The 57,671-nt window shown below is 37.9% G+C and carries 52 protein-coding genes and 2 pseudogenes (1 of these 54 running past the window's edge); 21 read left to right on the top strand and 33 right to left on the bottom strand.

Features of this window, described 5'->3' with window-relative positions; translation table 11 throughout:
• From H3299_RS14760 to H3299_RS14745, 4 genes are all read left to right on the top strand, one after another.
• On the top strand, positions 1 to 1,060 hold the 3' portion of the coding sequence (locus H3299_RS14760; protein ID WP_182419929.1) for a cytochrome c biogenesis protein DipZ. It extends 836 nt beyond the left edge of the window; the window shows 1,060 of its 1,896 coding nt (coding positions 837–1,896); its start codon lies beyond the left edge, outside the window; the stop codon is at positions 1,058 to 1,060.
• Between the two features lie 159 nt (positions 1,061 to 1,219).
• Complete coding sequence (gene msrA / locus H3299_RS14755) at positions 1,220 to 1,924, top strand: peptide-methionine (S)-S-oxide reductase MsrA (protein ID WP_182419928.1); 705 nt, start codon at positions 1,220 to 1,222, stop codon at positions 1,922 to 1,924.
• Positions 1,925 to 2,191: 267 nt separating this feature from the next.
• Positions 2,192 to 2,725 (top strand): hypothetical protein, encoded by a 534-nt coding sequence (locus tag H3299_RS14750; RefSeq protein ID WP_182419927.1) that lies wholly within the window; start codon positions 2,192 to 2,194, stop codon positions 2,723 to 2,725.
• Positions 2,726 to 2,905: 180 nt separating this feature from the next.
• Entirely contained in the window at positions 2,906 to 3,718 is an 813-nt protein-coding gene (locus H3299_RS14745; RefSeq protein ID WP_182419926.1) for a DUF2259 domain-containing protein, read from the top strand.
• A 133-nt stretch (positions 3,719 to 3,851) separates the two neighbouring features.
• Here H3299_RS14745 and H3299_RS14740 read toward each other — a convergent pair whose 3' ends face one another.
• Complete coding sequence (locus H3299_RS14740; RefSeq protein WP_182419925.1) at positions 3,852 to 4,499, bottom strand: hypothetical protein; 648 nt, start codon at positions 4,497 to 4,499, stop codon at positions 3,852 to 3,854.
• A gap of 165 nt (positions 4,500 to 4,664) precedes the next feature.
• Entirely contained in the window at positions 4,665 to 5,639 is a 975-nt protein-coding gene (locus H3299_RS14735; protein WP_182419924.1) for an ABC transporter substrate-binding protein, read from the bottom strand.
• Between the two features lie 207 nt (positions 5,640 to 5,846).
• On the opposite strand from H3299_RS14735, the gene H3299_RS14730 reads away from it, so the two are divergent.
• On the top strand, positions 5,847 to 7,229 hold the full coding sequence (locus tag H3299_RS14730) for an MBOAT family protein (RefSeq protein ID WP_182419923.1): 1,383 nt from the start codon (positions 5,847 to 5,849) through the stop codon (positions 7,227 to 7,229).
• Between the two features lie 18 nt (positions 7,230 to 7,247).
• On the top strand, positions 7,248 to 8,369 hold the full coding sequence (locus tag H3299_RS14725; protein WP_182419922.1) for a hypothetical protein: 1,122 nt from the start codon (positions 7,248 to 7,250) through the stop codon (positions 8,367 to 8,369).
• 5 nt (positions 8,370 to 8,374) lie between these two features.
• On the opposite strand, the gene H3299_RS14720 is transcribed toward H3299_RS14725, so the two are convergent.
• Genes H3299_RS14720 through H3299_RS14710 form a run of 3 tightly spaced genes read right to left on the bottom strand, consistent with a single transcriptional unit; the run spans position 8,375 to position 11,862 of the window.
• A complete protein-coding gene (locus H3299_RS14720; protein WP_182419921.1) occupies positions 8,375 to 9,271 on the bottom strand; it encodes a hypothetical protein in 897 nt (298 codons plus the stop codon).
• A complete protein-coding gene (locus H3299_RS14715; protein WP_246708262.1) occupies positions 9,268 to 10,398 on the bottom strand; it encodes a peptidogalycan biosysnthesis protein in 1,131 nt (376 codons plus the stop codon). The genes H3299_RS14720 and H3299_RS14715 overlap by 4 nt, the downstream gene beginning before the upstream one ends.
• A 51-nt stretch (positions 10,399 to 10,449) precedes the next feature.
• The gene (locus H3299_RS14710; RefSeq protein WP_182419920.1) at positions 10,450 to 11,862 is read right to left on the bottom strand and encodes an aspartate aminotransferase family protein; all 1,413 of its coding nucleotides are present in this window, start codon (positions 11,860 to 11,862) and stop codon (positions 10,450 to 10,452) included.
• A gap of 348 nt (positions 11,863 to 12,210) precedes the next feature.
• Between H3299_RS14710 and cycA the strand changes: the two genes are divergently transcribed.
• The gene (gene cycA, locus H3299_RS14705; protein ID WP_182419919.1) at positions 12,211 to 13,599 is read left to right on the top strand and encodes a D-serine/D-alanine/glycine transporter; all 1,389 of its coding nucleotides are present in this window, start codon (positions 12,211 to 12,213) and stop codon (positions 13,597 to 13,599) included.
• Between the two features lie 58 nt (positions 13,600 to 13,657).
• Here cycA and H3299_RS14700 read toward each other — a convergent pair whose 3' ends face one another.
• Positions 13,658 to 13,939 (bottom strand): hypothetical protein, encoded by a 282-nt coding sequence (locus tag H3299_RS14700; protein WP_182419918.1) that lies wholly within the window; start codon positions 13,937 to 13,939, stop codon positions 13,658 to 13,660.
• A gap of 311 nt (positions 13,940 to 14,250) precedes the next feature.
• Here H3299_RS14700 and H3299_RS14695 point away from each other — a divergent pair, with 311 nt between their 5' ends.
• Positions 14,251 to 14,613 carry a hypothetical protein gene (locus H3299_RS14695; RefSeq protein ID WP_182419917.1) on the top strand — a complete coding sequence of 121 codons (363 nt, stop codon included), beginning with the start codon at positions 14,251 to 14,253 and terminating at the stop codon, positions 14,611 to 14,613.
• Positions 14,614 to 14,761: 148 nt separating this feature from the next.
• Entirely contained in the window at positions 14,762 to 15,946 is a 1,185-nt protein-coding gene (locus H3299_RS14690) for an aromatic amino acid transaminase (RefSeq protein ID WP_182419916.1), read from the top strand.
• A 67-nt stretch (positions 15,947 to 16,013) separates the two neighbouring features.
• Here the strand turns inward: H3299_RS14690 and H3299_RS14685 are convergent, their stop codons facing one another.
• The 4 genes from H3299_RS14685 to H3299_RS14670 form a co-directional block, all read right to left on the bottom strand.
• Positions 16,014 to 17,300 carry an amino acid permease gene (locus tag H3299_RS14685; RefSeq protein WP_371739860.1) on the bottom strand — a complete coding sequence of 429 codons (1,287 nt, stop codon included), beginning with the start codon at positions 17,298 to 17,300 and terminating at the stop codon, positions 16,014 to 16,016.
• A gap of 44 nt (positions 17,301 to 17,344) precedes the next feature.
• Positions 17,345 to 18,523: a MalY/PatB family protein gene (locus tag H3299_RS14680; RefSeq protein ID WP_182419914.1), complete on the bottom strand. Its 1,179-nt coding sequence runs from the start codon at positions 18,521 to 18,523 to the stop codon at positions 17,345 to 17,347.
• Between the two features lie 603 nt (positions 18,524 to 19,126).
• Positions 19,127 to 19,933: a phosphonoacetaldehyde hydrolase gene (phnX, locus tag H3299_RS14675; protein WP_182419913.1), complete on the bottom strand. Its 807-nt coding sequence runs from the start codon at positions 19,931 to 19,933 to the stop codon at positions 19,127 to 19,129.
• Between the two features lie 353 nt (positions 19,934 to 20,286).
• Entirely contained in the window at positions 20,287 to 21,432 is a 1,146-nt protein-coding gene (locus H3299_RS14670; RefSeq protein WP_182419912.1) for a TIGR03364 family FAD-dependent oxidoreductase, read from the bottom strand.
• A 215-nt stretch (positions 21,433 to 21,647) separates the two neighbouring features.
• Between H3299_RS14670 and H3299_RS14665 the strand changes: the two genes are divergently transcribed.
• From H3299_RS14665 to H3299_RS14645, 5 genes are all read left to right on the top strand, one after another.
• Positions 21,648 to 21,884, top strand: a complete 237-nt coding sequence (locus H3299_RS14665) for a type II toxin-antitoxin system ParD family antitoxin (RefSeq protein ID WP_182419911.1) — start codon at positions 21,648 to 21,650, stop codon at positions 21,882 to 21,884.
• A gap of 5 nt (positions 21,885 to 21,889) precedes the next feature.
• On the top strand, positions 21,890 to 22,192 hold the full coding sequence (locus tag H3299_RS14660) for a type II toxin-antitoxin system RelE/ParE family toxin (protein ID WP_182419910.1): 303 nt from the start codon (positions 21,890 to 21,892) through the stop codon (positions 22,190 to 22,192).
• A 243-nt stretch (positions 22,193 to 22,435) separates the two neighbouring features.
• Positions 22,436 to 23,737, top strand: a complete 1,302-nt coding sequence (locus tag H3299_RS14655) for a tetratricopeptide repeat protein (protein ID WP_182419909.1) — start codon at positions 22,436 to 22,438, stop codon at positions 23,735 to 23,737.
• A gap of 492 nt (positions 23,738 to 24,229) precedes the next feature.
• Positions 24,230 to 24,730, top strand: coding sequence for a DUF2165 family protein (locus tag H3299_RS14650; protein WP_182419908.1), 501 nt, complete (start codon positions 24,230 to 24,232; stop codon positions 24,728 to 24,730).
• A gap of 291 nt (positions 24,731 to 25,021) precedes the next feature.
• Positions 25,022 to 26,467, top strand: coding sequence for a tetratricopeptide repeat protein (locus H3299_RS14645; RefSeq protein ID WP_182419907.1), 1,446 nt, complete (start codon positions 25,022 to 25,024; stop codon positions 26,465 to 26,467).
• 146 nt (positions 26,468 to 26,613) lie between these two features.
• Here H3299_RS14645 and H3299_RS14640 read toward each other — a convergent pair whose 3' ends face one another.
• The 4 genes from H3299_RS14640 to H3299_RS14625 form a co-directional block, all read right to left on the bottom strand.
• On the bottom strand, positions 26,614 to 27,141 hold the full coding sequence (locus tag H3299_RS14640; protein WP_182419906.1) for a DUF2165 family protein: 528 nt from the start codon (positions 27,139 to 27,141) through the stop codon (positions 26,614 to 26,616).
• 82 nt (positions 27,142 to 27,223) lie between these two features.
• Positions 27,224 to 27,742, bottom strand: a complete 519-nt coding sequence (locus tag H3299_RS14635) for a hypothetical protein (protein WP_182419905.1) — start codon at positions 27,740 to 27,742, stop codon at positions 27,224 to 27,226.
• Between the two features lie 113 nt (positions 27,743 to 27,855).
• Positions 27,856 to 28,611, bottom strand: coding sequence for a hypothetical protein (locus H3299_RS14630; RefSeq protein WP_182419904.1), 756 nt, complete (start codon positions 28,609 to 28,611; stop codon positions 27,856 to 27,858).
• 54 nt (positions 28,612 to 28,665) lie between these two features.
• Positions 28,666 to 29,085, bottom strand: coding sequence for a hypothetical protein (locus H3299_RS14625; RefSeq protein WP_182419903.1), 420 nt, complete (start codon positions 29,083 to 29,085; stop codon positions 28,666 to 28,668).
• Positions 29,086 to 29,204: 119 nt separating this feature from the next.
• Between H3299_RS14625 and H3299_RS14620 the strand changes: the two genes are divergently transcribed.
• On the top strand, positions 29,205 to 29,942 hold the full coding sequence (locus tag H3299_RS14620) for a hypothetical protein (RefSeq protein ID WP_182419902.1): 738 nt from the start codon (positions 29,205 to 29,207) through the stop codon (positions 29,940 to 29,942).
• A gap of 517 nt (positions 29,943 to 30,459) precedes the next feature.
• Here H3299_RS14620 and H3299_RS14615 read toward each other — a convergent pair.
• The 16 genes and pseudogenes from H3299_RS14615 to H3299_RS14540 all read right to left on the bottom strand — a co-directional run bounded on the left by H3299_RS14615 (position 30,460) and on the right by H3299_RS14540 (position 49,909).
• Entirely contained in the window at positions 30,460 to 30,858 is a 399-nt protein-coding gene (locus H3299_RS14615) for a hypothetical protein (RefSeq protein ID WP_182419901.1), read from the bottom strand.
• Positions 30,859 to 31,449: 591 nt separating this feature from the next.
• Positions 31,450 to 31,680: a hypothetical protein gene (locus tag H3299_RS14610; RefSeq protein ID WP_182419900.1), complete on the bottom strand. Its 231-nt coding sequence runs from the start codon at positions 31,678 to 31,680 to the stop codon at positions 31,450 to 31,452.
• Between the two features lie 266 nt (positions 31,681 to 31,946).
• Positions 31,947 to 32,243, bottom strand: a complete 297-nt coding sequence (locus H3299_RS14605) for a hypothetical protein (RefSeq protein WP_182419899.1) — start codon at positions 32,241 to 32,243, stop codon at positions 31,947 to 31,949.
• Between the two features lie 7 nt (positions 32,244 to 32,250).
• Positions 32,251 to 33,768, bottom strand: coding sequence for an EpsG family protein (locus tag H3299_RS14600; RefSeq protein WP_182419898.1), 1,518 nt, complete (start codon positions 33,766 to 33,768; stop codon positions 32,251 to 32,253).
• A 41-nt stretch (positions 33,769 to 33,809) separates the two neighbouring features.
• Positions 33,810 to 35,543, bottom strand: a complete 1,734-nt coding sequence (locus tag H3299_RS14595) for a hypothetical protein (protein ID WP_182419897.1) — start codon at positions 35,541 to 35,543, stop codon at positions 33,810 to 33,812.
• 140 nt (positions 35,544 to 35,683) lie between these two features.
• Positions 35,684 to 37,426: a hypothetical protein gene (locus H3299_RS14590; RefSeq protein ID WP_182419896.1), complete on the bottom strand. Its 1,743-nt coding sequence runs from the start codon at positions 37,424 to 37,426 to the stop codon at positions 35,684 to 35,686.
• A gap of 22 nt (positions 37,427 to 37,448) precedes the next feature.
• Positions 37,449 to 38,072, bottom strand: a complete 624-nt coding sequence (locus tag H3299_RS14585; RefSeq protein ID WP_182419895.1) for a M15 family metallopeptidase — start codon at positions 38,070 to 38,072, stop codon at positions 37,449 to 37,451.
• Positions 38,069 to 38,896 (bottom strand): VanW family protein, encoded by an 828-nt coding sequence (locus H3299_RS14580; RefSeq protein WP_182419894.1) that lies wholly within the window; start codon positions 38,894 to 38,896, stop codon positions 38,069 to 38,071. Before H3299_RS14580 ends, H3299_RS14585 begins: the two co-directional genes overlap by 4 nt.
• 570 nt (positions 38,897 to 39,466) lie before the next feature.
• Positions 39,467 to 40,438, bottom strand: a complete 972-nt coding sequence (locus H3299_RS14575) for a glycosyltransferase (RefSeq protein ID WP_256434241.1) — start codon at positions 40,436 to 40,438, stop codon at positions 39,467 to 39,469.
• A 194-nt stretch (positions 40,439 to 40,632) separates the two neighbouring features.
• A pseudogene (locus H3299_RS14570) lies at positions 40,633 to 41,445 on the bottom strand (hypothetical protein); the annotation flags it as partial.
• A 48-nt stretch (positions 41,446 to 41,493) separates the two neighbouring features.
• On the bottom strand, positions 41,494 to 42,537 hold the full coding sequence (gene rfbB, locus H3299_RS14565; RefSeq protein WP_182419892.1) for a dTDP-glucose 4,6-dehydratase: 1,044 nt from the start codon (positions 42,535 to 42,537) through the stop codon (positions 41,494 to 41,496).
• 12 nt (positions 42,538 to 42,549) lie between these two features.
• Complete coding sequence (gene rfbC / locus H3299_RS14560; RefSeq protein ID WP_182419891.1) at positions 42,550 to 43,104, bottom strand: dTDP-4-dehydrorhamnose 3,5-epimerase; 555 nt, start codon at positions 43,102 to 43,104, stop codon at positions 42,550 to 42,552.
• Positions 43,097 to 43,978 (bottom strand): glucose-1-phosphate thymidylyltransferase RfbA, encoded by an 882-nt coding sequence (rfbA, locus tag H3299_RS14555; RefSeq protein ID WP_182419890.1) that lies wholly within the window; start codon positions 43,976 to 43,978, stop codon positions 43,097 to 43,099. The genes rfbC and rfbA overlap by 8 nt, the downstream gene beginning before the upstream one ends.
• 166 nt (positions 43,979 to 44,144) lie before the next feature.
• Entirely contained in the window at positions 44,145 to 46,457 is a 2,313-nt protein-coding gene (locus H3299_RS14550; RefSeq protein ID WP_182419889.1) for a rhamnan synthesis F family protein, read from the bottom strand.
• Positions 46,458 to 47,828: 1,371 nt separating this feature from the next.
• Positions 47,829 to 49,181 carry an ATP-binding protein gene (locus H3299_RS14545; protein WP_182419888.1) on the bottom strand — a complete coding sequence of 451 codons (1,353 nt, stop codon included), beginning with the start codon at positions 49,179 to 49,181 and terminating at the stop codon, positions 47,829 to 47,831.
• Positions 49,178 to 49,909, bottom strand: a complete 732-nt coding sequence (locus H3299_RS14540; RefSeq protein ID WP_182419887.1) for a response regulator — start codon at positions 49,907 to 49,909, stop codon at positions 49,178 to 49,180. Before H3299_RS14540 ends, H3299_RS14545 begins: the two co-directional genes overlap by 4 nt.
• Before the next feature lie 141 nt (positions 49,910 to 50,050).
• On the opposite strand from H3299_RS14540, the gene H3299_RS14535 reads away from it, so the two are divergent.
• The 6 genes and pseudogenes from H3299_RS14535 to H3299_RS14510 form a co-directional block, all read left to right on the top strand.
• On the top strand, positions 50,051 to 50,851 hold the full coding sequence (locus H3299_RS14535) for an MtnX-like HAD-IB family phosphatase (protein WP_246708261.1): 801 nt from the start codon (positions 50,051 to 50,053) through the stop codon (positions 50,849 to 50,851).
• Positions 50,848 to 51,798: a carboxylesterase gene (locus H3299_RS14530; protein ID WP_182419886.1), complete on the top strand. Its 951-nt coding sequence runs from the start codon at positions 50,848 to 50,850 to the stop codon at positions 51,796 to 51,798. Before H3299_RS14535 ends, H3299_RS14530 begins: the two co-directional genes overlap by 4 nt.
• Complete coding sequence (locus H3299_RS14525; RefSeq protein WP_182419885.1) at positions 51,795 to 52,163, top strand: EamA family transporter; 369 nt, start codon at positions 51,795 to 51,797, stop codon at positions 52,161 to 52,163. The genes H3299_RS14530 and H3299_RS14525 overlap by 4 nt, the downstream gene beginning before the upstream one ends.
• Positions 52,164 to 52,562 carry a multidrug efflux SMR transporter gene (locus H3299_RS14520; RefSeq protein WP_182419884.1) on the top strand — a complete coding sequence of 133 codons (399 nt, stop codon included), beginning with the start codon at positions 52,164 to 52,166 and terminating at the stop codon, positions 52,560 to 52,562.
• A 30-nt stretch (positions 52,563 to 52,592) separates the two neighbouring features.
• Positions 52,593 to 53,882 carry a DegT/DnrJ/EryC1/StrS family aminotransferase gene (locus H3299_RS14515; RefSeq protein ID WP_246708259.1) on the top strand — a complete coding sequence of 430 codons (1,290 nt, stop codon included), beginning with the start codon at positions 52,593 to 52,595 and terminating at the stop codon, positions 53,880 to 53,882.
• A 48-nt stretch (positions 53,883 to 53,930) separates the two neighbouring features.
• Positions 53,931 to 54,309, top strand: a pseudogene (locus H3299_RS14510) (IS1595 family transposase); the annotation flags it as partial.
• 28 nt (positions 54,310 to 54,337) lie between these two features.
• Here H3299_RS14510 and H3299_RS14505 read toward each other — a convergent pair.
• From H3299_RS14505 to repA, 3 genes are all read right to left on the bottom strand, one after another.
• Positions 54,338 to 55,039: a hypothetical protein gene (locus tag H3299_RS14505; protein ID WP_182419883.1), complete on the bottom strand. Its 702-nt coding sequence runs from the start codon at positions 55,037 to 55,039 to the stop codon at positions 54,338 to 54,340.
• Between the two features lie 191 nt (positions 55,040 to 55,230).
• On the bottom strand, positions 55,231 to 56,265 hold the full coding sequence (gene repB / locus H3299_RS14500) for a plasmid partitioning protein RepB (protein WP_182419882.1): 1,035 nt from the start codon (positions 56,263 to 56,265) through the stop codon (positions 55,231 to 55,233).
• Positions 56,266 to 56,361: 96 nt separating this feature from the next.
• A complete protein-coding gene (repA, locus tag H3299_RS14495; protein ID WP_182419881.1) occupies positions 56,362 to 57,552 on the bottom strand; it encodes a plasmid partitioning protein RepA in 1,191 nt (396 codons plus the stop codon).
• Between the last annotated feature and the right edge of the window lie 119 nt (positions 57,553 to 57,671).

Raw genomic sequence — 57,671 nt, 5'->3', positions numbered from 1 at the left:
CAATGCAATGTCGGGCAGCAATGCAATGATGGCCGGCAATAATGCCATGATGATGAGTGGCAATCGTGAGCAAAGCGCCACGCCGCAATTACCGATTGAAGGCGCAGCCCCCGATTTTACCGGCGCTACCGAGTGGATAAATTCACCGCCGCTTGACCTTGCTAGTCTTAAAGGCAAGGTGGTATTGGTGGATTTTTGGACCTATTCTTGCATAAATTGCTTGCGAACCATTCCCTATATTCGTGCTTGGGCAGAAAAATATAAGGATCAGGGTTTAGTTGTTATTGGCGTTCACTCCCCTGAATTTGCTTTTGAGCGTGATGTCAATAACATCAAAAACGCTGCGCAAAAATTAAATGTCACTTATCCGGTGGCGGTTGATAATCGCTATGCCATTTGGCGTGCTTATAAAAATCAATATTGGCCTGCCCATTATTTCATTGATGCTAACGGGCAAATTCGCCACCATCATTTTGGTGAAGGCGATTATGAACAATCCGAGCGCGTTATTCAAAGCCTATTAGCTGAAGCTGGACACACAAATATTGACAAAAATGTTGTTGATGTAAAGGCAACCGGCGAAGAAGCCGCACCTGACCTAGCCAATGTACTTTCGCCCGAAACCTATATTGGTTTTGAGCGGGCGGAAAATTTTGTTTCCCCTGATGGCATTGTCGAAAATGCGCCTAAAGATTATAGCGATGGCGATCCACGCCTTAATGAATGGGGCTTAAACGGCAATTGGACGATTGGCAAAGAAAATGCCACTTTAAACAGTGAAAAAGGCAGCATTGTTTTTCGGTTCCATGCTCGTGATTTACACCTTGTGCTTGGTCCTAAAGAACAAGGTAAAACCATTGCCTTTAAAGTAAAAATTGATGGTAAAGCGCCAGAAAACGCCCGTGGTAGCGATGTTAATGAAAATGGCGAAGGCGTTGTCAAAGAACAAAGACTTTATCAACTTATCCGCCAAAAAGAAGGCGCAGGTGATGAAGATCATCTCTTTGAAATTGAATTTATGCAACCGGGCGTTGAGGCCTATGCCTTTACCTTTGGCTAATAAAAACCCCTGCGTAAATATGCGGTAAACTTACAATTTGCCGCATATTTACAACAAAATAATGCACAGATTTTATCTAAAATATAGGTTTTAAAAGCGTATTTTGGATGACAAAAACCGCTTCACACTTTTTTAAAAAATATGCTGACGGAGGCAAACATGACATTAAGGATAAAAGCATTTTTAGTGCTTATGACTTCATTGCTAGGCTTGATTGGCTTTGCAACATTCATGCCGGTAAGTGCCCAAGAAGGCATTGCCATTCCACCGCCAAAGCTTGACCAAAGCCAAGCCAAAGCGCCGCAAGTCATAGTGTTGGCGGGTGGTTGTTTTTGGGGCGTACAAGGCGTTTTCCAACATACTAAAGGTGTGATAAGCGCAGTTTCCGGCTATGCGGGCGGCGCTAGCGAAACAGCTAATTATGGTGCTGTGACGAGTGGCACAACTGGCCACGCTGAAGCGGTTAAAGTTACATTTGACCCTGCACAAATCAGCTATGGTGAAATTTTGCAAATCTATTTTTCGGTTGCCCATGACCCAACCCTACTCAACCGACAAGGGCCAGATCGTGGCACACAATACAGATCGGCTATTTTTCCGCAAACTGCAGAACAAGCAAAAATCGCTAAGGCCTATATCGGTCAGCTTAACGCCGCCCGTGTTTATAAAAGTGCTATTGTTACCAAAATTGAAATGGACAAGTCTTTTTATCCTGCAGAAGCCTATCATCAAGATTATTTAACCAATAATCCAACCCAACCCTATATTCTTTATAATGATTTACCAAAGATCGAAAATTTGAAGCAATTATTTGCTCAATATTATAGTTCAAGTCCTCGTCTCGTCGCACAAACAGGTATTTAAGCTAGATATCTATTAATGGTGTAAACATTCCCAAAAAAAGCTGATAAGGATTAACAAGCAGCTTTTAAAAATGACATTAAGTTAAATTTTATAATTTAGGGTCGGTGCTTGCTTCTATCACCAACCCTAAAACGTTTATATTAATATGTTTATTTTAAATTTTAATATCAAATGCAAAAATATTTAATTTAAATAATTGAGTTTACCGTATAATATGGTATTAATTTGATAAATATTATTTATCTTTGATGATATGTTGGAGTAATTATGGAAAAAATATTTTCTATATTGGTATTTATCTTTCTTTTTACTTTGCCAACCTATGCTCAACAAGCAACTGGCAGCGATTGGAATGAAAGTGAAAAAGCCCAATTGCAAAAAGAAATATCAAACCTCATAAGCAATTTTCAATCAAAAGATTTTAAAAAATTAATTAGTTTAACCCCGCCTGCAATATATGAGCAAATGGCCAACGAACTTGATATTGATATTGATGCGATCAAGGAAATATTAATCAATATGAATACTGAAAGTTATAAAAATATTATGTCCGTAAAGCTTCAATTTAATCCTAATGACGTTGATTATCGCCAACTGAGCAATGGTGAAAAATATGCGATCATTCCCATGTCCAGCGAGGTCGAAATGCGTGATGGCAATAAAAAAAAATCCGAGCTTCCCACCGTCGCCCTTATGATTGATAGTAAGCGCTATTTCGTTAATGCTAAAGGTCACGAGCAATTAGAATTATTAAAAACACTTTACCCACAGTTTAAAGATATTGATGTCGACGTAAATTAGTTTTTCATATATTAACCAAGTTGAGGGCAGCAACGCGCTCTATGATTTTTTCGCGATGCATTATATGCGCCAAGGATTCCTCAAAGTTTTAAAAATAATCTTGGAACCTTTTGCCATCAAAATGACAATTATTAAGTAAAAAATCTAGCAAACTGAAATTTTACTTTCGGATTTGTCTTTATGTATGCAAAACACTTTTTTAAGTTTTTAATATGCTCGGTTCTATTATCTTGCACCATGCAAGCCAAGGCGCAAAATGGCGAGGAGAATACTAAGTCTGCCGTTAAAAGACAAAATTTGGTTGGCTATCCCGCACTTGATTTTATTTCATTGGGGTTTTCACAACATGGTGACTATTATTTATTTGGGCAACTGGGCTTTAAAATTGCAACAGCTTCAGCGCAGCTCAATATATTAGATGTAAATGCAGATCGATATGTCGCTAATTCGCCAATACTTTTAAGCGCCACTCATGATAGTGCTGACGCTTATAATATGTGGTGGGTATTACTAAATGAACATCACAAGCTTATCGATTCTTACGCATCGGAGAACCAATATCCCGATACGAAGGAAGTTTTAAATCCAGGCATTTTATTATGGTCAATGGCACCATCGCAACTAGGCGATGGTAGCCTTGCCACATGGCGTGGAAGATTCAATCAGTTACATAGTTTGCGATTGGAGGTTAATGATCAAAATACACAAATGAGACGCAAAGACTGCCTAAATGGAAAAACATTTAACTTAAATTACAAATCGAAAAATAATAATGAAATTTTAGTCTATAAGGACAAAAACCTACCAAAATCGCGGCAATGCGCGACAAATTATCGCTTAAGAGCAATATATACGGCTGAAAATAACCCAATCATTGCTATAATAGCTGTATATTATGACAGCTACACTAGCGATGGTATTGGACAACAACGTTATGAATCTTACGACATATATGACTATATCGCAATTCCAATAAGCCTGCCTATTGACTAAATCCTACCCCAACAATGACAATAGTTAGCAAATTTATGAAAAGTTAATTTGGATTTTAATAAATTGGCCAAAAAATACTAAATAAATGCTTACATGGAATAAATCGTCATTTATTGTAAAAACTTAACATCACTCAATAACCGCAAGTTTTTTGAACAATATCATATGGAAAATTGAGTTTATCAGCTATGAGCAACCCATGATAAGTATTTCTAGATATTATTTGCAATAAAGCATCTTGTTTGGCAGAAAAAGCCGTCAATATTTTATTGATATCATCATTATTTTCATTAAAAAATTTATTTTGATTTTTAAAAAACTTAAAATGTTGGTTGTTTATGATGAATTTAAACCCCTCCCCTATTGAATAATTGAATATTTCGTTTCCAATGACGATTTCTAAGCTTTTTTCTCGCGCACCATTATTATTTTGACATAGAAAATTAAAGCTAACAGCAAAATCGCTCAGTTTAGTATCTCTGGTTGTTTTAAAATAGGCCTGCGTTGATAATAAGAATATGTCTCTTTTTTCCTCAATATTCATATAAAAATTGAGCACTGCCATTTCGATACAATGATCATTGTTTTTCTTACAATTTAGAAATACCTCATCTCTTTTTTGATAAAACTGGTTCAATGCAGCAATTTCATAACCATAGGTAGTTTTTAAATATTCGTTTTGCGCTGCATCAAAATTTTGCCCAAAAGATGATTGGGCATAGCCAAAAAAACTAAAAATCAAAAATAGAGAAATAGACAAAGTTTTATAAAGTTTAAGCATTTTAAACCTTGCTTTTGAGGCTAATTATCAAAACCACTGATAAATATATTATTATTGATTTTCAAATGTTGGGCCAGATTTTAAGAGTAGTGCTGGGTTCAAGCACTGTTCTTTGCAGTTTATTAAAGCAAAAAGAGAAGTGCAGTGCACTTCTCTTTAAAGCAATTAACGAATAACTTTGGCAGCACGATCAATAACAGCCTGCGGAACAGTTACACCTAATTTTTCAGCGGCTTTTAAATCAATTGAAATATCTTTGGCGGGCGGCGTCGTAACCGCAATATCAGCTGGCTTTTCACCTTTTAAGATACGCTCAACCAACTTACCAGTTTCAAGCCCAGCATCATAATAATTAATACCTTGTGCAGCAAATGGTCCACGTCCAATCGAACTTGCATCGGCTGTAAATAGTGGTGTTTGACTTTCAAGAGCAACCACAGATACCCCTTCAAGAACTGAAATGATCATATTATCAGTTGGCACATAAATAACGTCAACCTTGCCAAGCAGTGAACGGGTTGCAGCTTGCACATCTGATGCTTTTGATGCAGATGATGGGATGACATTAATATTATTAGCCTTTGCTACTTCTTCTAACAATTTCAGATTAGAAACAGAATTAGCTTCGCCGGCATTGTAAAGATAGCCAATATTTTTTAAATCTGGAAAGATTTCTTTCAATAACTTGATATGTTCATCAACTGGTGAGCGATCTGATACGCCTGTTACATTAGCGCCGGGCTTGTCAAGGCTAGCAACCAATTTTGCTTCCACTGGATCAGATACGGCAGAAAATACAATTGGAATTTCTTTGGTGGTTGCTGCCATGGTTTGTGCTGATGGGGTCGCAATGGCGACAATCACATTAGGTTCTTCACCTACAAACTGACGGGCAATTTGCGTCGCGGTTGGAATATTACCCTGTGCCGATTGAAAGTTAATGGTTAAATTTTCACCCTTTTTATAGCCTTGCTGTTCAAGATAATCTTCAACGCCTTTGCGCACTGCATCAAGGGCTGGGTGAGCAACAATTTGAGTAATATCAACTTGTACCTTATCGGTAGCGCTTGCCGATAAACTCGTTAGGCTTGGCAATGCAAAGGATAAAGCCGCCACTGCAGCAACCAGTATTTTTTTCATAATTCATTCCCTTTTTTTGTGGGATTAACGCGATCTACGGTTTTGTTGCTACTTTTATGCATGAAATTATAAACAAAGGCAATTATTTTACCAAATAAAATAGCGCTCTCCCCACAAGATGAAACATGAAATGAAGGGCCGTGTTTTAATTGATCTTTGTATAAGTTCGTGATATCGCGGGATAACGATATATTTAATGGCGGGCTTATGGTTTTCTCATCTCTTTCATTTATTTTTTTGCTATTCCCCCTTGCGCTGTTTTTAGACACGCTTGCGCGCTCGTTTAAGAACATTTATTTACGTAATAGTTTTTTATTGGCTATTAGCTTACTGTTTTATATCTGGGGCGAAGCTTATAATGTTTTCTTACTGCTTGGACTTGCTATTTTAAATTATATTGGAGGTAATAATATTGCAAACTCCAAACATAAAAAAATTCATCTTCTAACCTTGGTTTTTATTAATCTTGGTATTCTTTTTTATTATAAATATTTTGTTTGGGCAATGTCGTTAATATTGCCCAATGTTTCAGTTTCTCATCATGCTATGCCACTTGGCATCAGTTTTTTTACCTTCCATGCTTTAAGTTATATTATCGATATATATCGTGGACAAATAAAGCCCGCCAAAAACGCCCTTGATTTTTTAACCTATTTTTGCATGTTTCCCCATCTCGTGGCTGGACCTATTGTGCGCTTTGCGCAAGTGCAAGATGACATAGACCAACGAGGCCCAAGCCGCGAATTATTCAATTTTGGTGTCTATCGCTTTTTGGTTGGTCTCAACAAAAAAGTCTTAATTGCTAATTCGGCCGCCCATCTTGCCGACGCAGCTTTTGCCAATTCTATTAGCGGTATTGGCATGCTAGATGCTTGGATTGGTATTATTGCCTATGCAATCCAGATTTATTTTGATTTTTCCGGCTATTCGGATATGGCAATTGGTCTTGCCGCCATGATAGGCTTTCGCTTTGAAGAAAACTTTAAACGCCCTTATTCCTCTGCCTCAATTAAAGAATTTTGGCGTCGTTGGCATATATCACTTTCAAGTTGGTTCCGTGATTATGTTTATATTCCCCTTGGCGGCAGCCGTGCTGGTGAATGGGGTACTTATCGTAACATGATTATTGTATTCTTCCTTTGCGGCTTATGGCATGGGGCCAATATCACCTTTGTTATTTGGGGCTTATGGCATGGGGCGTTTTTGGTGTTTGAACGATTAAAGCCAATTGCAGCTTTAATCGATCGTTTGCCAATTTTTGTTATGCGGATTTACACAATCATCATTGTATTGATTGGTTGGGTATTTTTTAGATCGAATGATTTAAGTTCGGCTATGGCCTATATTGAGCATATGTTTAGTTTCCAAGGTATGGAAGTTACTCTCACCTATTATAAAATTGCCAGTCTTTTAACCCTTGCTGGAATTATTACTGTGCTTATTCCTGATCGGTTCATTCCGCAGCCAACTTCACATAAGCCAACCGCCTTTGGTTTTAGCATTTACCTTGTACAGGCAGCTTTATTTGTCATATCGATGTCCATGCTATTAACCAATTCACGCAATCCATTTATTTATTTTAATTTTTAAACCAAGGAAGGAAAACAGATGAAAAATACTATTAAAAACATAATCTCTTGTCTTTTCCTATTAGCAATATTTACTGTCCCACTATTGCTTTTTTTAAAACCGACAGGTGGCTTGCTTATTGACGAAAGACGCGAAGCTGCAACATTTCCTTTAAAAATTAAAAATGCAAGTTCTCGTTCAATCAAGGGGTATTTTGCAGATATAGATAAATTCGTTTCAGATAATTTTCCAGCCCGCTCTAATCTTATAGGGATAAATAGAAATATTACTCTTGTTTTTAATGATAATATCGATCCGCAAAAGGCTTTTAAGGGGCACGAAAACTGGCTGTATTTAGGCAATAATTTTGAAAACACCATTGATAAATTTACTGGAAGCAAGCATTTTACCAAAGAAGATGCCTTAAAAAGTGTTGAAAGGCTTGAAGCTTATGCAAATGTTTTTAAAAAACATGGGATAAAAACAATATTTCTGGTTGGGCCTGATAAACAAAGTATATATCCAGAAAATTTACCATCAATACTTAAACCTTCACCCAAGCGTTATATAACACCAATTATCACACAAATGCAAAATGATGGTGTTGATGTTTATGATCCAACGCAGGATTTAATTAATTGTAAGCAGGCAGGCTTGTTGTATTATCGTACCGACACCCATTGGAATTTAAAAGCAGGTGAACTTGTTGCATTAAAGCTATTGCAAAAATGGAATTTGAACCCACCACCTCCCTACAAGATTGAATTGGCAAAATCTTTTGCCGGCGATATTGTATCTATTGCCAACCTTACCACCATTCCACTTATTGATGACGATAATTATATTATTAAATATAAGTCGCCAACGCCTAATGCCAAGCTTAAAAAAGAAGATGGTAGCGAAACTCAATTCGATTTAGGTACTATTGCAACAACAGATAATAATATTATAATTAATCCTGATGCTGCCAATCAGGTGGATTTATGGATCGTGGGAGATTCTTTTACCGGTGCAATACAACCTTTTTTAGCTGGTGCGATAAGCCATATTGAAATGATGCATATTCAAAAAAATTCTCCTGACGAGATTGCAAAAAGATTAGCAAATACTAAGAAAAAACCACGATTTGCTTTAATTGTACTTGTTGAGCGTGGTATATAAGGTTATTATCGCGAAAGACTTGATGATATGGGGCAAAAGCGGGCAAAAAGTCCAAGCAGCATTTGATTGAAAATACGATGTTCTTCTTGCCAGCTATCAAGCTCATTGATCGGCACAGGATTTTGCCCGTCAAGCTTGCTCATCAAACGTTTTCCAAGGGTTTTATACTGATAATCTGATACTTCCCCCGTAATATCACAAGCGCGGATACAGGGACTTAAAGCAACAACCAAATCCTGCAAATGACGCATTTCCATCTGCCCTTGGTCCCAATTGGTTTTAATAGTTGCTTTAGATAAAACATCCTTGTCAATGGACAGATAAATTGACTGATTTTGGCATATTTGCGCGCTGATAAAGGCTGACACCAGATCATCAATATTCTTAAAACTCATGAAGCAATTTTTTAAGCCGAGATATTTTGCCCAGCCAACATCAACACCAGTTGACCAATAGGTAAGCTTGCCGCGTATTAGTGGGTTTAAGCGGTTTTCAACTGCATGGCTTAAACCAATATCATTTGAGGTTATGCCAAGCACATGGACATGGTCAACAAATGGCAGTGCAGCCGTATAGCTTACCCACGAGCCGCAATGAATGCCAAAAGGGTAACGCATATTATCTGGATGGTTGTCCAAAATAACCACGGTAAGGCGTTTATCACCCAATAATTTGGTTTGGCGTGCAATGAGCAAATGGCTAATATGATGATAGTCACCACTGCCTAAAAATACTGGGCCTTGATGGTCACCCAATTGGTCTTCAAGATAAGCCCCAAGCTTTTTATAATTGCGCATCGATGCTGCAAAGCGAATAGTTTTTTGATAATCGCTAAGCGGTAATCTTATTTCACCCTCTAAGGATTTAACGCTGTGATCAAAATCGAGAATAATTGGCTTCATAGATTATTCTCCACCGATGTAGCAGCTTTATTTTCTTTTGGCGCTATAGCCATACTATCACTTTCAAAGTGATGGCGAAAATGCTTTAAAATCCGCTGCAAAACTGGATTGCGGATGTAAACTGCATGTTGCGTCATGGCAAATTTTGCCCCGAGCGAAGCTTTTACTTTAGGATCTGTCCAGCCGGCAACATAAAATTCTAAGCGATGGGCGAGCGCATATTCAAGATTGATAAACCAGCTTAAAAAATACAAATTATAATTGATCGCAGCTGGATACTCAAAACCGATGTATTTATCAATCAGCTTATTGTCATGGATAAAACAAATATTATAGCCGATAAGTTGATTATCCTTGGTTTTATAAGTAAAAACGCGCAAAGAGGGATCAGGATTTTGCAATAAACTCGCAAAAAAATCACGGCTTAAAAGATCAAAATGCACTTCACTTTGCTGATAGACCTGTAAATAAAGGCTATAATATTGATCAAGTGCTTTTTCATCAAAAAACAACGAGTTTCCTGCTTCAAGCACATCAATAATCAATTCATCACGGTGACGAAATTTACGGCGAAAATCTTTGCGGCGATTTTTTGAAAAACGGTTCAAATATTCATCAATTGAGGTAAAATCCATTTTTACATAGGCAAGCGCCTGCCCCTCAACCTTGATAAAGCCGCAACGCTCTAAGGCGTTTAAAAAATTGCAACTTGCATCACTATCACTAAGGCGTACCAAAGGATTTTGCAGTGGCAAATCTTTAACAATGACCAAAGGATAATTGGTCTTTGCTTTGGTTATTAATTCTTGAGCTGAGCTGTCAAAATCAAAATTTTCAGCTAAGGGTGTAAATTCACTTACCGTGGTGCCGACAAAAAGCGTGTTAAATTTTAAAAGCCGCGACCATAATTTAAAAAACGGCAGGCTACCAATACGCTTGCGTGTATCGCTTTCCATCGTGGTTAAAAGATCAAACTTAGCGCCAAAGCAAGGCAAACCAGAATTTAAATTAATGCTTGTAAAGTCTTTTGGCAAATAAGCAAAAAAGAGGCTAGACAAATGACTAGGCTCAAGATTATTGCGCGAATAAATAACTTTATCCGTGCCTATTTCCTTGTGCTTAGTCACTTGAACAACCTCTTTTTCTCACCCTATCACTAGGGATTGCGACGCACGAAATTACATGCTGGCTTTTGCCCGCTTCAATAATTGGTCAAGCAAGGCAATGGCCTTATCAATTTCCGCTTTGCTAATCATCAAAGATGGTGCAAGGGTGATAACGTTTTTGTAATAACCACCAACGTCCAAAACAAGACCGGTTTTTTGACCTTCATATTCAAGATCACCTGAAAGGCCAATGTCAACCATACGGTCAAGCAATTCACGGTTAGGTGTAAAGCCATCTTCGGTACAAATTTCGCAACGAAGAGCAAGACCAAGACCATCAACATCGCCAATTTCAGGATGACGTTTTTGCAAATCTTGTAAACCTTCAAGGAAATGCGCACCCTTTTCCATAACCATGCCTTCAAAATCGGTTTCGGCGGTCATGCGCATTACTTCCAAGCCAAGCGCAGTGCCAAGCGGATTAGATGCAAAGGTTGAATGGGTTGAACCTGGAGGGAACATTTTAGGATTGATCAATTCTTCTCGCGCCCAAAGGCCACCAAGCGGATTAAGTCCATTGGTCAGGGCTTTGGCAAATACAAGCACGTCAGGGGTGACGCCGAAATGCTCAATTGACCATAATTTACCGGTGCGATAAAAGCCCATCTGGATTTCATCAACAACCATTAAAATGCCATATTGATCAAGAACTTTCTTGATGCCTTTGAAGAAGTTGCGCGGTGGCACGACGTAACCGCCAGTACCTTGTAAGGGCTCGATATAAAAGGCAGCATATTCAGCCTCGCTTGCCTTAGGATCCCAAACGCCATTATATTCTGTTTCAAAAAGACGGGCAAATTCATTCACGCAATGTTCGCCATATTCTTCAACGCTCATTCCGCGGGGGCGGCGAAATGGGTATGGAAAAGGCAAGAACATTGCGCGTTCGCCAAAATGGCCATAACGACGACGATAGCGGTAGCTTGATGTGATGGATGAAGCACCAAGCGTGCGGCCGTGATAGCCACCTTCAAAGGCGAACATTAAGCTTTTGCCATTTTTTGCATTGCGTACGATTTTTAATGAATCTTCAATTGATTGCGAACCACCAACATTGAAATGCACGCGGCCATCAAGACCGAATTTGTTTTTCATGTCTACAGCGATGGTTTTTGCAAGCTCAATTTTGGTTGGATGCAAATATTGACTAGCAGTTTGTGGTAAAGTATCAATTTGTTGTTTTAGCACTTCATTGAGGCGTGGATTGGCATAACCAAAATTGACCGCAGAATACCACATTTGCAAATCAAGATAAGGAATGCCCTTAAGGTCGTACATATAAGACCCTTCGCAGCCGGCGAAGATTTTTGGTGGATTGACGTAATGAACCGTATCGCCAAACGAACAATATTTTGCTTCATCTTGAAGTAAATTATTTTCAATTTCGTTTGCTTCGCCGTCTTTATATCCGTGAAATATTGCCATTGCAATTGCTCCAAACTTTTAAGTAATGCAGAATTAGCAAAGGCTTTTGTTCGTGGCTGTAGGCTTTATGTAGCGATTTGGTAACAAGGTAACAATTGTATATGTCTTATGTTTTGGTTCTTAAAATACCAAATAAATCATATAAATAGGTGATATTTAAGTTATATTTGTGCCGCAAACGGCGATTTTCTTCTTTAGAAGTAATAAATTGAGTCAAAAAACGCAATTAATTTGTGTCAAAAATGTGATTATTTTTAATTGAAAACAATTTACATTGTGCCAAGGGCTTGCTAATCCTATACATTCAAACTTCTTTAAAATCGAGTTTTTAACTAAGGGGAAAACTGGATGACAAAAAAAACAAATAATCCAGACGAGCAGCACCTTGAGCGCGGGCTTGAAAATCGTCATATTCAGCTGATTGCGATTGGCGGGGCTATCGGCACAGGTCTATTTATGGGCTCTGGTAAAACTATTCACGCGGCAGGGCCATCAATTGTGCTTGTCTATGCGATTATTGGTTTTATGCTGTTTTTCGTCATGCGCGCTATGGGTGAATTATTACTTGCCAATACCGAATATAAATCCTTTATCGATTTTTCGGCTGATCTTTTAGGCCCTTGGGCCGGTTTTTTCATCGGCTGGACCTATTGGCTATGTTGGATTGTAACGGGCGTTGCTGATGTTATTGCCATTGCCGGTTATGCGCATTTCTGGTGGCCATGGCTTAATCCATGGATTCCAGTGCTTATGTGCGTTGCCGCATTTTTTATCCTCAATATTGTTGCAGTAAAATTATTTGGTGAATTAGAGTTCTGGTTTGCTTTAATTAAAATCGTGGCTATTTTAGCGCTGATTGCCATTGGCGTTTATATGATTGTTACCGGTTTTACCTCTCCAAATGGCAATGTTACCTCACTTAGCAATGTCTGGAATGGTGGCAATATCTTCCCCAATGGTGTAATGGGCTTTTTTGCTGGCTTCCAAATTGCGGTTTTTGCCTTTGTGGGTATTGAACTCGCTGGCACTGCTGCGGCAGAAGTGAAACATCCAGAGCGCACATTGCCAAAAGCGATTAACTCAATTCCAATTCGGGTTATTTTCTTCTATGTTTTATCGCTCATTATTATTATGTCGGTAACCCCTTGGGATCAGGTCGATCCAACAAAGAGCCCATTTGTTGAAATGTTTGTGCTTATTGGTATTCCAATTGCTGCAAGCCTTGTTAATTTTGTGGTGCTAACCTCAGCGGCTTCATCAGCTAATAGTGGTGTTTTCTCAACCAGTCGCATGGTCTATGGTCTTGCTGAAAAAGATGGGGCGCCAAAGGTTCTAGGCAAATTATCAAGCAAACGCGTCCCAGCTAATGGTTTGTTATTCTCATGCCTTTGCATCTTGATTGGTTATTCAGTTTTATCCATTATTCCAACCGTTATGGGTGCATTTACAGTTGTGACCACCATCTCAGCTATTTTGTTTATGTTTGTCTGGACAATCATTCTCATCAGCTATGTGGTTTATCGCAAAAAACGTCCAGATCAACATGCGATTTCAATCTATAAAATGCCTGGCGGTGTTGCTATGTGTTACGTGGTCATGGCGTTCTTCGTGTTTATTTTAGCACTATTGTCACTTGAAGCAGATACCCGTATTGCACTTATCTATACACCATTATGGTTTGTTTTGCTTGCTGTTTGCTTCTTTGCTTTTGCGCGCAAAACCTATCATCAAAAATAAATCACAACCCATTGAGTAGTAGTTAAATACACAAAGCCGGCGAATTTTCGCCGGCTTTTTATTTGTCTTTTTGTATATGATCAACAATCATGTTTTTGATGAGCTTTGGAGCAAAATATTCTGATAAAGAAAACAAAAACAATTTAGCATAATAATCATAAATAGGAGGATTTATTGTTTGAATTTGTTTAAATGAACGGACAAGGCCCTCAATATACATGCCATCCTCAAGATCAATGCCACATTTTAAAATATGGATGAGGCGATTATATAAATAATCACAATAAGCAAAACAATACTCATCATCACCGCAATTTTCAATTTGCCACTGCGCCATCATATTTCCATCTTTAATAACAAGTTGGTATAAATTGCTAAAAAAAACCATTGGTGTCAAATGGATAAGTCACGGCGTAAAAGTCGTCTTTCACAAGTAAAACAAGTGGAGCTGATTAAGTATGTCTTTTGGGGTTTACCGGCTTTTTCTACTGCGATTTTTGCAGGCGTAAAGGAAAACACGCTTACGCTTTATTTGCGCAAGTTATTTCACTTAAGAAATGATTTGATCTTATGCTGGCGGCAAAAATCTGTTAAATAATCTTTTAAATGTTATTTTATTATTTTTATAATAATACAAGTTTAAGAGACATTATGAGCAAAAAGCAGGTAACCACGAAGAAAAATATTTTTATCTGGATAGCGATAATAATAGATTGTCTTGCGATAGTTAAATTTATGTTATCTTTTGCAAATATGACTTTTTTTACTAAATATATAGGAGAAGATTTAACTTACTCGATTTTTAATTTTTTAATTTTTGTTGATTCATTATCTTTGATCTTCAATTTTCCAGTTTTGATTATTTTAGGTGCAATTTTTTGGGGTATGGGGCTTCAGTCTGGGCGTTTTTCAGACCAACGGACAGATCTTATCGTTAGTATTATAAAAATTCATCTGGTCATATTATTTTTTGTTGCCATGTTATTATTAAGCATATGGATAAGTAAACTATAACCACCGCCCATTTTTTTGAGGAAGTGTAGACAATCTACGTGCAGATATTTTCGTAGATTTTTTGCCCACTTTGCTGTTAAACTTTTAAATTTCTGATAAACGCTTGCCAAGATTATGGTAGTAAAAAAAAATAGGAAATAGGGTATAAATGAGCAATTTTTTAAGCACCTATCATGAAGCTGATGGAGATCCAATTTTGGCATTAATGGATCTTTTGCGCAAAGATCCACGCGAAGATTGTATTGATTTAGGTGTGGGTGTTTACCGCGATGACAAGGGCGACACCCCGATAATGCAAGCAGTAAAAGCTGCTGAAGAAGGTATTTTGCGCGATGAAAAAACCAAAACCTATCTTGGTATTCGGGGCAATATGGGCTTTCTTGATCTTTTAGCGACCAAAATTTTTAGCCATGATCTTAACCTATCTAGCTTGCAAACGCCGGGTGGTTCGGGCGCTTTACGTGCACTTGCCGATTTTTTAGCCATTGATGGCAAAAAAAATATTTGGTTACCCAACCCCACATGGGGCAATCATCGCGCTATTTTTCAAGCGTGCGGCCATAGTTTTGCAACTTACGCTTATTATAACGCAAAAACTGCAAGCCTTGATTTTAGCGCCATGTTGGCAGTTCTTGAAACAGCTCAAAAAGGCGATGTTGTGCTGTTGCATGGTGTCTGCCATAATCCAACCGGAGTTGATCTTGACGCTGAGCAATGGCAGCAAGTGGCTGATTTATTATTACGTAAAGAACTTATTCCATTTATTGATCTTGCTTATTTGGGGCTTGGCAGCAATTTACAACAAGATTTGGACGGCCTTCGTATTATTACCCATACCTTGCCTGCAGGATTAGTAGCAATTAGCGCATCTAAAAACTTTGCCCTTTACCGTGAGCGCACCGGCGCTGCCTTTGTTTTTTCTCATGAAGGGGCAACGCAAAAAGCTGTGCAATCGCAATTAAGTCGCGTGGCTCGTGTTAGCTATTCGATGCCACCAGATCATGGTGCAGAAATTGTTCGCCGCATTTTAGTTGATAAAAACCTTTATCAAAATTGGCATCAGGAACTTGCGCTTATGTGTGGGCGCATTAATAGCTTGCGCAAAAGCTTAGCTGATGAATTAGCAGTATTTTTTGAACCTGATCGCTTTGCCTATATTGAAAAAGGCAAGGGCATGTTTTCCCTCCTACCGCTTGATGAGCAGGCGGTAAATCGCTTGCGTAAAGAATTTGCCATTTACGTAGTACCTGGCGGGCGCATTAATATTGCAGGCTTAAAAATCCAAGAATGTCAACGTTTTGCAAGTGCTGTTGCTAAAGTGCTTAGTGCTTAATCCAATACCGACACTGGAACACTTCATTAATCACCATGAAGTGTTCCATTTATAATATGCCATGTCTTTATTCAAAAAATTTAAGCAATGGTGCAAGGCAAAATACGACACCAAAGCCAAATACATACCAATAAGATGGCGTGATAAATTTACGCAATGCCGGCACTTTTAAAATTAAACAACAAGGAATAATAAAGCCGACAATGCCATTTAAGGGTGAGAGGAATTGTATCATAGCAATAACCGAAAAGTCTAAAGCCACCCAGCCCCAAAGAATAAGAATGATAATTGCACAAATACCAATTTGTACAATGAAATTAGGTATATTCGCCACATTCATAATGCGTGAAAGTAGGTTTATGATGATGCCTTTAAACGCCTCATAAACACCAAGAAAAATGGCAAAAAACGCAGTTACAATCGCAAATACATTAAGCAGTACCGACATAATCGCAATCGTTTTACCGCTTAAGACACTCGCTGCCAATGCAAGGGCAGAAATATTTTGCTGCTTTGCTGAAACTGCTTGTTCATGATTAATTGAAAAGGTAAAAGACAGTGCAAAAAATAAAACGCAAACCACTAAGACAATAAAGGCAATCAAGTTGACGCGTAATGCGCGATAAGTTGCTTTTTGTGGATCTGGTTCAGTTTTGCGAAAGGCAATATTCATTGGGCTTAGAATTTGCAGAAATAAAATAGAAAATAGCGCAAATGGCAAAGTTAAAATTGTATCCCTAACAAAAGAGAGTACTGGCGGAAAGCCTGGAATATTGGAAAAGTCCCAATAGGGTACCATGACGATGCCAAATAATACCACAATAGCTACTTTGGCGACCACCATTGGGCCAGAAATTCTAAAGAGCAGCCGCTCGCCTTGGGCAGCAATCAACACCAAAAATGTTAGCAATCCTAAAATATACCAGATATTTTGGGATAAAAGCCCTTCCGTAACGCCAAAAGTTTGTAGATATTTAGCACTATCAATAGTGATAGTAAGGGAATATCCTAAAATGCCTTTAAACAGCATAAGAAGGTATAAAACACCGAGTACCACCCCCCAATTTTTGCCAAGATATTGGCTAATTACATTGGAGTAATCCTCACATTCACTTGTTTCGGAAAGGCTTTTTAAATAAAGTGCTTGCATCCAATAGCACGCAGGGTAGGCAAGCAATAAGGCGGCCAAAAATACCCATATGCCTTTTAATCCCACTTGAATTGGTAGATAAATAATTCCTGCACCAATTGCCATACCGATGCATAAGACTACCCAACCAAGATCATAGCGGGTAAACGGAATTTTTTCGGTTTTGCTGGTATTTAAAGCAGTTGTTGAACTTATATCCATAATATTTCCCCTTTATTTTATAAAATTTTACGGATTTATGTAGTGTTTTATTGAAATGCCGCCTCCAATCGCTTTAAAGCCTCATTTAATGTTTGGCGGGTGCAACCAAGATTAACCCGCATGAAACCATGTCCTTCTTGACCAAATTTGCGCCCATCATCAAACCATAGCCCAGCCTTGGTTAGGAAAAAATCGTTTAGATCTTCGGCTGATAAGTTCAATTGCCGACAATCGAGCCAAGATAGGTAAAGAGAATCCATTGGTAATGCGGTGAGTGGCAAATTAGAATTATTAACTTTTGAAGCAAATATTTGTTGGTTTTCACGAACATATTTTAATAAGTCATCTAGCCACTCTTCTCCTTGGCTATAGGCAGCTTCAGTCGCCACCATGCCCATAATATTAATCAAGTTTAAACCGCAAGTCTTCATATGGGCGGTTAGCTTTTCCCTTATAACTGGATTTGCAATATAATTATTAGAGCATTGCAAACCGGCAAGGTTAAAAGATTTGCTAGCCGCCGTACAAATAATCGCATTTTGAGCATATTCATCACCAAGTGAAGCAAAGGGTACAAATTTTTTGCCCGGATCCATAATGAGGTCGCCATGAATTTCATCAGATACAACAATTACATTATGGGCGGCACATATATCACCCATGGTCTTTAACTCGTCAGATGACCAAACATTACCGGTTGGATTATGGGGATTACATAAAATAAATAATTTTGTATCCGCCGTGATGGCCTTTTCAAAAAGCTCTGCGTCAAATACATATCGTTCGCCGACAAGTTGTAACGGGGCAGTAACAAGCTTGCGGCCATTGGTGATAACATCTTGGTGGAAATGGATGTAAACAGGTGGTTGCACCAAAATACTATCATTGGGCGTGGTAAAAGCCTGTATAATCATGTTAAGCATAGTAACTATGCCGGGGCTAAGCACAAGCCAGTCAGGATCAGTATGCCAATTATGACGCTTTTTTTGCCATGTTGTTATTGCTTGCCTATAGGAGGCACTCACACCGCTATAACCCAAAACACCATGATCTAATACATTTTGAAGAGCAGAAGTGATACAAGGCGCGACCCTAAAATCCATATCCGCAACCCACATAGGGAGTGGATCTAACTGCACCTGTTGCTTTGTCAAAAAACGATCAGGATATGACCATTTCATTGAATTTGAAGATTTGCGATCAATAGTCTCATCAAAATTAACCATAATTTATTCCTCCTCCTTGAATAAATCTATGATAAATCTTTAAGAAAAGCACGTGAAATGGCTTCTACCTCGTAGTTAAATAGTCAAGTATTAATAACGCATACCGCATTTATGAGCTAAATTTAGTTATTAAAGATGCGTTTCTTTACTCATCATCATTATTATTTTTAATAAATTTGTAGGTAGTTCCAATCATTGCCCCTTAATGATTTCCCATTTTATAATTTAACTTCAATATGGAAAAAAAAGAAATGTAATTTTTCAATTTATTTATAAAATTTTTAAAAATGAGTTATCGTAGTTTTGTATCGAAAACTGCGATAGTTGTAAAACGTGCTAAATTGCAAAGCCTAATCAAGACAGTCAGCATTTTGCATTTAACCCCTTCTCAACGATCAAAAATCTCAACCAATTAGCAGCACAGCATGCCACTTGCAGTGTCTCGCTAACGCCGCAAGTTAAAATAGCTTTTTAAAAATTATTGCTGATTATAATGATGCAATGAGCGCGATTTATCAGCGCGGAACTGCGATCAAGGGTAGTTTATGAATTATCATCAGATTTACTTATGGGTACAAAAAGTAACACCGATCATTGATGCTTTTAAAATGGCCGTTCGCCATTTTTAAGCCTTTGTTCAATATCATCAATAACAGGTATAAGATCGGCTATAGTTTCAATGACATAATGCGCACCTGCAGCTTTTAAGCGTGGTGCAATTTTAGCCATTAGATCATTGCGGGTATTTTTGTCCATCGCCTCATAATCTGCAAGGCTTAAAGCTGCTTCATTACCGCTTAAGGCAAGGCCAATGGTCCATGATCCGGCAGCAACTCCCTCCATAATACCAACGCCGGTATCATCAATTTTTACGGTGAGATGCGCCGGCCACACACAAAGGTCTAAAAAGCATTGATACATATTAAGCGGTGTTGGCCGCCCAAAGGGTAGATCACCGGCACAAACAAGATTATCTGGCTCATAACCTTGGGCCTTGGTAAGGGGTAAAACACGCTCCATAATCGAGCGTGTATAGCCGGTGGTAGAGCCAATTTTCATCTCTCGGCGGCGAAGTTCTGCTACAACTTCTAAAGTGCCGGGGATGAGGCTAGCATAATTATGGACAATTGCTTCATTAAGCGGTAAAAAATGCGCGTAAATAGCATCAATATCAGTGTTATCAGCAGTTTTTCCGTGTGTGTCCTGCCATGCCTTGGCAATACGTGGTTGGTTTAAGACCGCTACAATATGGTCACGTTTTGGCAACCCCATTGGCGCACGGGCTTCGCCAATCGATATATCAATATCAAAGGCTTTAAAACTTTCAACAAACACACCCATTGGTGCAAAGGAGCCAAAATCTATCGTGGTTCCTGCCCAATCGAAAATTGCCGCTTTTAACTGTGTCACGCTTTTTTCCTATGAAGTTGCTAGGGTCAGGACCTAGAGTGTTGGAGATAAATTTATTCTTTATCGTTTTTTAAATCTCGATAAGATGAAGGCTGCACTAAAGCGCTTTTCTATATCATTTGAATATTGCATAGTTTGCTTTCAGCTTTGACTTATACCGATTACCCTCACCACGAAATCTATATAAGCAGCATTTTCATCAACAAAATAATAGGGGCCTATATCTTTGCCCTTTTTTAGCTATAAAAGGTAACGCAATTTTCGCCTTTTTCATATTGATTGGTTATGCCGATACAATCGTCACCACCCAAGGAGGCTCAAACATAAATACATGTCATTGTAAAATAATTGCCTCAAAAAAGATCATCTATTACCTCTTCACCCAAAGCAAAAGCGGTTGAAGCTCCAGTGCCGCCCGTCACCATTACAAGGCGCACATGATCTTGCGGGCTATCAACCAATACCGTTTTGGTTTTTGATGCGGCATAAGTGCCAATCCAATGATTAATAATTTCACGCTTTGGTAGATCAATAATTTCATCCAAGCATTCCATCATCAAATCATCAATGGCTGTTTTTGCAAAAGTCTCTGGTGCATTGCCATAAATATGGCTATCCCCAACCACAAGCGAGCCATCGGCTGATTGAACTGCAATTAAATGAATACCCAGTTGCCGCTTTAACGGATAATCACGATCTAACCGCGCGCCAAGAGCAACAGCTTGCGGCAAAGCAGAAAACCCCTCATAGCGAGCAAGGCTATGATCTGACATTAAGGCTGCATTAAATCTGCAGGTGTTGTTATTAGAAAGATTAGCAGCGCCATTAGGTGCAACGCGCAGCATTTGCAAGGTGCAAATAGAAAGAGCATGCGGGGCAATGCGCTCTGGGTAAAGTGATGAAAAATCATCGCCCGGGCAAACAATTATCGTATTGCCATAAAAATTACCACGACTGGTTTTCACGCGATTATCAATAATGCCAAGGGCTGCGGTTTTCCAGAAAAAATCAACCCCCTTTGCTTCATGAAGCCAATGGGCCAATTTTGGAATTGCTGTCATGGATTCAACCCGCAATTCATGGGGGCTATATAAGATTGCTTCATCACCGGATAATTTAAGGCTCGCAATTTGCGCTTGCGCTTCAGTTTTGGTCAATAATCTACAATCTGCGCCCATATCGGTTTTTAAAAAAGCAGCGACAACGTCGCGCGCTTCCTCGCGATAGGCGGGTAAAACAAGCCCCTTATGCAAGACGTCAATGCCGGCATTAGGAGCAATTTCCGCCCAAATATCGCGGCTACGCTTTGCACGATTATAATGGGCGCCGGCGCGTTGTCCTGTAACGGTTACAAAGCCAAAATTGCGGATAGAAGCACCAACCGCCTTGGCATTGCGCTCGATAATTGCTACTTTTTTACCGCGATTAACCGCAGCCAAAGCACAACCAAGGCCAACAATACCGGCGCCAATAATAATAACATCAAAATGTTTATTCATGGCTTTCCCGCTTTGCAAATATGCCATATTGAATGAGCTTATTGTTCAAGATACCCTTTTGCCAATAAGTTATGACAATGACATTGCGTTTGCATGGCAGAATAATGACAAATATAACAATTGGCAAAACTTGTGCTGAATTGACTTTAAAATGATTGAAAATTGGCAAACTTTGCCATATAATGTTTTAAAATACAGTTTTGAAAGGATATATTATGGCAACCATGAATGTTTCCTTGCCAGACCAGATGAAAAATTGGGCTGAAAAGCAATCAGATAATGGCCGATATCAAAATGTCAGCGATTATATTCGTGATTTAATCCGAAAAGACCAGCAACATCAAATCGCGACACAAGCTTTTCAAAGCGCAATTGATGAAGGTTTACAAAGCGGTACGCCAAAGGCTTTTGATAAGCTTGCATTCAAGCAGCGCATGCGCCAAAAACCTTGAACGATATGGCTTATCAATTAACTCCGCAAGCAGAGCAAGATTTGGAAGAAATTTGGCGTTTTGGTGCGCAAACATGGTCAGAAAATCAAGCTGACAAATATCTAGATGAATTGGTTTCAGTTTTTGAGCTGATCAGCATCATGCCCAATTTAGCACCCTTGCGTCATAATTTTGAGCCTCCTGTGCATATACATGCCCATCATCAACATGTCATTATTTATAATCTTGTTGGTGAGAATATTGTTATTATTCGTATTTTGGGCGGCAAACAAAATTGGCCAGTACTTTTAAAAGAACTTGATTTTTAATGCCTTTGAGACGCCTTATTGTTTATTTATATTATTTATAGTTAGACTATATTTATTATATAGTGATTAGGGGCAGGACCCATTAATTTGAACGAAATGGTATGTAGGATTTTTTGCGAGAAGAAGAGCGGTTCTTCTTTCAGCAAGCAAGTTGTTTTAGCCAAAATATTTGCGCAAAAAAGCCAATAATCGCGCGCGTTAAATGTTAAAAATTATAGCTAGAGCCTTTATAGGGGGAATATAATGAGCATTTTTTTTGGCAAAGGTCGGCGAAAAACCTTTGAATTATCCAATTGTTATTCTTTGCAGCTCATATTTTTTATTTTTTTAGCGCATATTTTTTTGATAGTCATTAAGGCAGAGGCAAGCGAAAATATCGTTTCGTTAAAGCCATCAAACCAACAAACGCAGATTAACGGTCCTAATGCATTGTTTAGTATCATGCATCTTAATGAAAGTGATACGGCGTTAAATACACAAATTTTAAGCTATAATTTGCCGTTTTTGGAAAATGTTGATCCTGCCCTACAAAGCCTGGGCGATAAAGAGTGTGGTTTTTTATATGGTCGATACTTAACCTATTGGTCTATCGGTTTAATTGAAAAGGCAAGCTATGGACGGGAAAACAGTAAAGAATTAGCCGATCTGTTACAAACGCTCATGATGCTAAATGTAATATTAATGATGCCACATCAGTGCGAGCTGCCAATGGGGTTTTATGATACGGATGATTTTGATTACTACTTAAAAACAACCAACGACATGCAAGCAACTAAATGGCTAGAAACTGCAGCGTGGCAGGGGCAAAAAAAGGCGCAAATCGCGCTTGCCAAATTTTATAGCAGATCTTTAAATTATGAAGATAAAAAACAAGCTTTTAAATGGTGGTTAATGCTTGCCAATGCTGGTGATGACCAAGCAATTTTTAAACTTGGGCAGTTTTATGAGGATGGTGCCATTGTCCATAAAGATTTAAAGCGAGCTTATTATTACTATGAAAGAGCTGCAGATCTTGAAAATATAAAAGCTGTGGCTAAACTTGGTTCATTTTATGCAAGCGGCATTGTTGTTAAAAAAGATTTAAAAAAGGCTTTTGGCTATTATTTTGAAGCGGCAAAACAGCATGATGCAGAAAGTCAATTTTACCTATTTAAAGCCTATTGGCATGGCTATGGCGTTGAAGAAGACAAAAAAACTGCCATTCAATGGTTTTATAAAGCGGGTAGTATGGAACACCTAGGCAGCCAATGTTTACTTGGAGAAGTATTTTTTGAAGGAAATGTTTTTAAAAAGGATATAATGGAAGCCTATAGATTATGCTATATGGTGAAATTACGATCTGATCCACCACATGAAAAAACCGATGCTGTATTGAAACGCATTGCGCAAACAATGAATGATAGCGACATTAAAGCAGCACAACAACAAGTACACGATTGCCTGTCTGGTGAAATTAAAGCCTGCCCTCATTATTTATTGCCTGACAGTCCGCTTTTTGGATTTGGCTTTGCTTTTGAAAATTATTCAAATAAAAATCGCCATTAAAGTTAAAATTAAACCAGCTGCAATGCTGAGTATTATTTTAGCACCCAATCCATCAAGGAAGCGGACGAGAAAGAATTTCGCCAAAATTCTGTAGCCAATTATGGGGCGGTGACGTGCGATTTTTTTCGTTTCAATGACAGCTTAACTGCTAAAAATAAGCGCGAATGTTTCATTTAATATTATGAATAATTATTTTAAACAAATTTAGCGAAATATTGTTAGAAATAATAGCAGCATAAAATCTATCAACATAACTTATATCGCCATCTATGCCGGCGCATTTTTCGACTTCCTCCCTTTTATATCAAAATTATGTATTTTACCCTTTATTGTATTTGGTACTTTAAAATAAACAGTCCTCAGCGTAAGTACAAAACAATAATAACATGAATATTTTAATCAACTTTTTGTTAATGGATTTTTAAACCAGCAATTGTGTAAATGCTTAAGAAGATTCTGCGCTTTTTAAGTGTTTTACAAAGGAAAATATTTATGATTTTACGTCTATCCAAGGCACTTATGGTTTGTGCTATTGCGTTTTTTACATCATTGGTGGTTTTTGGAAATGTAACTGATTACAACACCAATTTTCAATTTGTTCACCATGTTTTTATGATGGATACAATACCGCCAGAAGCATCTATTCATTATCGCGCAATTAACAGTAACTTGATCCATAATCTTGGCTATATTGGCATTATGAGCCTTGAATTTCTTACTGCCTTATTATGCTGGATTGGCGGCATTAAAATGCTTTTATCAGTTAAGGCAAGTGCCAAAGCTTTTAAATCATCAAAAACCGTTGCCATTGCCGGTTTAACAATTGGCTTTCTGGTTTGGCAAGTAGCCTTTATGTCTGTAGGTGGTGAATGGTTTGGCATGTGGATGTCAAAACAGTGGAATGGCGTTCCCGATGCTTTCCGCTTTTTTATTACGATTATAATGGTTCTGCTTTACATTATACAGCCAGATGGTGAATTAGAAAAAGACTAAACCATCGCTAGGTTGTGTTTAAACTAAGTTTGATGTTTAATTTAGCTTATTTGATAATATTTGTCAGATAAGCTTTAATATTTTATAATTTATTGCAATAATATTATAAATAAAACCCATCAATAGCTACTTGACCGCGATATAATATTGGTCTAAAGGTGAGACATTAAATTTTTAAGGCTAGGTAGCACATCCATGAATGTTTTCTTTGTATCATAAATTTTTTCATTAAAAATCAAATGATAGTCGCGTTTGAATGTATATGCGCGCGCAAAAACAAAGAAGAACATTATGTCGTATAGCCAATCTCCAACTATGGAACAAACACGCTTGCTCGCTATTAAAGGCGATGTTGAAGCACAATTTAATTTGGGTCAATTTTACCTTACTGCCAATCAATATGCTGATAAACTTGTCGATGAATGTGCTGATGAGTTTAATCGAGATAGCTTTGAAGCATTGAATTGGTTTCAAAAAGCCGCAGATCAAGGACACGCTAAAGCGCTTTATCAATTAGGCGAATTTTATGAAAATGGCATTGCTATTAGCCAAGATTGTGATGAAGCCTTAAAATGGTTTCAACTGGCTGTTGAATTTGGTAATGTTGACGCCATGCTCAAACTTGCCAATATTTATCTTAGCGGCATTTATAGCGATTATGGTATTGCGCAAGATTTTGGCCTTGCCCTTAGCTATTTTGAACAGGCGGCTCATCAAGGTCATCATGACGCTATTTACCAACTTGCTCTTATTTTTGAAAATGGCATCGCAGTTGAATGCTCAATTCCAAAACATTACTCCATCAAGAAAAATGCAAAAAAAGCCTTTCATTATTGGCAAATATTGGCAAAAAATGGTGATTTAGCCGCGCAATTTAAGCTTGGGCTTTGCTATCAAAATGGTGATGGTGTTGACTTAGATTTAACTAAAGCCATCAAACTTTACAAAACTTTAGCAGATAATAATTATAGCAAAGCTATCTATCAACTTGGTCTTATTTATGAAAGCGATACATATGGCTTAAAAGACTTATTGGCAGCTTTCCAATATATAAAACATGCGGCTGAACAAAATTATGCGCAAGCACAATATCATTATGGCACTTTTTACCGTGATGGTAATGTAGTTGCTCAAGACTTTAGCATTGCGGCAAAATGGTTTCGTCTCTCGGCGGCGCAAGACCATGGCGATGCTTGGGATAATGTCGGCTATTTGCATATTTATGGGCTTGGCGTTAAAAAAAGTCGGACCTATGGCTTTAAATGCTTTGAAAAAGCTGCTCAATTGGATAGCATGATGGGTTGTTATCATGTAGGGCTTAGCTATATCAATTATTGGGGCGCCCGTTATAGCCGAAAAATGGCGGCTCATTGGTTTAAAATCGCAGCTGATAAAGGTCTTGCAGAAGCTCGATATCAATTAGCGCGGTGCTATCCCTATAGCCAGTTTACGAAAGATGTTTCTATTAAAATTTTTGAATTAGATAAGGCTGCGGCTGAACAGGGATATCAGCCTGCTTTTAGTTATCTTGCTTGGGCACATAAAGAGGGGCGAGGCACAAAAAAAGATCTCGAAACCGGCTATATGTGGCACTGTGTTGATGCGGTCTTAAGCAAACGACTTTTCTGGTATAAAGAGGATATGGAAAAAATATTTACACAAGAGCAAATAAAAAAGATCAAAAAAGCTGCACAAAGGTGCATCGATTCAGGGTTTAAAATCTGCTCAGTGCAATAATTAATAAAGGAACAAATGCAACTTAGCATTTGTTCCTATTTTAAAGCAATTTATACTATGTAATATAGCACACACGGTAGAAGAACAAAGATTGATCTTTAAGTATCAATTAGACCTTCATCACAATGGGGATATATAAGCTAAATCTATTGATAAGATTTATTCGCCGGTTCTCGATGTAACATATAGATGATAATGGTGATCATATTAGGAAGCGCATAAATCATACCGCCAATTTGGGTATTTAATGGATTGGTTTTCGCCTGCCATGCTAAATACCAGTCGCCAGCAATAACCATAAAACCTACACCCCAAACTAGAACAGCTAAGGTGGCACCTAGTACAACGAAACTTTTACCGCTTTGCAATTTTTCATAAGGGGCATTGAAATTTTTAATCAGTTTTAAAAGCCCTATAAGCCCCAAGATGCCAGCCAACGTTTCAACTGTTGTAATAAGGATAAGGGCTAAAATAGGCGCTAAACCCCAAGAAATTGCACGCCATGTTTGTGCAGGATTGCCATAAGTATCGCTCATTGCGAACATTGGTTTAATAGCAAATTCAGCCGTACTTGCAAATCCAGATGCATTATTAAGCAGTCCTAAAATCCCCCATAAGGTTGGGAAAAGGGCGAATGCGATCAATACAAAACGGTAAGTCTTTTTCTCATCCATTATGGTTTCCTTTAAAATTTTATAAAATGCCGTGAAAACTAAGTAAACTTATAGCAATTTCGTTTTAGCATAATAATTTTAATCATTGATCAAGAGCTTTGCCAACCTCTATTTCAATAATTTTATCATACATATAAGTTATAATATCTGCTGTTTTTGTTCTAACCTTAATACCATCATCAATTGAATAAATTTGGAAACCATTTTCATCCTTTTTCAATGAATAGACCTCCTGCCAATCGGATTTTTGACACTTGAGCGTAAGTTCATTGCCTTTCATTTTATAAACATTACATATGTTTTCTTTAAAAATATGATATTCTAACTCAGATATAAATCCTGATAGGCTACCATATTCAATTGCGGTATCCTCATTTGGTGGTGCAAAAAACAGCGGTTCGCCGTCAGGAAGTCTGATATAAATTGGCCCATTATTGCTATTAATAGTTAAATCCAATTTATCTTCATCATCTATAATAATATTATCATTCGATACATAATCATCATCAATCCGACTAGGCCCATAATCTGTACCAGAAGCTTGATATGTCGATGTCCCCAAAAACAAAACAAATGCTAAAAAAATTATACTTTTTTTCATCGCATATTTCCCTGTAAATTGATTTTATATTTTTTTATCCTAGCATGTTTATTGAAGTAGCTTTGACCTCTAATTTACTAAGCTTTTTAAATAATAGAGCTATAGTTAAAACCTCACGAATGAGGCTCATCAGGGAATTTATGGCAACGCCACTCATAATAATTTCTTGCAGCATCGATAAAGATCTTACGTCGTTGTTCGTTTTTTATGATAGGCGCTATTTTAAATATTCTATCCCATAGAACAACGGCAAGCTCTTCATTACCATCATAAAGCTCTTCAAAATCATTATCGCAAAATGTATTTATAAATATTTCTAGCACATCATATTCATTGTCGCGAACATCGCTAAAGGGTTTATTTGGCTTTATATCATCATTGCATAAATAGTTTAATGGATTTTGTAAGTACCAACCCACATATTGTCTATTTTTAAAAATATAACCAAAATCTTGATGAAATAAAACAACTTCACTTCCTAATAAATCTTCAGCCTTATCAAAGCCAACAAGGTATTTTTTACCCTTATTGAAATACCGCAAATGACTATACGTAAAATATCCTAATTCATCGACTTTACTCAAAGTGCCGAAAAGCTCGGTTGACATTAAATCAGCTTTTTCGTTAATAAATTCAACTACCGGGCGGATTGATGCGAGTTTGTTATCTTCATCAAAATAAATATCATCATAGTAATCATAATAAATATCGCCATAGGTAGCATATGTTTTAGCATTGGAAATTTGGAATTTAACTCCAATACCGGTGCAAGCTATATGAAACTCTATTTTTGCATTTGGATGTACGATGTGATCAGTAATTTCAACCTTGATGCCGTCGGCCACGCGATAGTCATCTAATTTTTGCATTTTGCCCTCTATTAAATATCAATTTTGTAGAAGGTTTACAATTGTCATCTACCTTTATATTTCGCCCTTTTTTAGCGCATTTTGCTCGTGTGAATAAAACCACCAAAAACATGCGCCAAACATCACACCAAAGCCGGTAAACAAATAAAGATAAGGCTTGGTAGAAAGGGTCAACATATTGCCGAAAGCATAAAAATTTAAAATGCCGATGATAATGCCATAAATCAGCGTTAGATGGAAATTTAAAGGTAAAAACTTGCGTTGCAATAAATAAAGCGGAGTGACAACGACGACAAAAAGGGTAATGTTGTAAACAGATAAAGCAATAATTCCTGCAAGGATTATTAAAAAAAACATTTCATCAACGTGGCTAAATCCGCCCCAATGAATAATATCTAACACCGAAAAACCAAAAATAACCGCGCCTGCAACAATAAGAAAACTAAAATAATAAGTTAAAAAGAACCGTTTCATTATAAAAATCCATTTATCGCATTAAACAATATTATAATTTGATAGGCTTTAAAATATAATATATTTTACTTTATAGAATTAAAAATGAATACAGTAAACACTTTTACAAAAGGTTTGATATGCACTTTTCTTTGCTCGTGATTGGTAAAGATCTTGATAAGCAAGATATACTGAATAGTTGGTTATATCCATATCAACTTAGTGACTGCGAAGAGTTTAATAGCAACCACATCGAAGACATAGACGAAACAGCGCAAGTACTGAAAGAATATAACAGCTTAAAAGCAAATAAAACCGCAAAAACCTGTGATTATAAAAATTTAAAAGAATATATTATAGAAAGCAGAGCTTTGCCAATTGTTGAATTAGGTGATCCTATCGACATAGAGAATGAACATTACTTTGGCTATGTAATTTTTAAAGGCGAAGAACTTATCAAGGTTGTAAATAGAACCAACCCCAATGGGAAGTGGGACTTTTGGCTGCTCGGTGGCAGAATGAATGGCACAATGATAAGAAAGACACCACCAATTTTATCTAAGCGAAGCCTTTGGTCAAAATGGCGACATAAAGACCAATCTGAAGACTTGAAAAATAGTGCCACGAATTGCATCCAATATAATGAAATTGATTGGATAACCATGAAAAATAAAGCGGTACAAGTGCGGTTGCAACTTTGGCAAGATACAATAAGAGATTCATACGCGGCTTTGGGCGATATTAATAGTTTGAAAATTGATCTTGATAAAATACGATATGAAGTACTAAATAAAATCAACGATTTGCAAAAAAAATTTTTAAAAAAAATTCACAAGCACAATATCAAAAGCTTAAAGCCTATATTAGAGACAATGTAAATTATCCTTATCGCTTCTATATTGGGCTTTTAGATTATGTTAGCTCTTCCAGAGCTTACCCCAAAATAGATGATTGGATAAATGCTGCACCACCCTTATCCACATATGCCTTGCTTGATGAAAATGGTTGGCATGAATTAGAAGATAGCCAGTCCGATATTTTAGAAGATTATGAAAAAAAATTGCAAAAGTGGCAAGATTTTATCGATCAACGGTTAAAACGCACAAAGCCAAACGATTGGCTTGCCATCATTGATTACCATTGTTAATCAATTAGCCAGTTATAATACACAATATAATTAGTTAGCGTGTCATGATTAAAGCGGATGTTATTTATGGCACTCCTATAAGATTTGATGCCTTTTTAGCGATATGGGGCTAACATAGACAATTAAAAGCGCGTCACCGCATCAAAAAAGTGACGTGCTTCATTTCTTTATTTTGTGGCATTCTCCAATGCGAAAGTTGATACAGTTTTTTCTAGAACTGCTCAAGAAAGCCTACGGCATAAATCAACTTAGCTAGCGAGATCTTGTTCGCGCCCTCTATTTGTCAATGCAAGATAGATAATACCAATCGGCGCGATAAGTATGGCGGCGCTAAACAAGAGCATGTTTACTATAATTTTTGCCGGAACAACCAAACCCAACCACAAAAGAAACGAGAATTTAAAAGAATAATTGCCAAGGAATAAATCTTTGATGCTATCCCAAACGAATTTGGCAAATGGAAATAATAAAAAATTAATAAGATAGACTACAATCATGGTAATAATTCCATAAATTGGCATCGACCCTGACTTATTTAAAACAAACACCATTGAAATAAATATTGCGGCCCAGATTGCCCCAATCACATAGCTTCGAACCAGATAGGCTGCGTCAATAGATTTAAACAGTTTAGAAACGAATTGCATGTATATTCCCCAAAAAAGATAAAATTACCCTCGGTTTTTGATGCCATCCTGTAAAGGATAAACTTCAACTAAAAATCTAATCCCCATAATCTCAACAACAAGAAAATGGTATTTTCAATAATCACATAACGTGATAGACAGATAAATTAATCATATTAGTTATAAATTCTAAATACAGTCTAATTTTAGATTATAAAATATAAGACCTTACAAAATTGTATAAATATATTTTAAATATTAAAAAAATTCAGAATTTGAACAATATATCCAAATTACGAAACTTTACTCAATCAAGCAATGCCAAACTATATTACATGAATAAAAATAAATCAATAAATTTGTTAAGACCTTAATTAAAATATATCATAAATTTACAACTAATATTAAATTTATCTAATTTATATTATTTTTATTCTTTTTTGGGTTATTGCTTATCTTATATACCGCAAAATTATAAAGCGCAGCCACTTAAAGAGCTTTCGTTAGAATAATATTGAGGTGATAAATTTTGTCCCATCACGTTTATTAAACTAGCTATATTTTAAAAATTTTCAAAAAACAAAAGTTGCTTCAATTTTTGCAAAATATGGGTTAATCAGCCTGCTTATTTTTATCACGCTTATTTTTAAAAACAATATAAGCAATGCCAATAGGTGCGATAATAAAAGCTATGCTGAACAAAAAGAGATTTACAATCACCCTTAAAATAAGCGCCAATACCGTCCAAATATCTAGGTCAAAATCAGATGTAAAAGCGCCAAAGAATAAATCTTCGACATAGCCCCAAACCAGTTTAGCAAAGGGAAAAAGAATAAGGTTCATAAGAATGATAACCAGGATAACGATGTTAATTGCAATCGATAAAGGTCTTATGTCATTTAAATATATAGCTAAAAAATGCAGATTACCGTCCAAATAATTGCCCAAATATAATTTCTAAGCAAATAAGTAGTATCGAAATATTTAAATATTCTAGAAACAATTTCCATATTATCACCCTTCGAACAAAACAAAGTAAATCATGGCTAAATGAATATTATTTTTAGCGACAAAGGTAGGTGAAGCAACAAACATCTGTTAGATCTGAATTATTCATCTCTAAAATCCATACTATACACGCCGCGATGGCTTATTTGTACGGCTCCATAAACATATTGCAGCATATGAGAATTAGCAATTTCAATGAGGGTTGCAGCCCTAAATGACGGGCGTTTTATTTCAAAAGGTTGTGTAAGCTTGCCATTTTCAATGCCGCGCCAAAAAATACCCAAATGGTCACACCATAAAATAATATCATTATGATTTCGTTCTTTTATAAAGACAATATCGTCTTGGAACGTCTCTATTGTTTTATCAATAAAATAAAAGTAAGTTTGAATTGGCATCGCTTCATCATGGGTTAGAGGGTGGAAGGGCTGGAAATTCGCTAAAATCTTCATCTTGATAACGATTATACAAAAATTGAGGTCTCGCCATGGATGGGTTAAGGTCATTATCATTAAGTATGGCTGCTAATGGTTGGTTGAAACTTGCAGCAACATTATCACGAAATTGCTGATAGCAATCCTCGCGCATGTAAAGATAACCTAGCACCGGCAAAATTTGAATAAAAGGCCGTGCAAAATCACATTGCTCTGGCCAATAGGCATAAGCCTCAGTTGGGTTAACCCCATAAACCAAGCGCCAAATTCGTGTTTTGTCCCAATGACGCTCTGGCATGAAAGAAAACGCTTCACCGCCGGTTTTATATTTGTAATAATAATGCATATCGCGATTAACAATCAGCATTGGCGGCGGCGCAAAATTAGCCATCAAAGCATCATATTGTTTAAAAATTGCTTTTTGATTGATATTTTCAATGTCAACGCCGCGATATAATAATGTGCCTGAAAGCAGCATTAAGGCAACCGCCAACAGGCTCATTTGCAGATATTTTGCAAGTGTTTTTGGCTTTGGTATTGGCTGGTCTTTGAAAAACCATATAGTGATGAATAAAACGAGTAAGGGAAAGGCTAGCGCGATGCGTTCACCAAAATTCATTGCCTCTTGACCAAGACTTGGTAAAAAACAAGAAAATAGCGGTAAAAAGTGCCATAGATTGCTTTTTGACGATCGCACCGCAAAGAATAGCACACCAAGCACCCAAATACCGCAAAAGAGTAGCTCCAACTTTATTGCAAGCGGCAAAAATGGCTCGCTTAATAAGGCAATTAACCCTAATTGAAATTGACCGTTTTGAAAGCGGTGAAAATCAAATAACCCCAAGTATAAAACACCGCTCACCAATGCAGCAATGAGACCGACAGAGAGAAGAGTAACCGCAATAAGTATTTGCCATTTTAACTTGGCAATATTACCACCCTGCCCTGCGTGCAATTTTACCTTGTTATTATCTTTTCTTTTGGACCAATAATAGCCGATGAGGGATAGCGAAAAAAGCCCGATATAAATGATTGCTGATTTATGGAAAAACACCGCAAGACATGAAAATCCTATAAAAACAAAAATATAGCGCGGATAGCGATACATAAAATTTACGGCAATGACTAAAATAATCCAACTGGTAAATTGTTTAGGAAATTCAATCGTCATAAAATAAAAGCTAGGTGATAGAGTAATCCAATACAAAATAATAAGCGCTAAAGCGATGTTTTTTATAGTTTTTAAAAGGAGATAAAAGGCCAGTAAAAACAACCCAAAACTAACAGCGATATAGGTTTTCACCATCGCTTCGCCATTATTGACAAAATATGCAAGCGGTCTCATCAGCCAAAACAGCCAACTATCATCAGGAATACGCAAGCGACCATGATCAATGAGGCTTTGCGCTTGCACTGCGTAATAATAGCCATCATAGCCATAAAAATAGCTTTGATGAAACAGAATAAGCCCAAGCTGAAGCGCAACCATAAAAATGACTAAGCAAATAAAGCCAGTTCTACAATATTGCTTCATATTTTTGTACAAAATTGCACACGCTTAACAGGGACTACAAGGTCGGTATAAATATCGGATTTTACCGCATAAACATCTTTTTCAAGTAATATTTTACGCAATTTTTCCCGAAGTTCACCAATGGTTTTTGCTTCAACCACAAAGCCGTCATCAAGTAAAACGCTAAGCCCTAAATCTTCGCCTTCATATTCTTCCCTATCATAGATTGGCATAGCAACAAGGAAGTTTAAAAGCTTTTTTTGCTCGCTTTCAGCAAGTTTTGAAAATTTTTCTATTTTAAAAAGATTTTGGAAAATTTGCGGGGCGGCATGGGCAATATCATCATTTCCCTTGCCACTTATATAACCAAACTGCGAAAAAAACGTTTGATATTTTTTACCAAATAGTCTCATCTCATTTGGTTTTACAAGCTCGAAATTACCTTCTGCGACTGTAGCAAAGGGGCGATTTTGTCCATCTGGTTTTAAACGCGCAGGATAAAGCACAAAGCTGCCATTACTACGCAGTCGAAAGGTTGAAGCATAACAATAATCCTCGCGCAAGTACTTCTCACCCAAAGTTGCCCAATCCATGGTGCCCAAAAAACTACTAAATGTTTTATCAGTAAAAGCATTGTCAGTAAGTTCCGCGATTATTGGCATTTCTTGACCAATAGGCAAAATAATTGCGCCCTTATTGTCAATAAAGCGCAGTTCGGATAGCACAACATCTCTATAGGCTTGCCCTTTATAAATATCGGCAATTTCCAAAACAATTTGGCTATTGCTAATTGGTTTTGGCAGCATAATTTTTTGCATGGCTTGTTCGTCTTTGACCGCAATTTTTTCGCCATTTATCAAAAGAGTTTTCACGCGGCTATTAGCACTAAAATGCTTATCCGATCTTTGATAGCCATTCCATATCATCACACCCGCAATATTTTGGTGATTTTTAAAGTTAAGGGCGATTTTGGTGCCAATGCCATTGCCTTTTTTACCATCTGTTGCAAAGGCCATGCTGGTATTGGAATCAAAAAGATGGCTTGGATGATAAGCATTTTGTGGATCAAGAATTGAAGTGGCATTGAGTTCTAGCAATGGTGCTTCAATCGGTAAATTAACCGCCAAAGCATGCGGCTCATTATAAATTTCTTTAATTAATGAAGGATCGCTAAATAACTGTAAAATATCTTTACTAACCAGATCAATTGAAGTGACTTCCCATTTTGCTGACGAGGTAGCATCCGTAATGCGAAAAAATACCGATTTCGCTTTATATTCGAGTTTAAACGAGTCATCTAAAGGATGTCTTTCGCGCCTTAAAACATATACGGCTTTTTCAAAATCAACTTCAAAACGTTCAACCACAAAAGGAATTGGATCCCTATCTTCTCCCGATGTATCAGCAATAGCATTATTACCATCAAGATAAGCGGTAAAGGTGAGGTCTTCGCTATCACCGATAACCGTTATCATGATATAATCTAGTTGAAAGGGCTGTTCAAATTGAAAGCCAAAACCTTCATTAACCGCGCCATCCTTGGTTTGCGGTTGCCAAGCCCCATCACAATTTTTATCTAAAAGACAAATAATTGATGTTGATTGCTCTGTTGCGCTTGTTGGTGATGCCATTAAAATAGTTGGCACGATTTGATCTGTATTGTCTTGCGTATAGCCTAAAGCTGGTCGGAAACCAATAATGACAATAGTGACAAGGCAAAACCGAAATAGATTATTTAAAAAATGCTTCATCAGCTTATGCCCCTTTTTATAATTGAATTACCTATAGATTTTGGTAAGGATTTAACCGTCATAAATGCTAATTTTTATTATTAACTTTGTATCTTATTGTCTTCAACAGGCTAATAAAACAAATCTTCTCAAATATTGGTTTAGATTTTTGTACAAAACGGCACCCGATCAACAGGGACGACAAGATCAGTATAAATGTCAGATTTTACCGCATAAACTTCTTTTGTCAGCAATATTTTACGCAGTTTTTCACGCACCTCACTAATTGTTGCCGCTTCAACCACAAATCCTTGGTCAAGCGAAACAAATAGACCAATATTGAAATCTGGTTGATCCGCGTAAATTTTTTCAGGCTCTTCATAAAGTGGCTCGTTAATAAGCAAACTTAACAAGTCTTTTTGTTCTTTTTCGCTAAGGTCAGAAAATTTTTCAATGGTAAAAAGGCCTTGAAAAATACTTGGTGCGACTTTAATGGGCGCATTATCTTCATTTTCCTTTAAATAACCTGTCATACGCGAAAACATGGTTTGATATTTTTTGCCAAATAATTTGAATTTATTGTGTTCAATAATTTCAAAATTCCCCTCGGCAGCTATAGCAAAAGAATGCAGCCTATCAATGCCTTTAATATTTTGCGAATAAAGGGAAAAACTTCCATTACTACGCAAGCGAAATGAACCAACGTCACAAATATCAGCTTCAACCTCATTGCGCGCAAAGACCATTTGGCTCAAAAAACCGCTAAAACTTCTATCGACGAAATGATTGTTAGTAAGTTCTGCTAATAATGGCGTTTCTTGGGTAAGGGGCAAAATAATGGCGCCCTTATTGTCAATAAAGTGCAATTCGGATAGCACAACATCCTTATGATCTTGCCCCTCATAAATATCGGCAATTTCTAAAACAATCTGGCTATTAGTGATTGGCTTTGCCAACATAACTTTTTGTATGGCTTGTTCGTCTTTGACTGCAATTTTTTCGCCATTTATCAAAAGATCTTTCACGCGGCTATTAGCATAAAAATGCTTATCTGACCTTTGATAGCCATTCCACATCATCACACCCGCAATATTTTGTTGATTTTTAAAATTAAGGGCGATTTTAGTACCAATGCCATTGCCTTTTTTACCATCTGTTGCAAAGGCCATGCTGGTATTGGAATCAAAAAGATGGCTTGGGTGATAAGCATTTTGTGGATCAAGAATTGAAGTGGCATTAAGCGCTATCAATGGTACTTCAATCGGTAAATTAACCGCCAAATTATGCGGATCATTATAAATATCTTTAACTAAAGATATTTCACCGTTTATTATTTCAAAAATATTTTTATTAACAATATCAATTGAAGTCACAGTCCATTTTACTAGTGAATTACCATCGATAATACGAAAAAATACCGATTTTGCAGAATAATCAAGTGTAAGCGGTTTATTAATAATAGAGTACGGATCGCGCCTTAAAACATAAACGGCCTTCTTGGAATCGATCTCGAAACGTTGCAAAATAATACGAACTGGGTCGCTATCTTTATCTGTGTCATCAATAATAGTATCTTTACCGTCAAGATAAGCGGTAAAGGCAAGGCCTTCGCTATTACCGGTAACCGTTATCATAATATAATCTAGTTGAAAGGGTTGTTCAAATTGAAAGCCAAAACCTTCATTAACCGCGCCATCCTTGGTTTGTGGTTGCCAAGCCCCATCACAATTTTTATCTAAAAGACAAATAATTGATGTTGATTGCTCTGTTGCGCTTGTTGGTGATGCCATTAAAATAGTTGGCACGATTTGATCTGTATTTTCTTGCGCAAATGCGCTTATTGGTAGAAAGCCAATAACCGCCAAACAAAGCCCCAATAAATAATTGTAAAAACGCTTGGTCATTGCCTTCCCCCCTTTCATGCAATTATTCGATGATTGGATATTGCCGGGCATTTGGCAATTCAAAATGCCACCATTCACTATTAATGCCTTTAAGCCCTGCTTTTTTCATCAAGCCAAACAATAGGTCACGATTTTTGCAAGCAAGACTATCGGCTTTTGGGCATTTATAGTGCGCGGCGGCCTTACTGGTAAAATCATCAAAAGCAGTTGGAAAAAACAATATTTTCCCATTTTCATCAGCTAAAGCCACATCAATCGCGGCGGCGCGATTATGGTTGGAACCGTTTTTTGGATTAGCAACATAACGGCGGTCGGGCATAATGTCCCACATGGCTTTTTGTACAGCAAGTGGACGAAAACAATCCAATAGAACAAGTTGCAAGTGTTGATCTTGTAAATCCTTTTTAATTGTTTCAAGCTTTTTTGCTAAGTCCTTATGAACAAGGCAGGTGCTTAGACCATGCTCTTTGTAAATAGCACGATGCAAAAAATTATTGTCACTCGCATAGCGCAGATCAAGCAAATAAGGCATACCGTTTAATGTAATCAATTCAGCATTATCATTAAAATCTTTGCTTTGCCCAAAAGTTGAAATACTGATTAAAAAATAGATAGTTAAGCTAATTAATCCTAAAATCTGCTTCATTGAAAATCCTTTAAACTATCAACCACATCAAATACATCGGGCACATACATCATCGGCGCAATATTTTTACGATAGAGCGTCTCGCTTATTAAGCTATCCCCTTGCCATTGCTGGCGCCAAATTTCATTAAAGCGGTAAAACTTGCCCTCGCATTGCAAAAAACTATGATTTTTTTCACAAATATCATATTTTACATTAAGCGTGTCATTGACCAAAATGTCACCAATCAAATGGTTTTCATCAAGGCTAAGACGTAACTGCCAAATGTTTGGGCTATTATTGGTAAAGCGGTAATCAAGATAATTATAAAATATGGTTGCTCCACAACCAAATGGCACAAGCCGCTCATCATCGCGAAACATATCACGCGAATGGTGATGATGCTCAATAATATCTAAATTGCTATGCAATATCAGCCAGTGCAGCATATTAGCAATTTGGCAAAGACCACCGCCAATACCTGCCCTCATTGTATCACCTGACAGTTCCAAACCTTTGCGAAAACCGCGCAGGCGATGGGCATGCCCCACTAATTTATAAAATGAAAAAGTTTCACCAGGGTGAATGACAATACCATCAAGAAGCGGAATTGCCTTTTTTAAATTGGTAATCTTATTTACCTGCAACTGATGATAGTCTTCACCAAAATTGCGAATGAGTTTTGATTGGTGGGAAAATACCCGATGAGGCAAACTCTCAGCTTGCCGCTTTAGCGCAAATTTTTGTCGTTCTTTGCTATTGCGCCAATAACGCAAACATCTTTGCCGCCAGATGGCGACAAAAAACAATATTGGATGTTTTTGGCTTAATCTTTTGGCCACCATTCCCCCATCGATAATTAAACCGTATAAAAATGTTAAAATAATCGAATATTCTTTAAGGCACTTCTTTATTATTTTATCAAATATTTAGAAAAGCTCGATATTATTTTAATAAACTTATTAAAATTAAACTTTTATACAATAAAACAATTATTTAATAATTACAATAATCACTAAAGAGGAGAAAAGATGGCAAAGAATAAAGAAAGTGATAATTAAAAGCAATAAAATACCGGTGGGCTAGCTCTACTGCAAAGGTGTGACAGTATAAGCTATGATATCATTTTTATAACACTTATCTTGGTGGTTATGTTCTTTATTTGCAACAATAATGCAAAGCCAAGATTTTTACCGGCAAAGACTATTCACCTTAGAAATTTTTTGCGAGTTAAATGTCATCAATTCGGTCTTAACTATGAAATCTACCCCGATTTTCCTTATCATCTTTTTTTATAGATGAATAGCTAAGCCATTATCAACGATCTGTCATTGCCGCTAGCTTTGACGCTTGACAGCTTTAATAAAATCACAATCTTCTAAATTAGAGGTTTTGTCTAAGAGCAAAAAATTCTATTAATTTAAAGAAGTAATTTTTAAAAATGGTAGGCCAAGACAATAATAGGTTTTGCTATTGGCTTTTTTACGCCAGCCAAATACATGAAATTTCCAAAAATAAAACTTATAGCGATGGCTATCTTGCTTAATCTTAAACAATGCAATCCCAAGAAAGCTTATTTTTCTACGACCAACATTGCCCTGTTTAACAAGATTGACCAAACATTGCTCGTAAACGGCTGTTGTGCGACAATTTTGCCACCATGATGCTGCGAGCTTAGTTTGCGGCGAACTCCAAGGTTTGTCACCGGTGGTATAATGGATTATACGCCCATCATTATTAGCCGCATGGGTATAAGCTGTCAGCATGTCATCCAATATTGTATCATGATAAATCTTATGTGGCTTATAATCTGATGCCATAACATTATAGCGAAAATTGAGGTAATGTACCTTACCAAAGCAGATAATATTAAGCACATCTTGATCAAAAAACTGAAATTTACGATCTGATGCGAGAAAAGCCATTAATTTTTCTTCAATATTTTGCGCAACCCATTGTTGACGATTAATGACCAAAACACCAGAATTAAAGTAATGGTCATCAGTGCCATAATCCAATTGGATCACGTTTTTAAAATAGGCAATCCAGCCTTTTTCATAGCGCCGACATATCTCCATGCCGATATCAGGCGTCGCGGTAATCAGTTTATCACCAGGGTTTTCACTATCAATCAGTTCAGCCACATCGCATTCTATCGAAATATCGACATCAAGATAAAGAATGAGGTCATTATCAGTTAAACCGCCTAGAAAAAACCGCGCATAGGCTGCAGACGAAATATGAGGATTGGCATAATAAACTTCTCTTTGTGCTTGATATAATTCGTCAAATTTTTCAAACTTCAAAATAATATTGCTAAATCCACTCAATCGCGCTTTGATGGCTTGAATGGTTTCTTGATCCAATCCGCAATCAATAATAATAATTTCATAATGCTTATTGGTGAGCTATGCTTAATAAGCCCCTCTAGTGCCACCAACAAATAACGACCATATCCACCATCACAACAAAAAATAACACTATATAACTTGTTCAATTTAATGGATCCTTAAAACCAGTTAAAAAATATGACGTATTTTTTGGTATATTTAGCGTTTTTAAATAGCAACCCATGAAATTAACGGGTGAGATAGTCTTGCCAAGGCGCAATTGGTAAATCAAATACTGACTTTACCTTGCTATTATCAAGCTTTGAATATTGCGGGCGTTTTGCTGCTGTCTTATATTCGCTAGCAGGAATAGCTGTAATATTTGGAATTTTACCAGTTTGATTATGCTTTGACGCAAAAATTTCTGCAGCAAAATTTGCCCAATTGGTATATCCATCGGCAACAAGGTTAAAAATACCGCGCCAATTTTCTGCACAATCGCCTTTCAATATTTTTTGCGCAATGGCAATGGCAGATGTTGCAATAAAATCAGCACTTGTCGGCGTACCCCATTGATCCGCCACAATTCTTAATTGATCATGGCTTTGAGCAAGGCGTAACATGGTGTTTAAAAAATTATTGCCATAACGACTATAAACCCAAGCGGTGCGTAAAATGACATGATTGGGATTAGCATCATGCACCGCCCATTCCCCTTGCAACTTGGATAATCCATAGATGTTCACTGCACCAACCTGATCATCTTCCTTATAGGGTGTTTTACTTGCACCATTAAAAACATAATCGGTCGAAATATGGATAAGTGGAATATTATGGGCAGCAGTTACTTCCGCCACATATCGCGCACCATCACGATTAACTAAAAAAGCTTGTTCGACTTCTGTTTCAGCCTTATCCACGCCGCCGTATAGGCAGCAGGATTGATGACACAATCTGGTTTATGCGCATGTATAGCTTTTTCAATTGAAGCTTTATTGCTGATATCTAACTCTGGTCTACCAAGCACAACAAGAGACACATTACTTGAATTTTGGCTTTTTAATGCTTGCGCAACTTGGCCATTTTCACCAGTAACCAGAATTTTCATCAACTCAACCCTTTTTGGCTAGTTTCGCGCGTTGTAATAATGGCTCCCACCACCATTGATTTTTTAAAAACCACTCAACTGTCTTTTCAAGACCTGTTTCAAATGTTTCTTGTGCATGCCAATCCAACTCATTTTCAATTTTAGTCGGATCAATAGCATAGCGACGGTCATGCCCTGCCCGATCAGTTACGAAGCTAATTAATTGATGATAGGATTGTCCATTGCTTCGTGGCTTTTGCTTATCAAGAATATCGCAAATTGATTTTACCACTTGCAAATTGGTTCGCTCATTTTTACCACCGACATTATAGCTTTCGCCGACTTTGCCTTTTAACACAATGGTTTCAAGCGCCCGTGCATGGTCCTCAACATAAAGCCAATCGCGAATATTCTCGCCTTTTCCATAAATAGGTAGTGGCTTTTCAGCAAGAGCTGATAAAATAACCAAGGGAATAAGCTTTTCAGGAAAATGGAACGGACCATAATTATTGGAACAATTGGAAAGCACTACCGGCAGACCATAAGTATGATTCCAAGCCCTAACCAAATGATCGGACGCTGCTTTTGATGCAGAGTAAGGTGATGATGGGTGATAGGGCGTTTCTTCGGTGAAAATACCTTCATCAAATGGTAAATCACCAAAAACTTCATCGGTTGAAATATGATGAAAACGAAAGGCTTTTTGCTTATCCGCATCAAGATTTTGCCAATAAGCACGAACAGCTTCCAATAGATGGAATGTACCAACAATATTGGTATCAATAAATGCATCAGGACCAGAAATTGAGCGGTCAACATGGCTTTCAGCTGCAAGATGCATCACCGCCTCAATAGACTGGCCAACCAACAAAGCGCCAATGGCATTTCTATCAGCGATATCCAATTGATGAAATTGATAATTTTCAGAATTTTCGATCGATTTTAAAGATTGTAAATTACCTGCATAGGTTAATTTATCAATATTAAAAACCTGATGACCTTGCGCAATAAGATGCCGACAAAGAGCAGAACCAATAAAACCTGCACCACCCGTAACCAAAATTTTCAAAATAATAGTCCTTTAATCAAAAACATCAGCGCCTTTTAAAAAGGGCGCATTTAAATCCTTGTCGGATAATACAAAATTAGCAACATTTAAAGGCCAATTAATTGCAATATCAGGATCATCAAAACGGATAGAACGATCGCATTGAGGTGCATAAAAATCGGTGACTTTATACAAAAATTCGCAATTTTCCTCAAGAGTCAAAAAGCCATGGGCAAAACCGGGCGGAATATAAAACTGGGTCCAATTATCCGCTGATAATTCAACACCAGTCCATTGCTTAAAAGTCGGTGAGCTTTTACGAATATCAACCGCAACGTCAAAGACCAGCCCCTTAGTTACACGCACCAATTTACCTTGGGCATGGGGATGTAATTGATAATGAAGCCCGCGCAAAACTCCTTTTTCTTTAGAAAAAGAATGATTATCCTGAACAAACTCAGCATCTATCCCCGCCTGTGAAAACAAACGCTTATTATAGGTTTCTGAAAAAAAACCACGATTATCACCAAACTGCTTTGGGCGAATAATTAACACGCCTTCAAGCGGCGTTTTTTCAACATCAAGCATTTTTCAACTCATGAATACGGCGTTTTAAATAAGTAGCATAATCAGTTTTACCAAGATGATTAGCCCGCTCAATCACTTGCTCGGCGCTAATATAACCTGCTTCATAAGCGATTTCCTCAGGGCACATAACCTTGATCCCTTGCCGCTTTTCGATCGTCCTAACATAGGATGAAGCATCATGTAAACTATCGTGTGTCCCTGTATCAAGCCAAGCATAACCGCGTCCTAATTGCACGACTCTTAGTTGATTATTTTTAAGATAAATTTCGTTGATATCAGTAATTTCAAGCTCACCACGCGGCGAAGGCTTAAGATTTTTAGCAAATTCTACCACTTTATTATCATAAAAATAAAGTCCAGTTACTGCCCAATTAGATTCTGGTTCAACCGGCTTTTCAACAATTGATGTTGCAATACCTGTGGAACTGTCAAAACTAACCACACCATAACGCTCTGGATCATCGACATGATAGGCGAAAACTGTTGCCCCAGTTTGATGGCTACGGGCATTTTTAAGATGAGATACAAGATCATGACCAAAAAATATATTATCGCCAAGAATCAAAGCCACATCATCGCTACCAATAAATTCTTCACCAATAATAAAAGCTTCAGCAAGTCCATTTGGATGGGCCTGCTCGGCATAAGACAGTGAAATGCCATAAATGCTGCCATCGCCCAAAAGCCGTTGAAATAAAGGCAAATCATGCGGCGTTGAGATAATTAATATCTCTTTTATGCCAGCTAGCATCAAAACGCCAAGTGGATAATAAATCATCGGCTTATCATAAATTGGCATAAGTTGTTTAGATACGCCAATTGTAGCTGGGTATAACCGAGTACCACTGCCACCTGCGAGAATAATACCTTTCACTTTGCCCATCCTTTTTTATAATAAACCTTTTTAATTCAATAACAGTTTGATTATTTTTGTCATCAATTTTAAGGGAAACTTTCAATTAGACATTACACTCGGCTTTAATAATAAAGCTTTCTTTCATTAATAGTCAATAAATCCCTTTTTAAACCAATGATGCGTTTTATCGTTTAATATCACCAAACATCACACAAACTATCTTTTTTGAGATTTTCTCATTCATCACACCAAAAAGACGCTCTATAGCATGCAGATTAGTCCCATCAAGGGGAAGCGGTTCACTCATATAGTCAATCCAATCAAATTCCAGATCAAAAAATGGCTGCATTAAATCACTTCGCGCCCAAAACATCGTGCCAACAGGAAAATTAATATAATTGGGTAATTTGTTAATACCAAGGCGCGGAGCTAGTCTTTTGGCTTCAGGACGATTTTTTGCCCAACTAATGCCGTTGCGATCATCTGGAAAAACAAGATTTATATTCTTGTCATTATACAGCGTCTGAATAATTGTATCCGCGGCATTGATTTTTTTTCCATCACCCAAGAGATTGGTTGTCAGATATTTTCCCCATAATTCGGCATATGAGCGATCATCAATATGCACACTATGTTTTGTATGCAAATGGCCTATAATATCGTAACCATGACGCAATTGTTCCCGGAACAAAGTTAGCAAAGGCCCAATATCCCGCCCACGATTTGGCGCAATCAAAATCGAGACCTTAGCAGGGTAGTTTTCTAACAAATTTTCAGCAAACGTTTTAGCCGCTTCATCCTTGACACTGATGAATAAATCTGGCCGCACTTCATTAACCAATAATGCATTGATCATAACGTCCAATTTTTCAACATAATAGGCATGAATCTGCAAAGCAATTTTTTGATTAAGCGCGGCTTTTTCAATTTTAATAGGCTTTGTTAGCATCTCCCACTGCCAAGGACCATTAGGCTTGCCAGCCTCAAGATAGTGCAAAAACGGGTCTTTGCGCATTGGGCCAAGATCATGATATTCTGCATAAATTCCGGGTTGAAAACCTGCACAAGGCCGGCGTGGATACACACCGCTTTTCCAACTGCGGATATATTGTTTTATAGTTGCACGTGTAAAAAGCTTAGAACTATCCCCCGACCAAAATTCAAAATCAAATTCCTTTTTAGCAAAAAGCTCTGATGCATCTTTGTCTTCTTGTCTAATTTGTTCAGCAGCAGCGTTGCCAATTGCCGCTAATTCTTCAACAAACTGCGCAACGCCGCCGATATTGCGACTTACTTCAATAAATTGATCTCTACTGGCTTTAGGTGTTGAATATAAGTGATCATGTAAATTTTTGATAAATTGCTTAGGATCATTTTGATCTAGTAAATAATTATCATCAAGTTCATTTTGCCGATAAAGAGTCAATAGTGGTAAGGTTGTGTTGAGAGCAAAAACCGCTTTTCCAGTTTGTAAAGCAGATTTCACCTGAGACATTTTATTTGCAAAACGAGATGTATCGAAAAAAATCTCAGCCTTTTGATAATAACTAGACATTGCACTATTTTTAGATATGACGCGGCAGGAATTATCAGCCTTTTGTATTTGCAACCAATTCTGATTTTGTTCAAAACGGCTAAAATTGTTAACGCTATTTGAAGATCGTAACCAAACAAATTCGGTATCATCATCAGCATATTGCTCTTTATAAAGACTTGCAGTCTTTGCAAAAAGATCGAAACCATCAGCAAATGACACATCACCATAACCAATGACAAGTTTAGAGTCCGACTTGTTTGGAGAGAAAACCACATTTTGGGATGCAGATGACAATATGCTCACTTGGTCAGGATAGCCGTACATATAATCATATAGCACTTTTTCAGCATAGCTTTCACTCGTGTACACCACACGCGTGGCGCTGCGTAATCCACGGGACAAATCGCATTTACCAAAGGCAAGATTTTCGCCAACAATCAAAATATTAGCAATATTTGCTTTTTCAAGGTGCTTGTAAAAAAAACCACCTTCATAAATATTAGAAACCACAAATTTCAAATTGGGCGTTGAGCATAACTGTTTTATAAAACTGGAAGTGTGTTCCCCACCACGGTCAAAAATCTTATTAAGAATAAACCAATTGCAATAAGGAAGATATATTTCGTATAAGTGATTGGAATTAGATACGACAACAATATTATGATTTTCTGACAGCTTCTTTATCGCTTCGAAAAAAAATAGACTGTCATGTTCATCATCACAGCAAAATACAATCGTTTCAAGATTGTCATTCAAACAGTTTTTTTTAACGAAATGCGACTTTTTATATAGTCGTCCTTCATGGCGACCAATACTGCGATAATGCCGACGCGGAGATTTACCTGATATCGAAACATCTTCATATAAATATTGATAAACTGAAGAATTAAAATCCCACGGCAAACGCCGCCGCTTAACGGTAAATATATTTAATAAAACATCTTTAACTGACAAAACCATTATCTTACACTTAACTACTGCAACAGCCTTCAACCACTATTATATCAATATATAGAATGAGTTTCCAAATTAGACACCATAACATTCAAAAGATATTCTGTCTCATTTTGATTTAAATATCAAAATCTATTCACTTTTTATAGGTCTAACTTATAAATATCAAATCCCTAAAATACGCCATCATAAAAAAATGACACTATATTTTTTTCACCAAACGCATCATTTGCACTAATATAATTAGATTTACAATAGCAGATGCATTGATATTTTAAATATATTCTAAATTAAACTATATTTTGATTGATTACAAAATTTTGCATAATTCCTTAAATGAGGCATAAAATACAAAGCATATTCATAATGATGAAATTAATGAATTGGTTCTATATTGCAAACAGTACCGCCTACGTATTTCTAATTAAAATATTACATTACACAGACCGATAAAAACATATGATTAAATTATCGCGAACGCCTACAAAAAAAGTTTATATGGCAAGATAGACCTTTCCTGAAACCATTATTAAAGCTTAAAATCATTAATGATAGATAACACGTAAGGGATTAAAGTCGTTATTTATAAAAACTATTTTCAATATATAGACCATATATTCAAAACCATAGGGGCTGTCCGAGGTTGTAGTTAAGAATTAATAATTAATATTTTGTTATATTTTAATTTTTACAGTTTATGGAGAAGGAAATGGTTAACGACCTTACTGATGAACATTAAGAGCGTTTAGCACCGCTTATTCCTTATGAAACAGTCAAAGGACGATATTCTTTGCGGATTGAAAAGGGTATCTTATTTGAACTCTTAGAGAAAATTGCTGTAGAGCCGGATATGGCATGAATGATGCTTGATGCAATAATTGTCCGTGCTCATGCACAGGCTGCAAGAGCGCATAAAAAAGGGGGTGGTCGCTCCAAGTGCGGTTTTACCAGTAAAATACGTGTTGTTTATGATGCTTTGAGACACCATTACGTATAATTGTGGCTTAAAACTATTTTAACTTGCGAAATTGCAATGACATCACGCGTCTTAAGGAGCTTGTTAAAGGTTTTAAAATAAACTTTCTGCTTGCGGATAAGGGGTAAGATGGCCTCCTATTCTTGACATGGTTAATGCTGCACAAGCAATACCGATAGTCGCACAGCGCGTGAGCATTAAATATCGCCGCCCTTTCGATAGGCACATCTATATAGCACGTCATTTTATTGAATTTTTTTTAAAAACTTAAACAATTCAAACGCTTTGCAACCCGATATGATAAACACTTACAAAATTGCTTTGGTTTCATACAAATTGCCGCGATCTGCATTCAAATCAACCTGTTAATTCTTAACTAAAACATAGGTTCTAAATCCACTTTAATTGCCAAGTCGCAAGACAAAACGTGCGCCGCCAAGTGGGCTGGTAACCACAAATGCAGAACCATGGTGAAGTTCAGCAATGACCCGCACAAAGGAAAGCCCTACGCCATAGCCGTTTTTAATGTCGGCCTTATGCACATCCATGCGATAAAAAGGCGAAAAGACTTCCTCACGAAAAGCGTCCGGCACGCCCTCGCCATCATCGTCAAGTTCAAAAATTACCGCATCACCATCTTTGATAACATGCAGAACGGCTTTTGATTTGGCATATTTAAAACAGTTTAAAATAATATTGCGCAGCGCAATAGTTCCAAGTTCTAAATCAAACTCGCCAACAATATCTGGCACGTTTAAAACCAGTTCAAAATTTTCTGGCTTTAACGGCTTAAGTTTAGCCACCAAATCTTCAACCCAATCCTTTACCATGACGGGAATTGGATTGGTTGGTGCTGATTTATTGTTAAGGCGGAAATAATCAAGCGATACTTTAATCAGCCCCTCAAGCTCGCTAATATCATGCTCAATACCCTCGTAAAGCTTTTCTTTTTCATCTTCTTCGGCATCGTCAAGCATGGAAAGGGCAAAACGTAAGCGAGCAAGTGGCGTTCTAAACTCATGGGCCATGGTATGACGCATCACATCACTATGATTGACCAGTAATTCAATACGGGTGGCCATATCATTAATCACATGTCCAATCATTTTAAGCGGTTCAGTATGAATGCGCGGCACTCTTGCAGAAAGCTCCCCCTTGCCAAGGTCAAAAGCTGTACGCCTGATCATCATTGCTTCACGCCATGTACGGGCATAAGCAATATAAAGAATGGCAAAGGTAATCAATGCACTGACCATTGCCCAAAGCCCAAGCAAGGTTAAAAATGCACTGGCATTAGCTTCCAAAACATCTGAAACAATGAGCGGCCCCATTTCCAAGTAACCGCCATTATCAAGACTGGCATAAAGATAGCCATCCTCAAAAGCACTTCCCCCCGTTTCAAGCTGTTCACGCACATCTTGCGAATAAATAGTGCCGGGCGGTGAATAGGCAAGACGGAAGGCAAATTGCGGCTGCAATTCATTTAAAACGACTGCGGGAGACACATTTTTTTTTTCATTAATTTCTTCTTTAATGAGAAAAATAGTGCCTTGATGCGTGCTACGCTCGACATATTCATCTTCAAGAATACCAGTAATTGAAGAGGGCAAGGCGTCAAATAATTGCAGCGTCAAATAAGCAATAGCACTTTGCGCTAGCAAAAGGCATAATAATACGGCAATAGCACGCAATAAATTATAAAATCTATGGCGGAGTTTTTCCCGCTCTACCTTTTCGCTCGCCCGCGTTTTCATCTTTCTTGCGCCTGCAAAAATAAATAGCCTTTTGCACGCACAGTTTTGATAAATTGTGGATCATCAGGATCATCTTTAAGGCGTTTGCGTAAGCGCGATACCCTTGCATCAATGGAGCGATCAAGCCCGTCAAATTCAATCCCGCGCAAAGCATTTAAAATATCATCGCGTGATAGGATCTGTCCAGCTTGGCTGGCAAGCAACCATAAAAGATCAAATTCTGCCGTGGTAAATTCGAGTTTTTCATCACCAAGGGTAACAAGGCGGTTTTCATCATCAATAGCTAATTGGCCAAAATGTAACACACTAATTTTTGGCACATCTTTAACAAAGCCATTGGCTTGTTCAACCCGTTGGGGTTCGCCTTCCTTGCGGCGCAAAAGCGCCCTTATATGGGCAAGCAAGCGGCGTGGCTCCACGGGTTTTGACAAATAATCATCAGCGCCAAGTTCTAAGCCGACAATTTCATCAATATCGTCTTCACTGGCGGTCATGATGAGAATAAGCCCATCATAAAAGCTGCGCGCATCGCGGCAAATATCAAGACCCGATTTACCTGGCAACATCACATCTAAAATAACAAGATCAGGCTTATGAGTAGCTATAGCATTTTCCGCCGTGTCACCACGGGAATGAATATTTACATCATAGCCTTGTTTGCTTAAATAGGCCATCACAAGGTCAGCAAGGCGTTGATCGTCTTCAATTATTAAAATGTTTTTATTCATCTTGCCATATTTGGTTACAGAGTTTGGTTACATAAAAGCTACAAAGATCTTATATCAGTTTATATGTAGATAGCATAAGTTATGGCAAGTGTTTAAGTTTAAAACTTTGACTTTTTTAAGCCGCAGGAAAAACCATAACAAATGTATAAGCAAAATAAAAATTTTTCCCCCTTAGCTGTCAATAGCTTTTCGATGACAAATATCGACACTATGAAGCTAAATGGTCGTACAACTATATTAATCGATTTTGACGGCACAATTTGTTATCAAGATGTCACCGATTTATTGTTGAATAAATTTGCTTTGCCTGGTTTTGAAGAATTAGAAAATTTGTGGCTTTCTGGCGCGATTGGTGCGCGAGAATGTATGGAAAAGCAAGTTGCGCTTATCCGCGCTACGCCGCAACAACTTGATGGCGCGCTAAATGAAGCGCAAATTGATGTGGCTTTTAAACCATTTCTTGACATGGTTAAACGACAAGGTGCTGCGGCTCAAATCGTTAGCGATGGGCTTGATTACAGCATCAACTATATTTTAGCGCATAGTGGCATTAAAGATTTGCCAGTTTATTCCAATCATCTTGTGCATTTAGGGGGCGAAAAATGGAAATTGGAATTTCCATTTAAGGCCAATAATTGTCCATCAGGTCATTGCAAATGTCGCCGTTATGACCCATTGCCACTTAGCCCTTTTGGTAGAACTATTTATATTGGTGATGGCACGTCAGATTTTTGCCCATCGCAAAAGGCGGATTTTGTACTTGCTAAGGGTAAACTTGCCGATTATTGCGAAAAACACGCCATTGCCCATATGCGAGTGAAGGATTTTTCGCAAATTATGGCGCTCTGGCCAGATTTGATGGTTGAATTGTCCAACACTCATTCAAATGATAGGGGCGCCCATAGCTTCACCGCACAAAAGGCAGCGCGGATAGCATCATGATTAGCGATGTTAGTTTTTACATGCCGGGTGGGCGCGCCGGTGTTATGCTTATCCATGGCTTAACCGGCACCCCTACCGAGATGCATATTCTTGCCAAGGGCTTGAATAAGGCTGGCTTTAGCGTTTTTGGCATGCAACTTGCTGGCCATTGTGGTGATGAGGCGGATATTGTCAAAACCAATTGGCAAGACTGGTACCAAAGCGTTAATGATGCGGCAGATGCATTTTTGAAGCATGTTGACACATTATTTGTTGGCGGTCTTTCGATGGGCGCATTACTGGCACTTAAACTTGCAGCAGAACGGCCCAAAGATATTGCTGGTGTTGGTGTTTATGGCGCAACGCTTATTTATGATGGTTGGAGTATTCCCTATCTCATACGCCGCACACAATTTCTTATTCTTTGGCTTTATAAAATGGGGTTATTTCATAACCGCGTTTTTATCGAGCGCCCCCCTTATGGCCTTAAAGATGAGCGTATTCGCAAAACCGTTGCCGACAGCATGTTTTCTGGTGATAGCACCAAGGGCGGTCTTGCAGGAAATCCATTTCCATCTTTGGCAGAAATGATGATGTTGGTCAAAAATATGCGCCCGCAAATAGATGAAGTTCGCGCACCCTGCCTTGTTATGCATTCGGCTAATGATGACATTGCCAATATTAAAACCAATGGTGGCTATATTGCCGAGCACGTGGCTGGACCGGTTGAGTTTATTCCGCTTGATAATAGCTACCATCTAATCACTATTGATCGCGACCGAAAAAATGTGATTAATAAAAGCGTCGAGTTTTTTTCAAAGCTGTGTAGCGACACTCAATTGGACATAAATGATTTGCCTGAAATTATTCCCGCGCCTTTTTCTCCTGTTTTTGAAAACATGAACTTACAAGCTGCAAACCGATTAACAGCAAATCAACCGACAGTAAATCAGGGCAAGAACACATGAATTGGCTCGTTTTAACCCTATGGCTTGCTAATGTTATTTTTGACACTGTTGGCCAACTTGCATTTAAAGCCGCGGCAACAATCCCTGATGATGAGGAAACGGAACCGGGCTTAAAAGCCTATTGGCGTGCCTTGGTGCGTAAACCGATTTTATGGGTTGGTATTTTTGCCTATGTGGGCGAATTTTTCCTATGGCTCGCATTTTTAACCCTTGTGCCCCTATCAGAAGGCATATTGCTCGGCTCGGTTAATATTATAGTTATCATGGTCTTGGGCCGTATCTTCTTTCATGAAAAACTCACCCCGATGCGGATAATCGGCATTAGTTTAGTTGCACTTGGTGTTGCAGTTGTGGGAGCATTTTAAATGCGGCGTTTTTATATTTTAGGGTTTTTCTTTTTGATGATGTTCGATACCGTCGGGCAAATTAGCTTTAAGCAAACTGCAATGATTGCTGAGCCGTTGGAGTTAAGCCTTGACTGGTTTTGGCGGATTATTTCCCATCCTTGGGTCTATTTAGCCATATCGGGCTATATTGGTGCGTTTTTCACTTGGATGACCTTGCTGCGGCGCGCGCCCGTTGGCCCAGCCTTTGCTGCCAGTCATTTGGAAGTGGTAACGGTGATGATTGCTTCCGTCATTATTTTTGGTGAAAATGTACCCCTTAGCCACATTATCGGTGCAATTTTGATTGTTGGTGGTATTATCTGCCTTGCCTTTGCCGAACGCGATGAATTAGAAAAGCAAAAAACCTCGCCAATATAGTCGAAACAAGCTTAATCGAGGAGTATAATTTTGCCGTTACTTTTTACCTCGAAAAAACAGCACCTAAAAATTTTGACAAGTGATACAATTTATGGCGAGTTGCCGCCCACGGCAGGTCTACCGCTTGTTTCAACAGATTTTTTTGGTAAAGGCGGCGATATAGCTGAAATCATTGCGAAGCAATTTAATTTACCACCCTTGTTGCTCGAGTGTTCTGGTACAGCATCTTTAATTATTGCGCTTGAAACTTTAAAGCGCTTAAATAATAAGGATGATCTTACCAACACCCGCAATGAAGTGATTATTCCCGCCTTTAATTGCCCTTTAGTGCCGCTTGCCATTCATCATTGCGGCTTAAAGCCAATTATTTGCGATACTGCGCAAAATAGCTTCGATTTTTGCTTTGAACAATTGCAACAATTGGCAAGTTGCAAAACCCTAGCGATATTGCCCACCCATATTGGTGGCCGCCTTGCTAATGTAGAAGCAAGCCTAAATATCGCGCATAACATTGGTGCCTATATTATTGAAGATGGCGCGCAGGCGCTTGGAGCAGAAATTGGGCAAAGCGGCGATATAGCATTTTTTAGCCTTGCAGTTGGCAAAGGTTTAACTCTTTTTGAAGGTGGTTTACTAACCGCAAAAGACCCCGATTTATTTCACCAACTGCAAATAACCCATAAAAACCTTGTAAAGCCAAATTTTTTCGCTGATAAAATAAAACTTGCGCAATTAATTGGATATTATTGCTGCTATAATCCACCTTTGTTAGAGCTTTTTTATGGGCTTGGTCGGCGCAAAGCGCTAAAAAAACACGATTACATTAATGCGGTTGGCGATTATTTTGCTCAAGAAATACCAATTTTTGAGGTTGGCAAAAAGCGCCGCGAAATTGGGGCAAAAGCTGCATTAAGATTGCCGGAGTTTTTACAAAAAGCCAAGATGCAAGCCTTAAAACGCATCGAAGTGTTGGAAAATAACCCCATTTTACGCGAATTTGGCGTAAAAATCGTTAAAGGTGAGGATGCAGCAAAGGGCACTTGGCCTTTTATCATGGTATTAATGCCAAGCGATGCTAGCTGCCAAAAAGCTATGGAGCGGCTTTGGCCGTCCAATTTGGGGGTAACACGACTTTTTGTGTCATCAATTCCCAATTATGATTATCTGCAACCAATATTGGGGAAAGATAATAGCTCAAATACAGCAACCAATGCCGATGATTTTGCAAAAAGAATGATAACTATTACTAATAATTATCGATTAAATGATGATAGTTTTATGCAAATTGTTCAAGTACTTGAAAGTGCCTTGATCAGCTGATCATTGGCTTTTTAGCAACTGCTTTGGCAGTTTATTCTAGGCTCATTCCTGCTAAAACGTAATGGAAAAGTTCATGCTTTTCCTATACCAAATGCCCGTACTGAAACGCTTTTACCGATTATTAGGCAATCAATTAAGCCAGATTCCATTGTTTATCGAGATAAGCTTTTCTGCCTATGATGTTCTTGATGTGACTGAGTTTTACCATGAGCGGAAAAACCATTCAAAAACCTTTGTGGATGATCGCAATCATATCAATGGGATTGAAAATTTCTCTAGCCAAGCCAAGCGGCATATGCGTCGCTTTAATGGCATTCCTCGAGAGCATTTTTATCTATTTTTAAAAGAATGTGAATGGCGTTTTAACAACAGTGACCCAAAATTTCAATTTTTCATTTTAAAACAATTAGTAAGAGCTAGTTTTTAGCAATTATCTATGCCAGCCCCTAATTTTTTTACATAATTTTATTTTTGTACTTTGGCAGATTTGAGAAATAGTCAAAAAACCAATATTCTCTTAAGTGTCCACTTTCAAATTCGCTTTGGCATTTTTTATCCATATAAAAATTGACACCATTGCCTAAAAAATCACCAAGAGCTGTAAAGCGATCTGGATCGAATATGCCATGTAACCAAGTTGGAATTTGATCTATTGTTACGCCTTGCTTTATGCATACGACAAATTGGTCCTCCAATCTCAAAGTGGGATCGATAGAAATTGTGCCAAAGACAAATTCCTCATCGAAAAATATACCATCTATATCATCGACAAAATCGAAGAAAGGTCCAAATTTAACGCTCGGACTTTCGATAGTATAATCAAAATCTTTATTGTCTGATTGATTTTGGTCCAGTGTACGAAAATCAAAAAGATAACGATCACCAACAGGCGCACCAAACTGGAAATCAAATTGGCCGTTACAGTCTGCTAGGTTTTTTAGCAATGTGTTTTTTGACATATTTTCGAAATAGCCGCTAAATTCAAAATCCACGCTTTTTGGGCTAGACCAACCTTTATGCCGCAATGTTGCTTTTTGATGGAAAGAGCCACGTAGAAAAACCTGCTGATATTTAGTAAAAATTCTTAATATATAGCGGTAAATATCGCTACGAGATGGACTCTTTGTCTTAAACCTAAAAGAAAAATTCGTTGACATTATCGCCTCTTAATCGGTTTGGGTCTTTGAAATAAGATAGCTTACCTATAATTAAAGCGTTTTTTAAAAAAATGTGAAGCGGTTTTCGGACAAAAAACGCGGTGTAAACAATGGATTAGAGCGCCGATCTGATCCAATCAGATCGAAATGCGCTCTAACAACACTAATATTTATCTATCTACTTTGTGGTTTCAACTCTTTTGGGTATTTAAATAATCTTCATAAAACTTTGCTAAATTATTGCCGATCCATTCGCCAAAGGCTTTGCTATCCGCGTGATTAAATTCCAAACTAAGAGCTTTTGGCTTTGGCTTAATCGCAACATCAATTTTTTTGTCATCCGACTGCCAAGCTTTAACTGCACTTTTCACATTGTCGCTCGTTTGGCCTTTTGCCTTTGTTTTTGCATTGGTTTTAGCGGCAGATTTCTTTTGATATTTTACCAAATATTGATGCAAATCATCAAATCGCTGCTCATAGCCAAGGGCAATAAAGTCATCATTTTTAACATATTCAAGGGCACGGTCTAAAAATGCGGGATTTAAAATGATTTGGCGTAAGCTTAACCACTTATCACGACCGATATTTTTTGCCGCACCAAGTGCAGCTAGCAAAGCTTGCGGCATAATTTCCATAACGCTTAGCATTTTGGATAGCATGGCATCATCAAGGCTTAAGGCTGATTTAATCACTTGCCGTGATAGGCCACGCGCCGCAAGATTTTGCGCGAAAAATGCGCGTTCAATGAAGGATAAATTAGCCCGTGCCGAATTTTCTTGCCCCTGTGCCACGGCAGATGCCACATCATCAAGGCTTTTTACCACGGCCTTAACTTGCAGCCCTAATTCCTTTGCCACTTGCGCCCGCCTATGGCCAAACACCACCATATAACGCCCTGCTTGTTCTTCATGGGGGCGAACCAAAATTGGTGATAATTGCCCCTGCTCTTTGATCGCTTCCAGCAATTCGCGGTAAGCTTCGTCATTTTGTGACAAGCGATCAGACACAAAAGACGCATCTAACAAATTGGGATCAAGCGTGATGATTGTTTCACCATCCATGAGCTTCTTGGTATTTTCTGCCATTTCCTCAATTGAGCGCACAACCGCTTTTGCAGCACCGGTCATAGCATAGCCAGTTTTGCTTGCCTTTGGCCGATTGGCTTCTACTTCTTCTTTATTTAAAGATGACATATCAAGATTGGCAAAGGGATTTTTACGCGACATGATGATGATCCTTTAATCGGTTGCAAGAGCTGCTCAAAAGGCGCAACTTATTTATTTTATTTATCGATTTTACAATAAAAACGGCTGACAAAAAATTCACACCCTGCCCCAATGCTGGTGGATAATGTCAACAATTTCACTATTGGCAGAGTTTAAACTTTCCATTGCCCGATCATAGGTAGCACGCACAAATTCGCCGCGCTCTACTTCATAAAGCGTTTGTTTTTTAATGCTAGCATCAGCAATAGCTGTAGATTTTAAAACCGGATTTTTAAGCATATTTGCGGCAAACATGCTTTGCATAAAGCCAACCATCTGCGCTTGTGGAATATCGGTTGGCTCAAACCGAGTGACGAGATAACGAAACCAGTTTACCTTAATTTGCGCACCGGCATCGGCGACCGATGTCATAATGCCGCCAAGCATCATTAAAAATTGCGACATCGACATGATATCTAGCATTTGCGGATGAATGGTAATTAAGATCCCCGTCGATGCCATAAGCGCAGTAATGGTTAAATAACCAAGTTGCGGCGGACAATCAATCACCACCACGTCATATTGGTCATCAACTGATTTTAGCGCATTGGCGATGCGAATATGGAAAAGCCGCCCCTCTTCCCCCTTTTTACCCGAAATCGCAAGTGGCACATCATATTCATATTCTTGCAGCATCAAATTAGCCGGTACAATGTCAAGACCGGGAATATTGGTGCTTTGGATAATGTTGGAAAATGGCACGCGTTCATCATCAAAACGCAATGCTTCATAAAAGGATTGCGTGTCATCCATTTCTGGTTGAATACCAAAAAGCGAGGTTAAAGATGCCTGCGGATCAAGATCAACCGCCAAAACACGGTGGCCAGTTAAAGCCAAATATTGCGCTAAATGGGCAGCTGTGGTGGTTTTGCCGCTACCACCTTTAAAATTTACCACCGACACGACTTGCATAGCCTCGCCCTCGCGGCGGCGCGGCACATAATAGCGTTTGTCAGATTTTTTATTGTCTTCCAAATAGTCACGCAAAGCCAGCATATCATTAGCGCTGTAATAGCGCCGGCCGCTAATTGTTTCGACCTGCGGGCCCTTACCCTCAATATTTAATTGCCGCAAATGACTTTGGGTAACCCCAATTAACTGCGCTACTTCAGCGGTTTGAAATTTGCGTAAGCCTTTTTTCGCATCAGGCGGATATTGCTGCATGCGCAACATATTTAAAGCACTGGAGATTTTTTCGCCCTGCTCGGCAATAAGATAATCGAAACGATTTGCTTTATCAGTAGTCATTTTGGCAAATAAATCCCTTTTGGTGATATTTTCGCAAAAACTGCAAAAATAAGAATATTTACGAAAATATAGACGATAATTTATTAATAAAGCAATAACAATTTCGATGATTTGGTAAA

The sequence above is a fragment of the Bartonella sp. HY038 genome, assembly GCF_014117425.1.
GTDB lineage: Bacteria > Pseudomonadota > Alphaproteobacteria > Rhizobiales > Rhizobiaceae > HY038.
This window is presented reverse-complemented; position numbering and strand designations above follow the sequence as displayed.

Coding starts and splice junctions, on each gene's coding strand:
- H3299_RS14745 (WP_182419926.1), top strand. CDS start 2,906: ATGTATGCAAAACACTTTTTTAAGTTTTTAATATGCTCGGTTCTATTA.
- cycA (WP_182419919.1), top strand. CDS start 12,211: ATGACAAAAAAAACAAATAATCCAGACGAGCAGCACCTTGAGCGCGGG.
- H3299_RS14590 (WP_182419896.1), bottom strand. CDS start 37,426: ATGACCAAGCGTTTTTACAATTATTTATTGGGGCTTTGTTTGGCGGTT.
- H3299_RS14595 (WP_182419897.1), bottom strand. CDS start 35,543: ATGAAGCATTTTTTAAATAATCTATTTCGGTTTTGCCTTGTCACTATT.
- rfbC (WP_182419891.1), bottom strand. CDS start 43,104: ATGCTTGATGTTGAAAAAACGCCGCTTGAAGGCGTGTTAATTATTCGC.
- msrA (WP_182419928.1), top strand. CDS start 1,220: ATGACATTAAGGATAAAAGCATTTTTAGTGCTTATGACTTCATTGCTA.
- H3299_RS14730 (WP_182419923.1), top strand. CDS start 5,847: ATGGTTTTCTCATCTCTTTCATTTATTTTTTTGCTATTCCCCCTTGCG.
- H3299_RS14695 (WP_182419917.1), top strand. CDS start 14,251: ATGAGCAAAAAGCAGGTAACCACGAAGAAAAATATTTTTATCTGGATA.
- H3299_RS14660 (WP_182419910.1), top strand. CDS start 21,890: ATGGCTTATCAATTAACTCCGCAAGCAGAGCAAGATTTGGAAGAAATT.
- H3299_RS14720 (WP_182419921.1), bottom strand. CDS start 9,271: ATGAAGCCAATTATTCTCGATTTTGATCACAGCGTTAAATCCTTAGAG.
- H3299_RS14610 (WP_182419900.1), bottom strand. CDS start 31,680: ATGAACCTTATTCTTTTTCCCTTTGCTAAACTGGTTTGGGGCTATGTC.
- H3299_RS14530 (WP_182419886.1), top strand. CDS start 50,848: ATGATTAGCGATGTTAGTTTTTACATGCCGGGTGGGCGCGCCGGTGTT.
- H3299_RS14600 (WP_182419898.1), bottom strand. CDS start 33,768: ATGGTTGCGCTTCAGCTTGGGCTTATTCTGTTTCATCAAAGCTATTTT.
- H3299_RS14620 (WP_182419902.1), top strand. CDS start 29,205: ATGCACTTTTCTTTGCTCGTGATTGGTAAAGATCTTGATAAGCAAGAT.
- repB (WP_182419882.1), bottom strand. CDS start 56,265: ATGTCGCGTAAAAATCCCTTTGCCAATCTTGATATGTCATCTTTAAAT.
- H3299_RS14550 (WP_182419889.1), bottom strand. CDS start 46,457: ATGGTTTTGTCAGTTAAAGATGTTTTATTAAATATATTTACCGTTAAG.
- H3299_RS14635 (WP_182419905.1), bottom strand. CDS start 27,742: ATGAAAAAAAGTATAATTTTTTTAGCATTTGTTTTGTTTTTGGGGACA.
- repA (WP_182419881.1), bottom strand. CDS start 57,552: ATGACTACTGATAAAGCAAATCGTTTCGATTATCTTATTGCCGAGCAG.
- H3299_RS14580 (WP_182419894.1), bottom strand. CDS start 38,896: ATGGTGGCCAAAAGATTAAGCCAAAAACATCCAATATTGTTTTTTGTC.
- H3299_RS14545 (WP_182419888.1), bottom strand. CDS start 49,181: ATGAAAACGCGGGCGAGCGAAAAGGTAGAGCGGGAAAAACTCCGCCAT.
- H3299_RS14520 (WP_182419884.1), top strand. CDS start 52,164: ATGCGGCGTTTTTATATTTTAGGGTTTTTCTTTTTGATGATGTTCGAT.
- H3299_RS14505 (WP_182419883.1), bottom strand. CDS start 55,039: ATGTCAACGAATTTTTCTTTTAGGTTTAAGACAAAGAGTCCATCTCGT.
- H3299_RS14640 (WP_182419906.1), bottom strand. CDS start 27,141: ATGGATGAGAAAAAGACTTACCGTTTTGTATTGATCGCATTCGCCCTT.
- H3299_RS14615 (WP_182419901.1), bottom strand. CDS start 30,858: ATGCAATTCGTTTCTAAACTGTTTAAATCTATTGACGCAGCCTATCTG.
- H3299_RS14535 (WP_246708261.1), top strand. CDS start 50,051: ATGTATAAGCAAAATAAAAATTTTTCCCCCTTAGCTGTCAATAGCTTT.
- H3299_RS14655 (WP_182419909.1), top strand. CDS start 22,436: ATGAGCATTTTTTTTGGCAAAGGTCGGCGAAAAACCTTTGAATTATCC.
- H3299_RS14740 (WP_182419925.1), bottom strand. CDS start 4,499: ATGCTTAAACTTTATAAAACTTTGTCTATTTCTCTATTTTTGATTTTT.
- H3299_RS14725 (WP_182419922.1), top strand. CDS start 7,248: ATGAAAAATACTATTAAAAACATAATCTCTTGTCTTTTCCTATTAGCA.
- H3299_RS14680 (WP_182419914.1), bottom strand. CDS start 18,523: ATGGTTAATTTTGATGAGACTATTGATCGCAAATCTTCAAATTCAATG.
- H3299_RS14690 (WP_182419916.1), top strand. CDS start 14,762: ATGAGCAATTTTTTAAGCACCTATCATGAAGCTGATGGAGATCCAATT.
- H3299_RS14645 (WP_182419907.1), top strand. CDS start 25,022: ATGTCGTATAGCCAATCTCCAACTATGGAACAAACACGCTTGCTCGCT.
- H3299_RS14710 (WP_182419920.1), bottom strand. CDS start 11,862: ATGGCAATATTTCACGGATATAAAGACGGCGAAGCAAACGAAATTGAA.
- H3299_RS14540 (WP_182419887.1), bottom strand. CDS start 49,909: ATGAATAAAAACATTTTAATAATTGAAGACGATCAACGCCTTGCTGAC.
- H3299_RS14625 (WP_182419903.1), bottom strand. CDS start 29,085: ATGAAACGGTTCTTTTTAACTTATTATTTTAGTTTTCTTATTGTTGCA.
- H3299_RS14750 (WP_182419927.1), top strand. CDS start 2,192: ATGGAAAAAATATTTTCTATATTGGTATTTATCTTTCTTTTTACTTTG.
- H3299_RS14665 (WP_182419911.1), top strand. CDS start 21,648: ATGGCAACCATGAATGTTTCCTTGCCAGACCAGATGAAAAATTGGGCT.
- H3299_RS14735 (WP_182419924.1), bottom strand. CDS start 5,639: ATGAAAAAAATACTGGTTGCTGCAGTGGCGGCTTTATCCTTTGCATTG.
- H3299_RS14630 (WP_182419904.1), bottom strand. CDS start 28,611: ATGCAAAAATTAGATGACTATCGCGTGGCCGACGGCATCAAGGTTGAA.
- H3299_RS14700 (WP_182419918.1), bottom strand. CDS start 13,939: ATGATGGCGCAGTGGCAAATTGAAAATTGCGGTGATGATGAGTATTGT.
- H3299_RS14605 (WP_182419899.1), bottom strand. CDS start 32,243: ATGCCAATTCAAACTTACTTTTATTTTATTGATAAAACAATAGAGACG.
- H3299_RS14525 (WP_182419885.1), top strand. CDS start 51,795: ATGAATTGGCTCGTTTTAACCCTATGGCTTGCTAATGTTATTTTTGAC.
- H3299_RS14650 (WP_182419908.1), top strand. CDS start 24,230: ATGATTTTACGTCTATCCAAGGCACTTATGGTTTGTGCTATTGCGTTT.
- H3299_RS14670 (WP_182419912.1), bottom strand. CDS start 21,432: ATGAATAAACATTTTGATGTTATTATTATTGGCGCCGGTATTGTTGGC.
- H3299_RS14585 (WP_182419895.1), bottom strand. CDS start 38,072: ATGAAGCAGATTTTAGGATTAATTAGCTTAACTATCTATTTTTTAATC.